Here is a 41448-nt window from a genome sequence, read left to right on the forward strand (position 1 = left end):
CCTGCCAGACATCAACGCCAAGAACCCGGCCCTGCGTAAAGGTGCCGAGCGCACGGCCATCAACGCGCCGATGCAGGGTACTGCGGCGGACATCATCAAGCGCGCCATGGTCAATGTGGATAACTGGCTGAGCGAGAGCGGGTTGGATGCCCGGGTGATCCTGCAGGTACACGACGAACTGGTGCTAGAGGTGCGTGAGGACCTGGTTCAGCAGGTGAAAGATGAAATTCGCCAGCACATGAGCCAGGCGGCGCAGCTGGACGTGCCGCTGCTGGTTGAGGCAGGAATTGGCGCAAATTGGGACGAAGCTCACTGATTGAGCCGGGAAAGCTGTGTAGGATCTGCGATGTAGGGACGCGGATCCTGGCACCGCTAGTGCCGTTGGTGCTGAGGTTTCATGAAACTATCGCAAATAGTTTTCAGGGCTCCGGAACTAAACCGGTGAAGCGGAACTCAGAGTAACTGAATGGCTGGTGAAGCCTTTCGATGCTCCTATGTTGTGTTAAGTGTTGGCAGATATCTGGACCCCGCCCTAGCGGTCCGGACTTGGACCCCGAACTTCCCCCTCCCCATACGAAGTCCGGGGTTTTTTTTGCCCGAAATTTGGTCAGACCGTGCTGACCTCATCGCCGACAGGCCAGCCCCCCGCCCGGGTATCACCGCCCTTGAGGCCTGTGCTGTACCTGGGGGAGCCGGCTGCCGGCGACAGGGTCCTCAAACAGCTGGCTTGTCTTCCAGCTCCATCCAGCCCGCCAGCACCCGGTAGGCTTCCTCAACGCCCAAACGCTTGGGCGCCGAGAACAGCTGGATGGTCACGCCATCGCCCCAGCCCTTTCTGATTTCCGACTGCACCTTCAGCAGGGTGTTCTTGCCCGCGCCGTGGGTCAGCTTGTCTGCCTTGGTCAGCAGGATGTGCATCGGCATGCCGCTGGCCTTGGCCCAGTCGAGCATCATCTTGTCGAAGTCGGTCATCGGATGGCGCACGTCCATCATCAGGATGATGCCGCGCAGGCATTCACGGCTGCCCAGGTAGGCTTCCAGGTGTTTCTGCCAGTGCTGCTTCAGTGGAATCGGTACTTTTGCATAACCGTAGCCGGGCAGGTCGACCAAACGCCGTTCATCGTCCAGACTGAAGAAATTCAACAGCTGGGTGCGCCCTGGGGTTTTCGAGGTTCGCGCCAGGCTGGCATGAGTCAGGGTGTTGAGGGCGCTGGATTTGCCGGCGTTAGAACGGCCGGCAAAAGCCACCTCGTAACCCTGGTCGTCCGGGCATTGTTCGACCTTGGCTGCGCTGAGGGCGAATTTGGCTTTCTGGCAGAGGCCGAGGATGGGGTTCTTGACTTGCATGGGATTTCCGATGTGGGTGTTGCCAAAGCCTAGGCCGGCAAGCGGTGTCGTTTCCGTTTGGCTGACAGAAGTATATAATGCCCCAGTTTTTGTGTGCCCATTCTCCCAGCGAAGGAGAGCGGGCATGGGGTGCCGAACTATAGCTTGCGCATCAGAACGCAGCGCGTCCCCCAACCCTGTCAGGTCGTTTCGCCTGGCGAAAAGGCTGCTAGCTGTCGGTATGTTCCTGCCGTATTTCAGCGCACAGGCTACACAGGATCCCGAGGTGTTGTACAACCGCACGTGTGCGGCCTGTCACACCGGGCAGTTGCCACAGGCACCCAGGCAGGGTGACCGGGCAGCTTGGGAGCCAAGGCTGGCGCAGGGCATGGATGTACTGGTGAAGCATGTAACCCAGGGTTTCAAGGCTATGCCGCCGCGTGGATTGTGCATGGACTGCAGTGCCGAGGACTACCGTTTGGTCATCCTTTGGATGAGCGGCAGTCCCGATACATAACATTTCACCCTTAGCCGTGTTGGATTAGCTGATGAACAAACTAGTCGTGAGTCTGCTGTTGACCCTGGGTGTCGCAGGTGCGGCCACTGCTGCGCAACCTGTCAAAGGCGATGCCGCCGCCGGTCAGGCCAAGACGGCCGTCTGTGGCGCCTGCCACAACCCCGACGGCAACAGCCTGGCACCGAACTTTCCGAAACTGGCCGGCCAGGGCCAGCGCTACCTGGAAAAACAACTGCACGACATCAAGTCGGGCAAACGTACCGTACTGGAGATGACCGGCATGCTGGCCGCCTTCAGCGACCAGGACCTGGCCGACATCGCGGCCTACTTCTCCAGCCAGAAAGGCAGCGTGGGCGCCGCCGATCCCAAACTGGTGGAGCGTGGCCGGGCGCTGTTCAACGGCGGCGACCTGGAGAAAGGCATGCCGGCCTGCACCGGCTGCCACTCCCCCAATGGCGCGGGTATCGCCTTGGCCGGCTTCCCGCACCTGGGCGGGCAACATTCGCAATATGTGACCAAGCAGCTGACCGACTTCCGCGAGGGCAACCGGACCAACGACGGCGACGCCATGACCATGCGCACCATCGCCGGCAAACTGAGCAACCACGACATCGAAGCGTTGGCCAGTTACATCCAGGGCCTACATTAACTTTCAGTTAATGTTGTAGGCCAATGATGAAAGGGCGGCCGGGCCGCTCTTTTTTCAGTCCGCAGCCGTTACACTACAGAACTCACGCCGTTGCCGGCCTGTCTCAATACGGGTCGCGTAGTGGCGACTTTCGACTGCTCAGGAGTAAAGCATGCGTAAACTGATTCTCAGCGCCGCGCTGGTCGCCGCCAGCGTGTTCGGTATGACTGCCGTGCAGGCCGCCGAGCCTGTTGCAGGCAAGGAATACATCGAGCTGAGCAACCCTGTTCCGGTTTCCGTGCCTGGCAAGATCGAAGTGGTCGAGCTGTTCTGGTACGGCTGCCCACATTGCTATCACTTTGAGCCGACCATCAACCCATGGGTTGATAAACTGCCCCAAGATGTCAACTTCAAGCGCGTACCGGCCATGTTTGGCGGCCCATGGGACGCCCACGGCCAGATGTTCCTGACCCTTGAAGCCATGGGCGTCGAGCACAAGGTGCACGCTGCGGTGTTCGATGCCATCCAGAACCAGCGCAAACGCCTGACCGATCCGCAGGACATGGCCGACTTCCTCGCTACCCAGGGTGTGGACAAGGACAAGTTCCTCGCCACCTTCAACTCGTTCGCCATCAAGGGCCAGGTCAACCAGGCCAAGGAACTGGCGAAGAAGTACGAAATTACCGGCGTACCGAGCATGGTGGTCAATGGCAAGTACCGCTTCGACCTGGGCACCGCTGGCGGGCCGGAAGGCGTGCTGAAGGTCGCCGACCAGCTGATCGACAAGGAGCGCGCCGCCAAGTAGGCGGCGTAACCCATGCCCCGCTTCAGAACCACGCGAGGCATTGGCCTGCACCAGCCGCAGGTCAACGAGCATCACCTGCAGGCCTCTGGCCTGCCCCAGGATGGTCGCCTGCGGCTGCTCAGCTTCAACATCCAGGTCGGCATCAGTACCGAGCGTTACCGGCACTACCTGACCCGCAGCTGGCAGCACTTGCTCCCGCACAATGGGCGTGCCAGCAACTTGCAGAAGATCGGTGATCTGCTCGCTGACTTCGACCTGGTGGCGCTACAGGAAGCCGATGGGGGCAGCCTGCGCTCCGGTTATGTCAACCAGGTCGAGCACCTGGCCCATCTGGGGGCCTTCCCCTACTGGTACCAGCAACTCAACCGCAATCTCGGGCGTTTTGCCCAGCACAGTAATGGCGTGCTCAGCCGCTTGAAGCCCCAGTTGCTCGAAGACCATCCGCTACCAGGGCCGGCGGGGCGCGGGGCGATATTGGTGCGTTTTGGCGAGGGCGAAGATGCACTGATCGTAGTGATGATGCATCTGGCACTCGGCGCCAAAACTCGCGCTTTGCAGCTGGGCTACATTCGCGAGCTGATTGGCGGTTATCGCCACCAGGTGCTGATGGGCGATATGAACACCCATGCAACAGACCTGCTGGAGCACTCGCCGCTGCGTGATCTGGGTCTGATCGCGCCGCAAGTCGAGGCCACCTTCCCCAGCTGGCGACCTCAGCGCTGCCTGGATCATATCCTGCTCAGCCCAAGCCTCACGCTGGAGCGTGTCGAGGTGTTGGCCCGACCAATATCCGACCACCTTCCCGTTGCTGTCGAGATTCGATTGCCTGATGCATTGACTGTGGATACGCTGCCGGTTTTGAGCTAATTGCCATCACCGTTTGCGGAACCGGGCATGACTGAAGACGCTGAGCGCTGGAAAGAAAAATACCTTAAGAGCATCGAGCAGCAGGAAAAGCTCGAACGGCGTTGGAATGCCCGCCTCGACCTGCTGCGGCGCGGCCTTGTGCGCAGCACACTGGCGGCCGAAGGCAGCGACAAGGTGGTGGATGAGTGCATGAAGGAGATGCGCGAGGTTATCCGCAGCGACAACATGGACGCTGGCCTTGCCGGGTTGATTCCACGTCTTGAAAAAGCGGTGCTGGACTCGGAACAGCGCCGGGAAACGCGCATGAACCAGGTTGGTGATGCGCTGACCGCGCTGGTTGGCCAGTTGCAGAGCCTACCGCTGCCCAACGATATCTCGCGGCCGTTGAAAAAACTGGCGAAGAAGCTCGACGGCGGCGTCGCCCAGTCCCGTGACCTGCCGCCATTACTGGGGGAGTTGAGCGGTTTGCAGGGCCGCGCGCTATCGGCCCTGGGTAAGCCGGGCGAAGAAATCCGTCCCGGCTTTCTGCAGCGTTTGTTCGGTAACCGTGAGGATGATGCCCAAGTTGAGCCAGAGCCAGCCCCTGTGTCAGTGCCTGCTGCCGAGACGCCGCCCCCGGCAGTATCGAGCCCTGCCGAGACCCTGCCGGCTGACGACGTCGATGCTCTGCAACCCCTACCAACTGCTACCCCTGCAGACGAGCTGGCCATGCGGCCCGGCCCGGAGCTGGAGGCAGCAGTCCCTTCACTGATCGAAACCATCGAGCCCCCGCTGGCGCTATCGGTACAGCCACAACCGGACGCAGAACCAGCAGCGCAGGCCGCCGCTGGCGACTCCTTGGCTGAGCAAGAGCTGGTTCAGACGCCGGAGGAACTCCTCGGCGAAGATGGCCCCTATGCCCTGCCCTACGCGGTAGAGCCCCCTTACAGTCAGGTGGCCGCCCACATCGAGCAGACGCTGATCGGCCTGCTCGACGACCTCAGCCTGCCGGAGCGACACAAGGCCCAGGCGTTGGAAATGCGCGAACGTGTTGCCCGCGGCTTGAACTGGTATGAGCTGATCCCGGTGCTGGATGACTTGGCGGTGCTGATGCTGGCGATCACCGACAGTGGCCAGCACGAATTCGAAGCTTACCTGCAGCAACTCAACGAACGCCTGGAAGGTTTCCAGAGCCACCTGCATGAGGCCAGCGTCGGCCACGCCGACAACAGCAGCGCTGCCCGCGAGCTGGATACCCAATTGCGCGAACACGTCGACGGGCTGCAAAGCAGTGTGCAAGGTGCCGCCGACGTGGACAGCCTCAAGCACATCCTGGAAAACCGTCTGGAAGGCCTGCTGGTGACCATGGACGAGCACAAGCACGAGCGCGACCGCCGCGAGCAGGACCTGGCAGGCCGCCTGCAAGGGCTCTCGGAGCGGGTGGCGAACATGGAACACGAGGCGCTTGGCTACCGCGAACACTTGGAGGAGCAGCGGCAGAAGGCCCTGCTCGATCCGCTCACTGGCCTGCCCAACCGAGCAGCCTGGAGCGAGCGGGTTGAACGTGAAATGGTTGAGTGGCAGGAGAATGGCGGTCACCTGGCGATGGCGATCCTCGACCTGGACCACTTCAAGCGTATCAACGACAGCTACGGGCATCTGGCTGGTGACAAAGTGTTGAAGATCGTCGCCGATCAGTTGCGCAAACGCTTGGGTGGTCGTGACTTCATCGCCCGATTTGGCGGTGAGGAATTCGTCCTGCTTTTGCCGCAGACACCACCCGCTGCAGCTGCCCAGATGGCGGAAGTGCTGCGGGCCACGGTGGAAGCCTGTCCGTTTCACTTCAAGGGTGAAAGGGTGGTGATCACCACTTCGATCGGGCTGGCTGCATTCCACACCGGGGAGCGTGCCGACCAAGTGCTCAAGCGTGCCGATACAGCGTTGTACCGGGCCAAGGACCAGGGCCGCAATCGCGTGCAACAGAACTAGCCGGCAAGCGCAGACCCACGGCAGGCGCTGCCGTGGCGAGCACGTTATACTGTAGCGCTCATACGCCGAGGCCACTGACGTGCTTTCCACGCTTAAAAAAACCCTGATTTATTCCTTGCTGTTGGCTATCGCCGGCTGCTCGACCGGCCTGCGCATCGACCGCAGTCACCCTTCGGCCAATCAGGACAACCGCATCCAGTTCGTTGTGCTGCATTACACCAATGCTTCGCTGGAGCGTTCACTGGCGCTGCTCACTCATGGCGAGGTCAGCAGTCATTACCTGATCGGCGATGGCCCGGCGACGGTGTACCAACTGGTGGACGAAAGCCGGCGCGCCTGGCATGCCGGTGATAGCCAATGGCAAGGGCGCACGTGGTTGAATTCCTCGTCCATCGGCATCGAAATCGTCAACCCGGGTTTCACCGACACCCCGAACGGTCGAGTTTGGCACCCTTACAGCGAGGCGCAGGTCCAGGCGTTGATCGCACTGCTCAAGGACATCGTCAAACGCAACAACATCGAGCCGCGTCATATTATCGGTCACAGCGACATTGCCCCGCTGCGCAAGCTTGACCCAGGCCCGTTGTTCCCATGGAAGCGCTTGGCCGATGCTGGCCTGGGGATCTGGCCGGATGCCAATGCCGTGGCCCGTCAACAGGCCTATTTCAGCGTCAACCCGCCAAGCATTGGCTGGTACCAGCAGGAGCTGGCACGCTTTGGCTACCAGATCGAGCAGACCGGCGTGCTGGATGTGGCCACCCGCCATGTGATCGCAGCGTTCCAGATGCGCTTCCGCCCGCAGCGCTTCGATGGCATGCCGGATGCGCAGACGGCGGCGATGCTGCAGGTGCTTAACCGCATGCGTTGATTCGCAGCGCAGGGCTGCTCACACCACAAACGAGCGAAGCGCCAAACGGTGAGGGTGATTATTGATTCAGTTGCTATACCTTAGTAATCAACTGGATGCCCTTGATGTCAGCACTCATCACCCTGCTGCGCCAAATTTTCTACCGTCCCTGGATGCTGGCCACTTTGGCGGCGCTGGCCAGCGCCGCGCTGTTGCTCTCCGCCAGCATCGGCATTGCCCTGCAACAGATGAAGCAAAGTGAGAGCGAGCAGATGAATGCCCAGGGCGAGCGGTTTCTTGATCGCCTTGAGCAGGTGTTCGGCCAGTTGCGCGAGGGTGTCGACCTGTTGCAGGCACAGCCGTTGCGCGGCTGTAGCCCGGCGATGCTGGCTGCCTTGCAACAGGTGGGCCTGAGTTCGCGGTTCATCTATGAAGCGGCTTATGTGGATGGTGACATCGCTTGTTCCAATCGCGGTGACGAGCGTGCATTCGTGCCACTGCGGCCGCCGGACATCCAAGGGCCGACCTACAGCTACTGGCTCAACACCACCACCGAGCCGAACGAGAACCTGGCTGCTTTGATGCTGGGCCGGGGCAAATTCCTGGTATCCACCTCGCGCGGGCACCTGACTGATGTTGTCGACTTGCCGCCGGGCGGCAGCCTGGTGGTAGTGCTGGATAACGGCGCCCGGGCCATCCCGGTGCTGGGGCCGCCCCAGGTATGGCCACCGCCGTCAGCCTGGTCAACCAGCCACAAGTCGCTGCTCGAACTCAGTGACCGGTTGATCTACCGTATGCCAACCAAGTCGCCGGATTATCAACTGGTGCTGATTGCCCCGCGGGCCAGCCTACCGCTGCGGATGAATGGCATGCTTTGGCTACTGTTCCCTGGTAGCGTGCTTGCGGCCTGCTGCATCGGGTGGCTGGTGTTGCAGTTGATCCTGCAGCGGCGGTCGATGAGCTCGGAACTGCAGCATGCCTTGCGCCGGGGCGAACTGCAGGTGCTTTATCAGCCAATCATCGAACTCGACAGCCGGCGCTGCGTGGGGGCCGAGGCCCTGGTGCGCTGGCGCCGCCCCGACGGCTCGCTGACCAGCCCCGACCTGTTCATTCCGCTGGCCGAGAACACCGGGCAGATTCGCCAGATCACCGACTTTGTCTTGCAACGCGTACTTGAACAACTGGGTCAGCTACTGCGCTCGCACCCCAAGCTGTACATATCGGTGAACCTGGCGGCCTGCGATGTGATGGTGCCGCGTATTGGCCGGGTAGCGGCGCGCCTGTTGGCCTTGCATCGGGTGGCGGCCAGCCAGATTGCCTTCGAAGTGACAGAGCGCGGCCTGATCGACGTGGTGGTGGCTCGTGACAACCTGCAAGCATTGCGTGCCGTGGGGCACCAGGTGCTGATCGATGATTTCGGAACCGGTTACTGCAGCCTGGCCTACCTGCAGACCTTACCGGTGGACTGCCTGAAGATCGACAAGGCGTTCATCGATGCCCTCGGCCATGATGCAGCCAGTAGCGGAGTTGCCCCGCATATCATCCGCATGGCCCATGACCTCCACCTGCGAGTGATTGCCGAAGGAATCGAGTGTGAGGACCAGGCGGTACTGCTGAACAGCGAAGGGGTCAATTACGGGCAGGGCTGGCTGTTTGCCCGGCCATTGAATGCCCGGCAGTTTGCCGAGCTTGTCAGCCGTGGTCATCTGCCGCGACGGGTAGAACACTGAGTGATCAGCTCCGACCCATCGCGGACTTGCCGGGGATGAAGCCGGCGCAGGCGATACTCATACCGGCAGGGCCATATAGAACTGGGTACCCTGCCCGGGCCGGGAAAACACGCCCATGCGCCCACCATGCAGTTGCACGATTTCCTTGCACAGCGCCAACCCCAGCCCCGCCCCACCTTTCTTGCGGCCTACCTGCACGAAGGGCTCGAAAATACGCCCTTGCTGACCGTAGGCAATACCCTCGCCATTATCCTCGACGCTGATGATTACCCGCTCCGCATGCCGCCGGGCATGCAGGCGGATGCGCCCGCCGCTGGCGGTGTGGCGGATGGCGTTGTGCAACAGGTTGTCCAGCACCCGGTCGAGCTGGGCCAGATCGGCCTGGATGCGCGGCAGCGGCGGTTCCAGTTCCTTGATCAATTCGATCTGCTTATGTGCGGCCTGCTCGGCGAAGCGCAGTTGCGCGCGGGCCATCAGTTCGTCGATGGCGCAGGGTGCCAGCTCGAGTTTTTGCAACCCGCTCTGGTAGCGCGAGAAGTTGAGCAGGTCGTTGATCAGCTGGGTCAGCCGCTGCATTTCCTCGCCGATGGTTTCCAGCAGGTCGTTCTCGCGCGCCTCGGGCGGGAACTTGATCCGCTCACGCAGCAGGCCGAAGGCCATGTGCATGCCGGTTACCGGTGTGCGCAATTCATGAGAGGCGCGCAGTACGAATTCGCTGCGAACGCGCTCGAAGGCACGCTGCTCCGTCACATCGTGCAGCACCATCACCGCCCCAAGGATCGGCCCCTGCGGGTGGCTAACCGGGGTCAGGCTGTAGGTGAGGAGGCGGTTTTCCTCATCCACCTCCATGTTCAGGTCGTCTGGCGGGCGGTCGAGGCTGCCGCCGCGCAGCACTTGGCGCAGTTGCTGTTCCAGCTCCGGTCGCTGCAAGGCTTCGGCCAGGCTGCTGCCTACGCGGCTGTCGTTCCAGCCCAGTTGGCGCTGGGCCACCGGGTTGAGGTGTTCCAGACGGCCTTGACGGTCGATGATCAGCAGGCCGTCGTCGATGCTGTCGAGCACCGCCTGCAAACGCTGCTGGCCGGCCAGCAGTTCGTCGATGTTGGTTGCCTGGTGCTTGCGCAAGGCGTCGGCCATTAGGCCGAAGCGGCGGGTCAGCAGGTTAAGCTCGGTGGCCTGGGTGACTGGCAGGGTAACGTCGAAATTGCCTTTGCCGAGTTGGTCGGCAGCCTTGGCCAAGGCCTCGATTGGCTGGCCGAAACGCCGGGCGATGTTGTGGGCGGTGACAAAGCCCAATACCAGCACCACCAGGCCCATCAGGCCAAGGACGCCGCTGACCAGCAGGGCCTGATCGCGGGAGCGTTCCTCACTACGGGTGATGAGCTCCAATGCCTGTTTATGGGAGTCGATCAGGTCAGTGCGCACCTGGTTGAACGCGGCCCCCAGCGGCTGGTCGACACCCATGCTGCGGGCCGGCGCGGGGCTGTCGCGGTAGGCCTGGAGGAACGTCTGGTAGTTGCTGCTGGCTTTGCTGAAACCGGTGCGTTCGCCGCCTTGCTCCAACCCTTGGTTGAGCAGGTTCTGGAAGTTGTCCTGCAGCAACCGCAGGCTTTCCGGTGCGGTGTCTTCATCGAGGATAAGGGTCAGCTGTTCGCCCAGGTTCTGTCGCAGCTTCAGCCCCACCTCCAGGGCATGGGTGGTGTCTTGCACCAGTCGCTGTTGCACGGTGGCCATCTGCAGCACGCTGACCAGGCCCAGCAGCAGCCCGAGCAACGCGACGGTGACCAGCGCCGAGATGCTGAGGAAAAGCCGCGTGCGCAGCTTCATGGGTGGCCACTTCACAGGTTGTACTGCTTGCGTTTGCGGTACAGGGTCGACGCGTCGATGCCCAAGGTCTTGGCCGCTTGGTCGAGCGTGTCGCTGGCGGCCAGTACGGCACCGATGTGGGCGCGCTCCAGTTCATCCAGGCTAAGCGCGGCACCCACGCGCGGGGCATTGCCAGTGGGTTGTTCGCCCATGCCCAGGTGGGTGATCTCCACCCTTTCCTGTGGGCAGATGATGCTTGCCCGTTCTATCACGTTGCGGAGCTCGCGAATGTTGCCGGGCCAGCGGTAATTGAGCAGGGCTGTGCGAGCCTCATCACTGAAGCCTCGGGCGGGACGGGAGTACTCCTTGACGAAGCGCGCAAGGAAGCGGTCGGCCAGGGTCAGGATATCTTCACTGCGCTCACGCAGCGGCGGCAGATGCAGGGTGATGACGTTCAGCCGATACAGCAGGTCTTCACGGAAGCGGCTTTCGCGCACCATTTCTTCAAGGTTCAGGTTGGTGGCAGCCAGGATTCGAACGTCGGCACGGCGGGTAACCGGGTCGCCGACGCGCTCGTATTCCTTGTCCTGGATGAATCGCAGCAGCTTGGGTTGCAAGGTCAGCGGGAAATCGCCGATCTCGTCGAGGAACAGTGTGCCCCCATCAGCCTGGCTGACCCGCCCCAGGGTGCTCTCGCTGGCACCGGTGAAGGCACCGCGGGTATGGCCGAACAGTTCGCTTTCCATCAGTTCGGCGTTCAGCGACGGGCAGTTGATGGTCACGCAGGCTTTGCGCGCACGCTTGCTCCAGCCGTGGATGGCGCGGGCCAACTCGCCTTTACCGGTGCCGGATTCGCCAAGAATCAGAATGTTGGCGTCCGTGGTGGCAACCTGGCGGGCGGTTTCCAGCACCGCCATCATCGCCGGGCTGTGCGAGTCGAGCCCATCCTTGGGTTTGCGCACTTCACCCTCCAGCGCCTCAAGGCGTGCAGAAAGCTGGCGCACTTCCAGTTGCTTGGCGGTGGCCAGGCGTAACTGGTCGGGGCTGCACGGCTTGACCAGGTAATCGGCGGCACCGGCCTGGATGGCGTCTACTGCGGTGTCGATCGCCGAGTGCGCGGTGACGATCACCACTCGCATCCACGGGGCCTGAATACGCATCTGCGCCAGTACATCCAGCCCGTTGTCTTCACCTAGGCGCAAATCGAGAAAGCACAGGTCGAATACCTGGCGCTGCAACAGGGTTTCGGCCTGAGCAGCGCTGTTGGCCGTGGCCACGCTGTAGCCCTCGTCCTCCAGGCAATAGCGGAAGGTGCGCAGGATCGCGGACTCGTCATCCACCAGCAGAATGCGGCCTTGGTTGTCCTGGGCTGATTCCATTTCCTGCGCTCCTTTGAGATAGATCTGTATTTAGTGTGGGAAAAATCGGGCAAGTTGCATGGTCAATTCTGAAGGATTCTGTCCTTTGCATGCTAGCCAATGGCCAAATGATGCCTGCAACCCGCATTTTTCCGATGATTTGCTTAGAGGTACGCGGTGGCACATTGGTTGCGAGGATTTTCACCTTTTGCCCAAAAGGAGGCACTGCCATGCCCTTTCCCCTGCCTAGAGCCGTGTTGGCAGCCACCCTGCTGACAGTATTTACCCCGGCAATCGCCGAGCCGGTGCAGGACGCCCGTCTGCAAGGCGCGCTACAAACTGCCTTGTCACTGAACCGCATGCTCAACCCGTTCCGCATCAAGGTCGAGGTGGATGGCAAGCAGGCGCGGCTTTCCGGTGAGGTAGAGAACAACGTCGAGCGGCAGTTGGCCGAGGATGTGGCGCGGGCTACCCACGGCATCGAACAGGTGGATAACCAACTGCAGGTCAATCCCGAGCTGGTGGAGCGCCCGCTGGAACTGCGTGCCTACGCTCAGCGGTTGGAGGACGCCACCTTGGCGGCGGTCATCCGGGCACGGCTGTTGTGGAGTCGCACCACCGAGAAGGCACCCATAGACGTGCAGAGCAGCCAAGGCGTGGTGACGCTGCGTGGCCGGGTCGACAGTGCTGAGGCCAAGGAGTTGGCGGGCGTGGTGGCGCGTACTACCGACGGTGTGTATCTGGTCAACAACCTGGTCAGTCTTGATACCGCCGCCATGGCCAAGGCTCGGCAATCCCCCGTCGGCGCACCCGACGGGCCGCAGCCAAGCGACAGCTGGATCATCGACAAGATCCAGAACAGCTACTGCTTCAGCCGCAACCTGGATGGCCTGAACCTGAAAGTGGCCAGCGTGGACGGCATGGTGCGGTTATCGGGAGAGGTAGTCAGCGCCGAGCAGAAAACCATCGCGGTAGATATCGCCCGCGAAATCATCGGCGTGCGTGGGGTGGATGCCGACCTGCTCAAGGTGGCGACCAAGGTCGAAGGCTGATCGTGCAATTCGCACGACCCTATGGGCGGCATCGTGCAGTATACGTCCTAGGCGGTTTTGGTAGGTGTAAGTAAGTCATTGTTTTTAAAGGATTTTATTTAATTTCAAAGACTGGCATGCAGGCTGCAATTACCTGTTCAGGTTTGAACAAAAATTACAGCAGGAGGAGCCGGCATGAACCGCCAATCCGTCAACCGCTCGCAGATCGCCGCACTGCCTCTTCGCCAGATGCTGTCACTCGGCATGGCGCTGCTGCTGACTTTGGCCGCTGGCCTGTTCTATTACAGCTGGCAGACCGCGCGCCTGGCCGAGCAAGTGGCAGCGCAGACTGCCTTGTTGACGCAGATTCAGGCAAGCCGTGCCAATACTCTGATCAAGGCTGCCGAGCCAGTCTCTGGCGGCCAGGCCTCTGCTTCGCCTGCCACCGTGGCAAATGTCGTACCCCAGGACCGTTGGGTGTTCTGACCCACTGACCGAACCGATTCCGCAAAAGAAAGGAGAATCACCATGCTGAGCTGGGCTATCACTTTCCTCATCATCGCCATTGTCGCCGCTGTACTGGGCTTTGGTGGTATCGCCGGCGCCGCGACGGGTATCGCGAAGATTCTGTTCATTGTCTTCCTGGTGCTGTTCGTAGCTTCTTTCTTCTTTGGACGTGGACGAGGTTGAAAATGAGCAGGAAGCTCCGTTCAGCCTTGGCTGCCGCCCTGTTACTGGGTAGCAGCGCGGCGGCGATGGCGGCCAATGACGGCCAGGTCCGGGTCGACCAATTGCTCGGCTCGGACCCCGAGTACCGGGAAACCTGGCAGGACACGATCAAGGGCGAGGAACGCCTGCCTGATTGGGTGGTCAATTTGACCGGCAGTGCCCAGCAGCAAATGTCCGCAGTTAGCGAAGAGGGTGACAAGTACTTGGTCGGCCCGTTGTGTGAGGCTGAGGACAAGTGCACCTTCAAACGCCTGATCGTGGCGTTCAGCTGGGGCAAGGATGACGCCTACGGGATGCTCGTAGAGGTACCTGAAGGCTTGCCGAAGGACAAGTCGCCTACCCGACATGCGCAATACCGTTGGATAGGCGAGCCCGACGATGGCATGAAGGCCATGCTGCAGGAGCAGCTCAAGCGTGATCCGAACTGGTACTGAGCGGTTAGTGCCGGTACCCAAGAAAGGTCACGCACTGTCACGTAATAGAAGCTGAACCTTTCTATAGTTCAGCCTTCTATGATGCGCCGCCTCGAGGAGGGGCAGCACATGACCATGGGGCCGGGCTGTTCTGATTGTTGCAGGATCGGAGTGGCCTAGGGGTACAGGGAGTGCCTCCAGCGATGGGCCGGGTCAGGAAAGGCGGAATCGGAAGCATCAGGTCGGCGGTGTCAAGGGACACCATGCCAGACCTGACTTCCGAGGAGCCATGTAGGGCATATCGCTTTGCTTGCGCGTTTTTTCCTTTGGGACACATTTTGTCTCGACCGTACATCAAATTTTTTTCTTACCCCGTACTGCTTGTTCAAGCGGTATTTCGGCCATTCGGATTGTCGAACAAGCCATCTTCAATGCCCTTTGTGTACCGCTGATTCTGCCGAAATATGGCGGTTTGGTCTTGTTCGGGATTCCGAACGTTATAAATCAAGGACTTGCGACACCCCTGAGGTGCCATAAAGCAGTATGCACAAACGGTATGGGGTATGCGTTTCCGGCATTAGATTTCCCACCTTGCCATCGCAATAGTTGCCGCCTTTTTCGCTGGCCAGAGCGCCCTGTCGCTCGCCTGCGGTGTCCTTACATGAAGTCGCCGGGTGAAACATTGCTGCCCGTGACCTGGCCACGGCTGTGTCACGCACGTTTCCGCCAAGCGCCATGACCACTAGAACAAAGGGTAAAGACATGAAGAAGGCAAAACTGAGCCTCGCTTGGCAGATCGTCATCGGTCTGGTCCTGGGCGTTGCAATCGGCGCGCTGCTTAACCACTTCAGCGCAGAAAAGGCCTGGTGGATCAGCAACGTCCTCCAGCCCGCCGGTGACATCTTCATTCGCCTGATCAAGATGATCGTCGTCCCGATCGTGATTTCGTCGCTGATCGTGGGTATCGCCGGGGTTGGCGATGCGAAGAAACTGGGCAGCATCGGCCTGAAGACCATCATCTACTTCGAAGTGGTGACCACCATCGCCATCGTCGTCGGCTTGGTTCTGGCCAACCTGTTCCACCCGGGCGCCGGCATCGACATGAGCACCCTGGGTACCGTGGATATCTCCAAGTACCAGGCAACTGCGGCCGAGGTACAGCATGAGCATGCGTTCATCGAAACCCTCCTCAACCTGATCCCGTCGAACATCTTCGCTGCGCTGATGCGTGGTGAAATGTTGCCGATCATCTTCTTCTCGGTGATGTTCGGCCTGGGCTTGTCGAGCCTGCAGGCAGAGTTGCGCGACCCGCTGGTGCGGACCTTCCAGGCCGTATCGGAAACCATGTTCAAGGTCACCCACATGATCATGAACTACGCCCCGATCGGCGTGTTCGCCCTGATCGCCGTGACTGTGGCCAACTTCGGCTTCAGCTCGCTGCTGCCGCTGGCCAAGCTGGTACTGCTGGTGTACTTCGCCATCGCCTTCTTCGCTTTCATGGTGTTGGGCCTGGTCGCTCGCCTGTTCGGCTTCTCGGTGATCAAGATCATGCGCATCATGAAAGATGAACTGATCCTCGCCTACTCCACCTCCAGCTCGGAAACCGTGCTGCCGCGGGTGATCGAGAAGATGGAAAAGTACGGTGCGCCGAAGTCGATCTGCTCGTTCGTGGTACCGACCGGCTACTCGTTCAACCTTGACGGTTCGACCCTGTACCAGAGCATCGCGGCCATCTTCATCGCCCAGCTGTACGGTATCGACCTGTCGTGGAGCCAGCAGCTGCTGCTGGTGCTGACCCTGATGGTCACCTCCAAGGGTATTGCCGGGGTCCCGGGTGTGTCCTTCGTGGTGCTGCTGGCCACCCTGGGCAGCGTGGGCATTCCGCTGGAAGGCCTGGCCTTCATCGCCGGTGTAGACCGCATCATGGACATGGCCCGTACTGCACTGAACGTGATCGGCAACGCCCTGGCGGCTTTGGTGATCTCCCGTTGGGAAGGTATGTACGATGCCGCCAAGGGTGAGAAGTACTACGCTTCGCTGATGACCGAGAAGCAGGAAGCCGCAGTGGTTGGCGAAGCTGCCAAGCGCTGAGCCTGATGGCTGCTTGACCAAGAGCCCCGACTTGTCGGGGCTTTTTGTTGTCTGCGAATTTTCCAGGCATTCGTGGTTCTCTGTAGGCGCGAGGTCGCCAGTCAGGAGCTGCGATACGCTATCATTCGGGCATTTTTCAGGGGGAACACTCGGATGCTCAACGGCCTTTGGCTCGGCTTTTTCCTGGTGGCGGCGGTGTCCGCCATGGCCCAATGGCTGGTAGGCGGCAACGCAGGCATCTTTGCAGCGATGGTCGAGAGCATCTTCGCCATGGCCAAGCTGTCGGTCGAGGTGATGGTCCTGCTGTTCGGTACGCTGACCCTGTGGCTGGGCTTTCTCAAAATCGCCGAAAAGGCCGGTATCGTCGAATGGCTGGCCAAGGTGCTGGGCCCACTGTTTGCCCGCCTGATGCCGGAAGTGCCTTCGGGCCACCCGGCCTTGGGCCTGATCACCATGAACTTCGCGGCCAATGGCCTGGGCCTGGACAACGCTGCCACGCCGATCGGCCTGAAGGCCATGCGCGCGCTGCAGGAGCTGAACCCCAGCAGCACCACGGCGAGCAATGCGCAGATCCTGTTCCTGGTGCTCAACGCCTCGTCGCTGACCCTGCTGCCGGTGACCATCTTCATGTACCGCGCCCAGCAAGGCGCGCCCGACCCAACCATGGTGTTTCTGCCAATCCTGCTGGCCACCAGTGTCTCGACGCTGGTTGGCTTGCTGTCGGTTGCGGTGATGCAGCGCCTGCGCCTGTGGGACCCGGTGGTGCTCGCCTACTTTATCCCTGGCGCCTTGCTGCTGGGTGGCTTCATGGCCTTCCTGGGCACGTTGTCGGCGGCGGCGTTGGCCAGCCTGTCATCAATCCTGGGTAACCTTACGTTGTTTGGCGTGATCATCCTGTTCCTGGTGATCGGTGCCTTGAGGCGGGTGAAGGTGTACGAAGCCTTTGTAGAAGGCGCCAAGGAAGGCTTTGACGTAGCCAAGAACCTGCTGCCCTACCTGGTGGCGATGCTGGTGGCTGTAGGTGTGCTGCGCGCATCAGGGGCGCTGGAGTTGGCGCTGGACGGCATTCGCCATGCGGTGAACTGGATGGGCCTGGATACGCGCTTCGTCGAAGGCTTGCCGACTGCGCTGGTCAAGCCGTTTTCCGGCAGTGCGGCGCGGGCAATGCTGATCGAGACCATGCAGACGCAGGGGGTGGACAGCTTCCCGGCGCTGGTGGCGGCGACCATCCAGGGCAGTACCGAAACTACCTTCTACGTGCTGGCGGTGTACTTTGGTGCGGTGGGGATCCAGCGCGTGCGGCATGCGGTGGGTTGTGCGCTGCTGGCCGAGTTCTCGGGAGTGGTCGCGGCGATCTTCATCTGCTACTGGTTCTTCGGCTAATCGCCATGATGTGACTGCACGGGTCTTGGGCCTGTGCAACCCGGTGGGAGGGGCAGCCCTCCCCGCTATCAGGAGCTTAGCCAGCGGGAACGCTGCTCGCCTGGGCGATGGTCCACCTCACCACCTGCCCGGTCAGCTGGTCACAGGCCTGGCCAAACCCGGCCACCACCGCTGATACCTGCTTGTCTGCCAGCGGCTGGCGGATCTCGAAGCGTTTGCTGGCAAGAATGCGCTGGGTCCGGCCCTGTACCAGCCGTGCGTCATAGCGGATCACCACCTCTACCGCCCCGCCTGTACGGTATTCCGTCTGGAAGGCCTGCAGTTCTCCCGCCAGTTCGTAATCAGCCTGCAGGTTGCTGTCATCGGCGCTCAGGCGCTGTACCTGGCCGTCACGCTGGAAGCCGTCGAGCAGGCGGTTGCGCAGCAGTATCGGTACCGCATCGCTCCAGCGCGCGCCTTTGTAGCTGCTGACCACATCGCCTTGGGGAATCACGGCTATCCGTGGCCCTGCCAGCACTTCGCTGGCCAAGGGCTTGTTCAGGCGCAGCGACCAGTCCAGCGGCGCTGCTGTACGGCTGGCCTGGTTGACTGGCAGGCGGTACAGGTCGACAGGTTCGCTCTTGGGCAGGATCGAACAGGCACTGGCAAGGCTCAGCGCGGCCGCGAGGGCCAGCAGGCGCAGCGACGGTTTCATGGCTGGAACTCCTTGTTGTTGTCGCGACCGAGCAGGTAGCCGCTGGGGTCGGCTTCCAGTTGCCGGGAGATACCTTTGAGGGCGTTGAGGGTTTCGCGCAGCTCGCGAATGGCCGGGGTCAGCTGGTTCAGGCCCTGGGCGCCGTCACCGATGGCGTCGCTGTTGTCTTTGAGCAGGCTATTGATGGTGGCGGTGCTTTCGGCCAGCGATTGCATGGCCTGCTCTGCGCTGCCGATGGCTTGTTTACCCTCGGTGCCCAACAGGCCGTTGGCATTGCGCATCAGTGTCTGGGTTTCGGCCAGGGTGGCACTGGCCTGCTTGCCTACCTGCACCAGTTGCTCGATGGCCGCGGCGATGCTGCCGTGCTCGCCGGCAAAGGCGCCGGTAGTCTTGTCGAGGTTGGCCAGGGTGTTGCTGAGGTGGCCGATGTTGTCCTCGGAGAACATCTGGTTGGCGTTGTGCAGCAGCAGGTTGATGTTGGTCACCAGGTCGCTGCTGTCGTTGAGCAGGCGCGAGATGGGCGATGGCGAGGCGATGATCAGTGGCAGCTTGCCATCCTTGCCTTTCAGCTCGGGGCTTTGCGGGGTACCCCCGCTGAGCTGGATGAACGAGTTACCGGTCACCCCGGCCAGGGTCAGCTTGGCCTGGGTGTCTTCCTTCACCGGGGTATCGCCGCTCAGGCGCACACGAGCCAGTACCCGGCGCGGGTCTTTCGGGTCCAGGCGCAGGGTGGAGACGTCGCCCACCTTGATGCCGTTGTACTGCACCGGGCTACCCCGGGACAGGCCGGATACCGCCTCGTTGAACACCACTTCGTAATCCTTGAAGGCGTCGTCGACGCTGGACTTGGTCAGCCATAGGCCGAACAGCATGGCGCCGGCCACCACCAGAACGGTGACCAGGCCGATGAGAACGTGATGGGCTCGGGTTTCCATTGTTCAGCGCTCCTGCCCGATGCGTGTGGCGGCCTGTTCGGCAGCGCGCCCGCGTGGGCCGTGAAAGTATTCTTGGATCCAGGCGTCGTTGGTCTGCTCGACCTCGGCCAGGGGGCCGGCCACCAGGACCTTTTTCTGCGACAGCACGGCGATGCGGTCGGTGATGGTGTACAAGGTGTCCAGGTCGTGGGTGATCAGGAACACCGACAGGCCCAGGGCGTCACGCAGGGTCAGGATCAGCTGGTCGAACGCGGCGGCACCGATCGGGTCCAGGCCTGCAGTCGGCTCGTCGAGGAACAGGATGTCCGGGTCCAGGGCGAGTGCGCGCGCCAGCGCGGCGCGCTTGATCATGCCTCCTGACAGCGAGGCCGGGTATTTGTCGGCGGCTGAGATCGGTAGCCCGGCGAGTGCCAGCTTTACCCCAGCCAGGTGTTCGGCGTCGGCACGGCACAAGCCGGCGTGCTCGATCAGCGGCAGGGCCACGTTTTCGGTGACGGTCAGGGAAGAGAACAGCGCGCCCTTCTGGAACAGTACGCCAAAGCGCCGCTCGACCAGCGAGCGCTGCTCTTCGCGCAGGCCGGCCAGGTCCTGGCCCAATACCGTGATTTGCCCTTCGTTGGGCCGGCGCAGGCCGATGATGCTGCGCAACAGCACCGACTTGCCGCTACCCGAGCCGCCCACCACAGCGAGAATCTCGCCGCGGTACAAGTCCAGGTCGAGGTTTTCATGCACCACCTGGCGGCCGAAGCGGTTGCAGATGCCGCGGGCTTCGATCACGCGTTCTTCACCACTCACCAGCCCATCTCCATGCAGAACAGGGCAGCCACCGCATCCAGCACGATGACCACGAATATCGACTGCACCACTGCCGAGGTGGTGTGCGCCCCCACCGATTCGGCACTGCCGCTGACCTTGAAGCCTTCAAGGCAGCCGATGGCGGCGATAAGGAAGGCAAAGAACGGTGCCTTGGCCAAGCCCACCAGGAAGTGCTGTACACCGATGTCGCTTTGCAGCAGCGACAGGAACATGGCCGGCGAGATATCCAGCGTCAGGGCGCACACCACCGCACCGCCAACGATGCCGCAGATCATTGCGACAAAGGTGAGCAACGGCAGCGAAATGAGCAGGGCCAGAACCCGGGGAACCACCAGCAGTTCCATGGGGTTGAGGCCCAGGGTGCGGATGGCGTCGATTTCTTCGTTGGCCTTCATCGAGCCGATCTGTGCGGTAAAGGCGCTGGCAGTGCGGCCGGCCATGAGAATGGCGGTCAGCAGCACGGCGAATTCGCGCAGGAACGAAAATGCCACCAGGTCGACGGTGAAAATGGTCGCGCCGAAGTCGGCCAGCACCGTAGCCCCCAGAAACGCCACCACTGCGCCCACCAGGAAGGTCAGCAAGGCGACGATAGGTGCCGCATCCAGGCCGGTCTGTTCGATGTGCGCCACTACTGGGGTGATGCGCCAACGATGGGGCTGGATGGCCCGGCGCAGCAAGGTTTCGAGGATTACACCGATGAAGCCGAGCAGTTGCATGCTGTCTTGCCACAGTGTGCCGACGGCGCAACCGATGCGCTCCAGCAGCAACAGCAGCACGTTGCGCTCGGGCTCCTTGACCGGAATGCAGTAGTCCTGGACCGAGCAGTAGACGTTCTTCAGCAGCGCGCGGCTGGCTTCGGGCAGTTCTTGGGTGCAGCGTGACAGGCGCTCGGAGCCGAGCAGTTCGGCCAGAAGCGAAGCGCCGGCGGTATCCAGGCGGCCCAGTTGGCTTAGGTCGGCGACGGTGTCGGCAGTGTACTGCGAACGTAGCTGCTCGCTCTCGCGCTTGAGGCTGGCGTAGTGCGCCAGGGTCCAGTCACCGGTGATGCGCAGGCAAGCCGGATGGCTGCTGGTGTCCAGGGTGGCGCTGGGGATGGTCACAGGCTCCATGCATTTGACTCGGCGCTAAGGCTTAGGGGCTGATCATAGCGCAGTGGGCATGGGCTGTTTGGTGATTATGTGCTGTGTCTAGGGGCTTCGGGGCGCAAAGCGCCCCTGTCAATTACTGCGCCGGGGCATCATCGACCACTTTGAAGCGCAGCACGCCAATCACCTGCCCATCCTCGGTCAGTACCCGCACCTGCCACTTGCCCACCGGGTTTGGCGGGAAGTTCTGCTTGTGGGTCCAGGCGCGGTAGCCCTCTTTGCGCCCACCGTGGATGTCCAGGGCAATGCGGTCGACCTCCTGGCCGTCCTTCTGCCAGACATGGTAGATCCGCTCGTTCAGGCCGCGTGGCGCGTTGATCGCGGTGTAGGCGTACAAGCCGCTGCTGCGGATGCGACTGGCAGCAATTTCGTCCAGCGAATCGCCCGGCTGGCGGTTAAGCACCTCGGTACTTACCGCCACCTCGGTCATCCACAGGGTTGCCGGCGGCACCCAGGAGCGCAGCAGCCAGCCACCGGCCCCGACCGACAGGGTAACCAGCACCAGCGCCACGCCCCGGCGCCAGGTATTGATCGGGAAGCTGCTGGCCAGGCTGGGGAACGACAGGGCCATGGCCGCGATCAGCGCCAGCTTGAAGCTTTGCGCGGTGGTCAGGTGGAGGATGATCGGCAGCGCGGTCAGCAGTGCTGCGAACAGGGTCAGGGTGTGCAGCGCCAGGAACAGCCAGCGCCGTGGTGCCAGCCATTTGTAGTAAAGCGGGTCGGTGATGGAAATCAGACCGGCGGCACCGAGCAGGCCGGTAAACACCAGCTGGCCGCTGTTCCAGGTGGTGGTGATGAAGAAGAACGGCAGCACGAAGAACAGCGTTTCCTGGTGGATCATCTGCGTTGCGTAGCGCAGCAGCGGTTGCGGGATTTCGCGGTTGAAGGTACGTGCGAAGAGGCCGGTGAGGGTGTTCTCCAACATCAGCCAGACCCAACTGACCAGCATCAGCACGGCTACCCAACTGGCCAGGCCGGCCTGGCGGTCGACCAGGATGAAGCTGCCGATACCGGAGAGGAAACCGCCGAGCGCGATGATGCCGGGGTAGCGTTTGAGCAGTTCGATGATGCGCTGGACGATATGGGGAATTTGGGGCATTGGGGGCTACAACAGAAAGGATGAGATGGCGGTGCTGGCCTCTACGCAGGCATGCCTTCTGCCACAGGGCTCAGCGATGATGCGGCCTTTATGGGCGTGGACGTGCCTGCGAAAAGGCCGGTACTGGCAAAAGGATACCGCCGATTCACCGCTGCCGTGTAGCACCACTCGGCCGCTGCGGGCCATGCCGCCGCCAACGCAGCATCCCCGCCGCCAGAATCAGCCCCGCCAGCAAGGCCACCAGCCCGTACAGTTCGTCATAGCCGAGCAATGGTTTCTCGATCCGTACATACCCCTCCTCCTTGAGCAGTTCCTTCAACGCCTGATTGGCCTGCTCCAGGCTGACCTGGCGCAGCTTGCGTACCGGGTTGGTAAAGCGCCCATCGGTGTAGTCGTTCAGCGCGCCCCAGTAGTAGTCGGCCAAGGCGCTATTGCCCTGGGTACTCCAGCTTTCCTTGGCAACGCTGGCATCCTTGATGCGAGCGAATGTATCCGGATCGAGGCCTTCCTTGCGCAGATGATCGAACAACGCCTGCATTGCCGAGACGGCCTTGTCTATGTCATCGCGCTCCAGGTCGGCATTGAGGCTGAGCAGGCCGGTATCGCCAAAGCTTTCACGTTGCACCGAGGGTCCGTAGGACAAGCCATTGCGCAGGCGCAGCTGGTCGTACAGTGCCCAGTCCAGGTAGCGTGACAGCAGGTCGAGGGTGGCTTGGTGGTCGTTGTCCAGCACCGGTTCGATGAACAGCCAGTGCAGTTTGACGCTGTCACCCAGCCAGCCGCGGGTCAGGTCACGGCGCTGCTCGGCCTGCTGCGTGATGCTCTCCAGGCTGCGTCGCTCTTCAGGTTCGGTGGCAGGCAGCTCACCAAAGGTGCGCTCCAGATAAGCCGGCAGCAGGCGGTCGAGACCACCGACCATGATCAGGGTCATGTTGTTGGCCGCATACCAGTGATCACGCAGTGTCTGCACTTGCTCCAGAGTCATGTCGTCGATGTTGGAGCGTTCCGGGCACTTAAGGCCCAGCTCGGTCGCCAGCTGGTCGCTGGCCGGGTGGCCGATGTCCTGGCGGTCCAGCCAGCGCTGCAGGTGGCCATAGTGGCCGCCATCTTCGCGTTCGATGATGCGCTTGGCGGTGGCCAGCGCCTTGGCGTCGATGCGGGTGTCACGGACAATCGCCAGCAAAAGGTCGAGCACTTTGCGCTGGTTGCGCGCCGGGGCCTCGATGACAAAGGTGGTGTCGGCGCTGCTGGTATAGGCGTTCCATTCGCCGCCAAGCGCTTGCAGGCGTTCTTCCAGGCCACCCTCGCCAGTTTCGTCGATGCCGCTGAACAGTAGGTGCTCGAGCAAATGTGGCAGCTCTTTCTGCTCGCAATCGAAGTCGTCCAGGCCGACCCCAACCACCAGGCGAATCGCCACATGGTCACGCTCATAGCCGTCTTTCAGGATCACCTGCAGCCCGTTGGGCAATAGGTAACCCTCAACCCGCGAGCGGTCGAGGGCCAATGAGGACAGGCTGCAGATCAGCAGGCAAACGAACATCAGGCAACGCATTGGCGAGCAAGGGTCCTTAGCTAGGCAAAATCACGGCTGGCGGGCTTCATCCGGCACGCTGTCGAGCATCAGCCCGCCGGTGTCCGAGCCGCCCAGTACCACATAGGCACTGCTACAGAACAAAGAGTTCAACCGTTTCATGTCGGCGATGAGCTCCAAGTGTAGCGAACTGGTTTCGATACTTTGCACTACCTTACGCTGCAGGCGGCTGACGTGGGCGTGCGCCAGGCGTCGTTCCTGGGCGCGAAAGCGGCGCTTTTCCCGCAGCAGCAGGCGGGCGCTTTCCGGGTCGGCGCTGAGGAATACCGACAGCCCCAGGCGCAGGTTGGCCAGCAATTGTTCCTGCAGGCCGGTCAGTTCTTCCAGGCCGACCTGGGAAAACTCCCTGCGCTGGCTGGTTTTCTGCTGCTGGACCTTGCGCAGCATGCGTTCGATCAGGTCGCAGGCCAGCTTGAGGTTGATTGCCAGCTCGATGATTTCGGCCCAGCGGCGGTTGTCCTGTTCACCGAGGTCCTCACGGGACATCTGCGCCAAGTAGAGTTTGATCGCGCTGTACAAGGCATCGGCGTCTTCGCCCAAGGCGCGAACCTGCTGTGGCAGGGCGGTCTGGGTACCCCGCAGGGCTCCGAGCATGGCTTCGAGCAGGCTGTCGACGATATCGCCCAGGCGCAGGGTTTCGCGGGCGGCATTGGCAAGGGCCAGGCTGGGGGTCTGCAGGGCCGAGGCATCGAGGTGGCGCGCCCGGACTTGGCCGTTGCCGGCTTCCCGCTCGGGCAGCAGGCTGTTGCACAGCCGTCCCATGGGTTTCACCGTGGGTAGCATCAGCAAGCAGCGCAGGGTGTTGTAGAGCAGGTGGAAGCCGATAACCAGCTCCTGCGGGCTGAAGCTCAGCGAGTCCATCCACTCCACCAGCGGGTGCAGTACCGGAATGATCAGCACCAGGCCGATCAACTTGTACAGCAGGCTGCCCAAGGCCACCCGGCGCCCGGCGGCGTTCTGCATGCTGGTGCTGATGAACGCAAGTAGGCCGCTGCCGATGTTGGCCCCGACCACCAGGCCGATCGCCACCGGCAGGCTGATCAGTTCGGCACCGGCCAGGGTTGCGGTAAGCAGCACGGCGGCCAGGCTGGAATAGGAAATCATGGCGAACATCGCCCCGACCAGTGCGTCGAGCATGATGTCGCCGGTCAGCGAGGCGAACAGCACTTTCACGCCCTGGGCGTGAGTGATCGGCGCAGCTGACTGCACGATCAGCTCCAGTGCCAGAATGATCAGCCCCAGTCCTATCCCTACCCGGCCCAGTTGGCCGGCCCTCGTCTGCTTGCGAGAGAGAAAGAAGATCACACCGAGGAAAATCAACAACGGCGACAGCCACGACAAGTCGAAGGTCAGTACCCTGGCCATGAGCGCTGTACCCACGTCGGCACCGAGCATGATTGCCAGCGCCGGGGTCATGGCCATCAGGCCCTGGCCAACGAATGACGTGACCAGCATGGCAGTAGCGTTGCTGCTCTGAACCATGGCGGTGACCAGAATACCGGCGATGAATGCCAGCGGGCGCTTGTTCATGTTCTGGCTGATGATGCGGCGCAGGTCGGAACCGAATACCCGAAGGATGCCGGTACGCACGATATGGGTGCCCCAGACCAGAAGCGTCACGGCCGAGAGCAGGTTGAGCAGGGTCAGCATGGCGAAGGCCCCCTGTTGTACAGGCCCAGCGGGCCAAGGGAAGAAGCGTGAGCGTTTGAATAATTTTCAGTGCTCACTCAAAGCTTTAGTTGTTTTGCGCAGCTGTCGCCAGCTTCGCATGGCGGTCATTTATTTGAAACACATGGGAGATGAATGTTGCCTGTGCGTGCCACGTCGCGGGCAAGTCCGCTCCCTACCGCGGCCGAGCACTGACATGGAGGCATGAAAAAGGGCCCCGAAGGGCCCTTTCCTGTCCTGCACTTCCTGATCTTATTGACCCGGAATGTCCTTGCGCAGTTTCACGGGCTCATGCTCTTTGCCTTCCTTGCGGGCAAGGGCGGTACGCATGCGGATGTTGATAGCTTCTACCGCCAGCGAGAAAGCCATGGCGAAATACACGTAGCCCTTCGGCACATGCACCTCGAACGCTTCGGCGATCAGCACGGTACCGACCACGATCAGGAACGACAGTGCAAGCATCTTCAGCGACGGGTGCTTGTCGATGAAGTTACTGATGGCGCCCGCGCACAGCATCATCACCAGCACGGCAACGACGATGGCGGCGATCATCACCGGCACGTGGGAAACCATGCCTACCGCAGTGATCACCGAGTCCAGCGAGAACACGATATCGATGATCGCGATCTGGATGATGGTGTAAAAGAACTTGCCACCTGCGCCTTTCGGCTCGTCGGAGCTCTCGTCTTCGCCTTCCAGGCCGTGGTAGATCTCCTGCGAGCTTTTCCACAGCAAGAACAGGCCACCGAAGAACAGGATCAGGTCCCGCCCAGAGATCCCCTGGCCGAATACCACGAACAGGTCAGCAGTAAGGCGCATGACCCAGGTGATCGAAAGCAGCAGCATGATGCGGGTGACCATCGCCAGGGCCAGGCCGAAGATCCGGGTGCGCGGCTGCATGTGCTTGGGCATGCGGCTGACCAGGATCGAGATCATGATGATGTTGTCGATCCCAAGGACGATCTCAAGCGCGGTAAGGGTAAAAAAGGCAACCCAGATTTCCGGGCTGGTCAGCCATTCCATGTTTTTTCCTTTGAACGGTAAAGGCGACGGGCCCAAACCAAGGGCGCGTCGCGGTAGGGTAATTCGTACTTATTAAAGACTACTGAACAACGGGAAAATGCCCATCAGCAGCGCGGCGAACATTATGCACAGGCAGACCAGCACTGCCCACTTCAGGGTGAAGCGTTGATGATCGCCGAATTCGATACCGGCCAGGGCCACCAGCAGGTAAGTGGAAGGCACCAGCGGGCTCAGCAGGTGTACCGGCTGGCCGACGATCGATGCTCGGGCCATTTCGACCGGGCTGATACCGTAGTGGCTGGCGGCTTCGGCGAGCACCGGCAGCACGCCATAGTAGAACGCGTCGTTGGACATGAAGAATGTGAACGGCATGCTCACGATCGCGGTGATGACTGCCAGGTACGGGCCCAGGGCCTCGGGGATTACCGCCAGCAGGCTCTTGGACATGGCATCGACCATGCCGGTACCCGACAGGATGCCGGTGAAGATGCCGGCGGCAAAGATCAGCCCGGTCACGGCCAGCACGCTGCCGGCGTGGGCGGCGATGCGGTCCTTCTGTTGCTGCAGGCACGGATAGTTGACGATCATGGCGATGCTGAAGGCGATCATGAACAACACCGGCAGCGGCAATACGCCGGCGATGAGGGCGACCATCAGGGCGGCGGTGAGCGCGCCGTTGAAGTACAGCAGCTTGGGCCGGCGCGCTTCCGGGTACTGCGACACGCTGACTTCGCTATGGTCGATGTCGTCGGTAGGCAGGTGCAGCTCGCCAAGGCGGACACGCTCGCGCTTGCCGTACATATAGGCAATGGCCAGGATCGCCAGCACGCCGAACAGCATGGCCGGGATCATCGGCACGAAGATGTCCGACGGGTCGACATGCAAGGCGCTGGCGGCACGGGCGGTCGGGCCACCCCACGGGGTCATGTTCATCACGCCACCGGCGAGGATGATCAGGCCGGCCATGATCCGCGGGCTCATGCCCAGGCGGCTGTACATCGGCAGCATGGCGGCGCAGCAGATCATGTAGGTGGTGGCGCCGTCACCGTCGAGCGAGACCACCAAGGCCAGCACGGCGGTACCGACCGACACTTTGAGCGGGTCACCCTTGACCAGCTTGAGGATCTTGCGCACGGCCGGGTCGAACAGGCCGGAGTCGATCATCAGGGCAAAGTACAGGATGGCGAACATCAGCATCACGCCGGTTGGCGCAAGCTTGCTGATGCCCTCGAGCATCATCGGGCCGATCTTGGCGGAAAAACCACCGAACAGGGCGAACAGGATCGGTACCAGGATCAACGCGATCAAGGCCGACAGGCGCTTGGTCATGATCAGGTACATGAAGGTGATGACCATGGCAAAGCCGAGGAAGGTCAGCATGGCAATACTCCAGGCGTGGCGCTACGAAAGGAACGTCGATTCGGGCGGATCAGCGCGTATGGCGCTGCGCGGGGAGCATGCGGAGGGGAACTGCAGGAAGGCGGGCACAGGAATACATCAGAATCACCATTGTTGTTGTTGATTGGGCCGGGCGCGGTTTTTACCGGGTGCCCTGGCTGACCGGTCTGGTGCCGGTGGTGGGCCTATCCTATGAGGGCAAGCTTTCAGCCAGCTTTCGCCAATGCAAAGGCGACGAGAGGTAGGTGATGCGGGATGTAACCGAAGGCGGCTGCCATTGTGGCGCCTTGCGTTATCGGCTGGAGGGTGACCTGACGGACATCGCCCACTGCCATTGCTCGATTTGCCGGCGGGTTAGCGGCGGGCTGGTGGTGACATGGCTCACCCTGCCCCGCTCTGGCTTCCAGTGGCTGGCGGGTGAGCCCAGCTGCTATCTGGCGCCGGCCAGTTGCAGCCGCTTCTTCTGTGGGCGGTGTGGGGCGCATGTGGCGCTGGTGACCACCCACAGCCCCGAGACGATCGATGTAACGGTGGCCACGCTTGACCACCCGGAGCGGGTGCGGGCCAACCGGCATATCTGGGTGGCTAGCCGGTTGCCTTGGTTGCAACTGGACGAGGGCTTGCCTTCGGACGCTGGAGAGGCGTCATAGGAGCGGCCTTGCGGCGCGACAGGTTCGATGCCCCAGTCATCATAATTGCAGGCCGCCCGCGGCCTTGTGCAGCGCTCGCAGATGCTCGCCGATCTGCTTCACGTTAGCCTCGACCGCAGCAATTGCTTTGGCCCGCGAAGGCTCCAGCAGCGCCCTTACCTCTTTGTCCAGGCTGGTACTCAAGCGCAACAGCTGTGCCTGCCGCTCGGTGCTCTCCTGCTCCAGGTGCTTGCGCTCCTCCAACTGTGGCAGGCCGTAGCCCTTGGCATCCAGCAACTCTGCCGGCCGGCTGAGAAAACCGCTGTTGGCGAGCATCTGCTTGAGCGTCGAATCGGCCTTGTTGATACTGCCGTCCTTCAGCGCGGCGGCGTTCAGGTAGCGTTGCTTGACCTCGTCCTGGGCCAGCAGCAGTTGCCGTCGCAAGCTGGCCTGTTCGAGCAGCAACAAGGCAGCGCTGGTGCGCAGGTCGGCCTTGGCGAACCATGGCCGGCGTTGTTCGGCATCCAGGGCCAGCCAGTCCTCCACTTGTGCCTGTTCGATCGGCAATTGCTTGCGCAGCACCTCGAACATGGCCTGGTAGCGCTCGCGGTAGGAGTCAAAACGGTAACCCAGGCGCAGCGCCTCGCGCGGGTTGTCGAGCACGCTGGTATCGGCCAGCCCCCTGCCCTTGAGCACGGCCAGCAAGCCGTTCGGCATGATGCTGTCGAGGTCGTTCAGCTGTGGGTTGGCGGTGCCGCTGCGCAGCAGCTTCAGCGATTCCACCGCACAGTTGTTGGACAGGAACCAGTAGTTACCGTCATAGCTCCAGTGCATCTCCGCAGCCTGGCGCACCAGGTTCTCGATTTCTTCGCGGTTGAGCTTCAATGGGACCGACGCCAGGCTGCGCAGTTCGGTCTTGGTGTATTCGTCGATCACCTGACCCAGCGGCAGTACGAACAACCGCGATGGGTAAACGCCGACCAGGCCATCCCAGCTGGACAGTTGCACGTCGTTGACGAAGGCGCGGTACGACAGCACCAGGCTCTGGTCGAGGTCCAGGCGGCAATCCGGCCCGCGAGGGCGGCCCGGCTTGCAGATGACCAGGCGGAGCATGCTGTGGCCCCAGCGGCTGACCAGGTTCTGGTTGGCCTCGGCCAGCAGGTAATCCACTTCATAGACCCGTTCGGGGTCGATCTCGCCCAGCGGTTGGCGGGCAAAGTCGCTGCCGGCGTTGATGAACGGCAGGCCCTTGGCACAGGTGTCCTGTTGCGGTACCCAGCCGAAGTGTTCGCGCAGGTACTGGTTCAGTGCCGGGCGGCGGCAGCCATAGCTCGGGTCGAGGAGGAAATACTCCATATTGACCGCGATGTATTCCTTGGGGCTGCTCAACTCGTAGCTGTCGGGGCTGCGCACGAACTGGCCGTTGTGCTGCTCACGCTCGCCGCGCCGGCCGACGTACTGCTGCCAGCCTGCCAGGTCGAGCAGGCGTGGGTCGTCGCTGAGGGTGAAGCGGCGCTCTGCCTGGCCACGGCATTCCTCTGGCAGACCGACCTTGCCCAGCGTGCCTTGCTGGCGTTTGCAGCGGGCGATCAGCGACTTTTCGGCGCTTGGCCACAGGCGGGCACGGTCATAGATATGGGTGAGCTCGTGCAACACGGTGGCCAGCAACTCCTCGCGCACTGTGCCATGCGGGCGGCTGGTGCGCTCACGGGCGGCGCTGCCGTCGGTGAGGCTGGGGAGCAGGCGGCGGTTAAGCTCAAGGGTGGACACTAGCGAGGCCTGGCCATAGGCGTCGGCCGGCATGTTGTCACTCCAGCTGACCCGCACGCGGCGGTCCAGCTGTTGTTTGAAGCGTGGGGGCAGCTTGCCCATGGCCTCGTCGAGCAAGGCCTGGGTAGCTTGGGTTTGTTGCGGGTCGAGGCCGGACGCCTGCAGCTCAAGCTGCAGGTCGGCCAAGGCGGGCGTGCCGAGCAACGTCAAGGCGCAGCCGAGCAGCCAGGCGCGTATGCGCTTCACAGTGCGAGGATGGCTTCGGCCAGTACCTGGTCGCTGGCGCCGCGCGCTTGCGGTACGCGCTCGCGTAGAGTGTTGAAAGCGGCCTCGAGTTGCGCGCCGCGGATATCCCCGTCGCTGGCGACGAAACTGGCGGCGTCGTCATGGGCCTCACGTACCACTTTGGAGTCGCGGATCGAAGTAGTGGTGTCCGAGGTGAAGTCGATCGAGCGGCCAAAGGCACGCACGATGATGTTGCTGGTGGCCACCAGAGTCTGTGCCTGGGCCAGGTCAGCCAGCAGCAGCATGCCGAGGGTAGCGGCAATCAGCGGTTTACGCATGGAGCATCTCCGAAAAATACAGGGAGTCAGGGGTAGTTATTGGACGAGAATTGCCTGTGCCAGTTCCAGGTCGCCGACGGCATGCCGTGTGCAATTGTGGCGTAATGATTCCAGAGCGGCTTCAAGGCGCGCTCCACGAATCAGGCCCTCGCTGGCAACGAACGCCGCAGCATCGTCACGTGCCTGGCGGACCAGCTTGCGGTCGAACGGGGCGGAGGTGACCTGGCTGGTAACGTAGCCGGTAATCACCAGACCTTGCGTGCTGGTGTCCATGGCATGGGCGCTAGCCACGCAGGCGAGGGAAAGCAGCAGAGACAACAGATAACGCATGGGCTCTATAGACGGCTGGAGACAGTAGCGGCAGTGCCGGGTACGGCTGTGCTGGTGGTGACCAGCACAGCTGCTTTATTCAGACCGGGTCAGAGTGCCAGGATGGCCTGGGCCAGTTGTGCGTCGCTGGCCTGCAGGGCTGGCATCTGCGAGCGGATGTGCAGGAATGCGCTTTCCAGCTTGGCGCCGCGGATGTCGCCCTGGCTGCCAACGAAGCTGGCGGCGTCGTCACGGGCAGCCTGGACGATCTTGTCGTCACGGAAGGAGGAGGAAACATCGGAAGTGGCATCGGTGGACGCAGCTACTGCGCCTACGACAGCGTCAGTGGTGACAACGAAGCTGGTGGCGCTTGCGGTGCCGGCCAGGCTCAGCATCAGGGCGGCGCCAATCAGGTATTTACGGGACATGATGGTGGACTCCTGGACTATGGGCGGGTGGTTCTGTCTATCGGACGCTTGCACAGCGCATCGCGGTACTTTTGACAGTGGTTTAAACCAAGCTGTTAAGCCAAGCGTATCACGCGCCAGTGTTTGCGGTAGTTAATGAACAGCGCACCAACAAACTGTACCGCTATGTTTTGGTTTTCCCAAAACTGTGCATGTTGCTGGCCCAGAAGCTCTGGCATGCGGCCTGGAAACAAAAAACCCGTTGCAGTGTCCTGCAACGGGTTTTAGGAATTCGCGGTGCCGGCCGCAGCCGGCAAGCCGGTGCTTAGCGCCAGAAAGGCTTGCTCAGCTCTTCGTAACGCTGCGACTCGCTGATACCGGCGTCGGCCAGCAGGCGGGCGTCCAGGCGAGCCAGTTGACGGCGGCTGGCCATACGGCGCTGCCACAGCAGCAGGGTCGACAGAGCGCGCAGCGGCAGCGAGGCGTTGGATTGCTGGGCGTTGCTTTCAAAAACCAGACCGGAACTGAGGGTACGTTCCATGATGCTTCATCCTTCCGCTTATGGCGGGATTAGGTAGTGATTTAACTGATGCCAATGATCCTCCCCTCTTGTCCATAACAGTAGATACAGTTCTGTTGAAAGACGATGGCTCAGTTAACTGTGTAATCCTACTGTTGCACTCGAAATAGGCGTAACTGTACTGGTCGGCACTCTTTTGGTGCATTGCTGTTCAGCAAACGAAATTTTTAGGGGGTGTGAGGAGGATTAACCGGTACAGTAGAACAGATTATTCAGGTTTTTGTTCGCAACGTGTGTTTATAGAAAGAGTGGCTGCTGGTGCCCATTCGTGAATAGGCCCGCGAAGAGGCCGGAACGCCGGGAGCAGGGCCGGCGTTCCGCACTACAACTGTATCAGCTCGCCAGCATGCGCCCGGTTTCTTCCAGGTTTTCGTGCCAGCTCAAGGCTTCGCGCAGAATGTGTGGGGTATGCCCGCCACGCTGGCAGGCGCGATCGAAGTAATCGTTCAGCGCAGCGCGATAGTCTGGGTGCACACAATTGTCGATGATTGCCCGTGCGCGCTCGCGAGGCGCCAGGCCACGCAGGTCAGCCAGGCCTTGCTCGGTGACCAGGATGTCCACGTCGTGCTCGGTGTGGTCGACATGGCTGACCATTGGCACCACGCTGGAAATCGCACCGCCCTTGGCAATCGATTTGGTGACGAACACCGCCAAGTGGGCATTGCGGGCGAAGTCACCCGAACCACCGATGCCGTTCATCATTCGGGTGCCGCACACGTGGGTGGAGTTGACGTTGCCGTAGATATCGAACTCCAGCGCGGTGTTGATACCGATGATGCCTAAGCGGCGCACGACTTCCGGGTGATTGGAAATTTCCTGCGGGCGCAATACCAGCTTGTCCTTGTAACGCTCCAGGTTGCCGAAGACATCGGCGTTGCGGCGTGTCGACAGGGTGATCGAGCTGCCCGATGCGAAGCTCAGCTTGCCGGCGTCGATCAGGTCGAAGGTGGAGTCCTGCAGTACCTCGGAGTACATGGTCAGGTCTTCGAAGGGGGACTCGATCAAGCCGCACATTACTGCGTTGGCGATGCTGCCGATACCGGCCTGCAGCGGGCCGAGCTTGTTGGTCATGCGGCCGGCGGCCACTTCTTTCTTGAGGAAGTTGATCAGGTGGTCGGCGATGCCCTGGGTTTCGTCATCCGGCGGCAGTACGGTGGACGGTGAGTCCGGCTGGTCGCTGATGACGATACCGACGATCTTGGCCGGGTCGATCGGGATGGCGGTGCTGCCGATGCGGTCGTCGACCTTGACCAGCGGGATAGGCGTGCGGGTCGGGCGGTAGGTCGGGATATAGATGTCGTGCAGCCCCTCGAGGTTGGTATTGTGCGAGAGGTTGATCTCGACAATTACTTGCTTGGCGAAGATCGCGAAGCTGGCCGAGTTGCCCACCGAAGTGGTTGGCACGATGTGGCCCTGCTCGGTGATGGCCACCGCTTCGATGACCGCGATGTCAGGCAGCTTCAGCTGCTGGTTGCGCAGCTGCTCGACGGTTTCCGACAGGTGCTGGTCGATGAACATCACTTGGCCGTCGTTGATGGCCTTGCGCAGGGTGCTGTCGACCTGGAACGGCATGCGGCGGGCCAATACACCGGCCTCGGTCAGCTGCTTGTCGAGGTCGTTACCCAGGCTGGCGCCGGTCATCAGGCTGATTTTCAGTGGCGACTGCTTGGCACGTTCGGCCAGTGCATGCGGTACGGCCTTGGCTTCGCCGGCGCGAGTGAAACCGCTCATGCCGACGGTCATGCCGTCCTCGATCAGACCAGCGGCATCAGCCGCACTCATTACCTTGCTGTGCAGGGAGGACAAGCGGATACGATCACGGTACATGGATTGTTATCTCGGGCTACTGAAACTACTGCCGCGCAGTCTAGAGATTTCGCCCATTGCCGTCCCGCGACCATGGTCGTATGAGAAGCCACGAAATAGAGCCGTTGATCCGGATCAATAAAAGAAAAGCCCCGGCAGATTCTGACCGGGGCTTCCTTTATATCAGCTGGTTTGCAGAGAGGTTTTACTCCACTGCCTTGACCATGTCCTCAATGACCTTCTTGGCGTCACCGAACACCATCATGGTCTTGTCCAGGTAGAACAACTCGTTGTCCAGGCCTGCATAGCCGCTGGCCATCGAGCGTTTGTTGACGATGATGGTCTTGGCCTTGAACGCTTCGAGGATTGGCATGCCGGCGATCGGCGACTTTGGATCGTTCTTCGCCGCCGGGTTTACCACGTCGTTGGCGCCCAACACCAATACCACGTCAGCCTGGCCGAACTCGGCGTTGATGTCTTCCATCTCGAACACCTGGTCATACGGCACCTCGGCTTCGGCCAGCAGTACGTTCATGTGCCCGGGCATACGCCCCGCCACCGGGTGGATCGCGTATTTAACGGTCACACCGTTGTGGGTCAGCTTCTCGGTAAGCTCCTTCAGAGCGTGCTGGGCGCGAGCGACCGCCAGGCCGTAGCCAGGGACGATGATCACGCTGTCGGCGTTGCTCAGCAGGAAGGTGGCGTCGTCGGCCGACCCGGACTTCACCGGGCGCTGCTCTTGTGAACCTTGCGCCGCGCCGGCGTCGGTATCGCCGCCAAAGCCGCCGAGGATGACGTTGAAGAACGACCGGTTCATCGCCTTGCACATGATGTACGAGAGGATGGCACCGGACGAACCTACCAGGGAACCCGCAATGATCAGCATCGAGTTGTTCAGCGAGAAACCGATACCGGCCGCTGCCCAGCCCGAGTAGCTGTTGAGCATCGATACCACCACCGGCATGTCGGCGCCGCCGATCGGGATAATGATCAGCACGCCCATGATGAAGGCCAGGACCAGCATCAGGGTGAAGGCACTGTAGTGACCCGTGAAGGTGAACAGCAGGCCCAGGGCGATGGTGGTCAGGCCCAGGATCAGGTTCAACTTGTGCTGGCCAGCGAACTGTACCGGTGCACCCTGGAACAGGCGGAACTTGTACTTGCCCGACAGCTTGCCAAAGGCGATCACCGAACCCGAGAAGGTAATGGCACCAATGGCTGCGCCGAGGAACAGCTCCAGGCGGTTACCGGTGGGGATCGGGTCACTGATGGAAGCGACGATGCCCATCGACTGCGGCTCGAGCACGGCTGCAATGGCGATGAATACCGCGGCCAGGCCGATCATGCTGTGCATGAAGGCGACCAGCTCGGGCATCTTGGTCATCTCGACGCGCTTGGCCATGATAGAACCGGCGGTGCCGCCGACCAGCAGGCCGACGATGACGTAGCCGATGCCGGCGGTGGCAAGCTCAGCCCCCAGCTTATAGATGAGGCCCACCGTGGTGAGGATGGCCAGGCCCATGCCGATCATGCCGAACAGGTTACCGCGCCGCGAGGTGGTCGGGTGCGACAGGCCCTTGAGCGCCTGGATGAAGCATACCGAGGCGACGAGGTAGAGGAGCGTTACCAGATTCATGCTCATGCTTACTTCTGCGCCTCGTTCTTGGTTTTCTTCTTGAACATTTCAAGCATCCGGCGTGTGACCAGGAAGCCACCAAACACGTTGACCGCCGCCAGTGCCACCGCCAGGGTGCCCATCAGCTTGCCGGCCGGGGTCACGGTCAGGGCCGCAGCGAGCATGGCGCCGACGATGACGATGGCCGAGATGGCGTTGGTGACTGCCATCAGCGGTGTGTGCAGCGCCGGGGTCACGTTCCACACCACGTGGTAGCCCACATAGATGGCCAGCACGAAGATGATCAGGTTGTAGATGCCATGGGAAATCAGCATGTCTTCCATTGTCGTGCTCCTTAGCCGTTCTTGCGGACGACCTGCCCATCGCGGCACATCAGGCAGGCCGCGACGATGTCGTCTTCGAGGTTGATGACCAGTGCGCCGTCCTTGTCGAACAGCAGCTTCATGAAGTCCAGTAGGTTGCGTGCATACAAGGCCGAGGCATCGGCGCCTACCTGGGCTGGCAAATTGGTCGGCCCAACGATGGTCACGCCATTTGCCTGCACCACTTGGTCCGCGACGGTCAGCGGGCAGTTGCCGCCTTGGGCTGCAGCCAGGTCGATGACCACCGAGCCCGGCTTCATCTGCGCCACGGTATCGGCGCTAAGCAGGGTCGGCGCTTTGCGCCCGGGGATCAGCGCGGTGGTGATGACGATATCGGCCTGCTTGGCGCGCTCGTGGACGGCCTGGGCCTGGCGTTGCATCCAGCTGGCTGGCATGGGGCGGGCGTAGCCGCCGACGCCCTCGGCGCATTCGCGCTCCTCGTCGGTTTCGTAGGGCACGTCGATGAACTTGGCGCCCAGCGACTCGATCTGCTCCTTCACTGCCGGACGTACGTCGGACGCTTCTATCACCGCACCCAGGCGCTTGGCCGTAGCGATGGCCTGCAGGCCGGCAACGCCTGCGCCCAGGATCAGCACGCGCGCAGCCTTAACGGTGCCGGCGGCGGTCATCAGCATGGGCATGAAGCGTGGGTAGTGATGCGCAGCCAGCAAGACCGCCTTGTAACCCGCGATGTTTGCCTGCGAAGACAGCACGTCCAGGCTCTGTGCCCGGGAGGTACGCGGCGCCGCTTCAAGCGCGAAGGCGGTAATACCGCGTTCGGCCATCTTGCCGATCAGTTCGTTGTTGAACGGGTTGAGCATGCCCACCAGAAGGCTGCCGCTGTTGATCAGCGCCAGTTCCTGGTCGTTGGGAGCGACCACCTTGATGACCAATTGGGCGCCGTAGGCATCGGCTGCGCTCCCCAGGGAAGCACCCACGGCCTCATAGGCACTGTCCGGAATGGCGGCGTTGAGACCTGCCCCACGTTGGACGGTGACCTGATGGCCTTGGCCAATCAGTTTCTTGATGGTTTCGGGGGTCGCAGCGACCCTTGTCTCACCGGTCTGCGTCTCGAGAGGAACACCAATGTGCACGACTATTTCTCCTGCGGTGACCTTTTGTCTTTGTAAAAGCCAGCGCACTGCGGATGGTGTGCTGGGGCGGCAGTGGAGCGCCATCCCGCCGGATCCCGGGCGGGCGAAGCATTTTGCAGACGAAGCCAGGGGCCTTCAACCGGTTCTGGAGCGAAACGAAGTCAAAACTACAAGTCACCCTGTGACCGCGTGTCGCAGCTACATGGCTGCAGCCCGTCAATCATGGGCTATTGGCAGATTAGGAGAAAAAATCAAAAAATTTCGGTCAATTCGCTTTCGACTTGCTGAATGTCGCTAAATAACCCGCAAAGCCGCGCAGTCATGAGGGTTAAAGGGTATTTTTGGTCTTACGTAACAGTTTACGTATATGCGACAGATACATATATCTGTAGGTGTTTAAAATTATTGACTACGGAGTCAGGTTATCGATCTTGATCACGCTTGGGCGCTGTACGCCTGGGCTTGGCTTACCAGCCAGTCGCGGAAAGCGCGCAACGAGGCAGATTCCACCTTGCGCTCTGGGATCATCAGATAGTAGGCCTTGTCGCTAGTCAGGGCGTATCTGTTAGCGACCACCAACCTACCCTCCTGCAACTCGCGCTGGATCAGGAACGGCGGTATCAGGGCTATGCCCATCTCGTGCATGGCTGCTTGGGCGAGCATCGAGAATAGTTCATAGCGGGGGCCTGTCATGTCGCACTCCACATTTATGCCTGTGCTGGCGAACCATTGTCGCCAGGCGTAGGGGCGCGTGCTTTGCTGCAGCAGGGGTAGCTGGGCGATGCGCTCTGCCTCGAGGGTGCTCTGCCCGGCTAGCAGCGCTGGGCTGCAGACGGGGACTGGGTTTTCCCCCATCAGACGGTGCGACTGGGTGCCGGACCAGTCAGCGTCGCCAAAATAGATGGCGGCATCGAAGGTGGTGTCGGCAAACAGGAATGGCCGAGTGCGGTTGGTGAGGTTGACCGTGACATCGGGGTGCCGCTGCTGGAAGTCCTTGAGCCGAGGAAGCAGCCATTGGGTACCGAATGTGGGCACCACTGCCAGTTCGATCACGTTGGCGCCCTGCTGGCGCATCACGGATAGCGTATCGCGCTCCACGGCGTCCAGTTGGGCGGCGACCTGGCGGCTGTAAGAGAGGCCGGCTTCGGTCAGCTTTACGCCGCGGCGCGAGCGACGGAACAGTTCCACATTGAGGAAGGCTTCCAGGCCACCGATCTGCCGACAAACGGCGCCCTGGGTCAGCGCAAGCTCCTGAGCAGCCTTCGTGAAGCTCTCGTGGCGCGCTGCCGCTTCGAAGCAAATCAGGGCAGTTGTACTGGGGATCTTGCGGCGCATGTACATCTACCTCACTTGTAAGGCTTTCAGTATGGCGGTTTTGCGATCTACGAAGTGAGGAATTATCACTGGTTGGTGCGCAATACTCGTTTGTCCCGGCGGCCGATCAGGCCTAGGCTCAAAGGCACGAGAAACTGCACCCTATTTCGAGGATTTCGCTCATGGCCGCTAAAGCAAGCTTCAACTGGATCGACCCGCTGCTGCTGGATCAGCAGCTCACTGAAGAAGAGCGCATGGTGCGTGACAGCGCTTATCAGTTTGCCCAGGACAAGCTGGCCCCGCGCGTGCTCGAAGCGTTCCGTCACGAGCAGACCGACCCGGCGATCTTCCGCGAGATGGGTGACGTCGGCCTGCTGGGGGCTACCATTCCCGAGCAGTACGGCGGCAGTGGCCTGAACTATGTGTGCTATGGCCTTATTGCCCGTGAAGTGGAACGCATCGACTCGGGCTATCGATCGATGATGAGCGTGCAGTCGTCGCTGGTAATGGTGCCGATCAATGAATTTGGCACAGAGGCACAAAAGCAGAAGTACCTCCCCAAGCTGGCGAGTGGCGAGTGGATCGGTTGCTTCGGCCTGACCGAGCCCAACCATGGCTCCGACCCGGGTTCGATGATTACCCGTGCCAGGAAAGTCGACGGTGGCTATCGCTTGACCGGCAGCAAGATGTGGATCACCAATAGCCCGATCGCCGATGTCTTCGTTGTCTGGGCCAAGGATGATGCGGGTGACATTCGCGGCTTCGTCCTGGAGAAGGGCTGGCAAGGTCTGAGTGCCCCGGCGATTCACGGCAAGGTCGGCCTACGCGCTTCTATCACCGGCGAAATCGTCATGGACAACGTATTCGTGCCGGAAGAGAACATATTCCCGGATGTGCGTGGTCTGAAAGGCCCATTCACCTGCCTGAACTCGGCTCGTTACGGTATTTCCTGGGGGGCGCTAGGTGCCGCTGAAGCTTGCTGGCACACCGCCCGCCAGTACACCCTGGACCGTCAGCAGTTCGGCCGCCCGCTGGCCGCCAACCAGCTGATCCAGAAGAAGCTTGCCGACATGCAGACCGAAATCACCCTGGCGCTGCAGGGCTGCCTGCGCCTGGGGCGTATGAAGGACGAAGGTACGGCTGCGGTGGAGATCACTTCGATCATGAAACGCAACTCCTGCGGCAAGGCGCTGGATATCGCCCGCATGGCGCGTGACATGCTGGGCGGCAACGGTATCTCCGACGAATTTGGCGTGGCCCGTCACTTGGTGAACCTGGAGGTGGTCAACACCTATGAGGGTACCCATGACGTACATGCGCTAATCCTGGGGCGTGCACAGACCGGTATCCAGGCCTTCTATTGATAAGGAGCCAGCCCATGGGCGCGCTTTCACATCTGCGGGTGCTGGACCTTTCGCGCGTGTTGGCCGGCCCGTGGTCTGGCCAGATTCTCGCTGACCTCGGTGCTGACGTGATCAAGGTCGAGCGCCCGGGCAGCGGCGACGACACGCGTTCATGGGGGCCGCCCTTCCTCAAGGATGCCGAGGGTGAGAATACAAGTGAGGCCGCCTATTACCTGTCGGCCAACCGCAACAAGCGCTCGGTGACCATCGATTTCACCCAGCCCGAGGGGCAGCGCCTGGTGCGCGAGCTGGCGGCAAAGTGCGATATCGTCATCGAGAACTTCAAGGTGGGGGGGCTGGCAGCGTATGGACTGGACTACCCAAGCCTGAAAGCGGTCAATCCACGGCTTATCTATTGCTCCATCACTGGCTTTGGTCAGACCGGCCCCTATGCCAGGCGTGCTGGCTATGACTTCATGATTCAGGGGTTGGGTGGGCTGATGAGCCTGACCGGCCGCCCGGAGGGTGAAGATGGTGCTGGGCCGGTGAAAGTGGGGGTGGCGCTTACTGACATTCTCACCGGGCTCTATTCGACGGTCGCCATGCTCGCCGCCCTTGCGCACCGGGATCAGACTGGCGTCGGCCAGCATGTCGACATGGCGTTGCTGGATGTGCAAGTGGCTTGCCTGGCGAACCAGGCAATGAACTATCTGACCACGGGGACTGCGCCACGGCGACTGGGCAATGCGCACCCTAATATCGTGCCCTACCAGGATTTCCCGACGGCGGATGGTGACTTCATTCTTACCGTGGGCAACGACAGCCAGTTCCGCAAGTTCGCCGAGGTGGCTGGGCAACCCCAATGGGCGGACGACCCGCGCTTTGCCACTAATAAGTTGCGCGTGGCCAATCGGGTCGAGTTGATTCCTTTGATTCGTCAGGCCACGGTGTTCAAGACCACGGCGGAGTGGGTGAGCCAGCTGGAGGCGGCCGGGGTGCCGTGCGGGCCTATCAATGACCTGGCGCAGATGTTCCAGGACCCTCAGGTGGTGGCGCGTGGTTTGGCGGTAATGATGCCGCATCCGTTGGCGGGTAGCGTCCCACAGGTGGCCAGCCCGATACGCTTGTCGGAGACGCCGGTGGAGTATCGTCGTGCGCCGCCGCTGCTGGGCGAACATACCGAGCTCGTGCTGGAGGAAGTGCTGGGGTTGGATGCGAGCCAGGTGCAGCGCTTGCGCGATGCTGGTGTGCTGTAGAGGCTTCAGCGTCTATTGAAAGCGGGGAGGCCGTCAGGCCTCCCCGCTTTGCTTTTTCAGGGATCTGAAGGTTTGTTGAAATTAAAGGTTGACGGCCTTTCGAATCCCCTTATAATGCGCCCCACTTCCAGCGACAACGGAACGACAAACTCCTTGAAATTCAATGAGTTAGAAGATTCGGAAAGCGCTGTAAGGGCTACGATCGAATGATCGCCAGCGGTTGAGATGATGGTTGACAGCGCTTTTAAGTGCTGTATGATTCGCCTCCCGCTACGAGAGATCGAAGCGAGTCAAGTGTTTGAAGCTAAACGAGTTTCTCGCAAAAAACTTCAAAATAAACGCTTGACAGCAAATGAGGAAAGCGTAGAATGCGCGCCTCGGTTGAGGCGAAAAGCTCTTAACCAAACGCTCTTTAACAAATCGAATCAAGCAATTCGTGTGGGTGCTTGTGAGTACGGACTGATAGTCAAAAAGATTATCAGCATCACAAGTGGCCATGCGAGAAATCACATAG

40 protein-coding genes (1 of these 40 only partly in view) are annotated in these 41448 nt (G+C 61.4%); 18 read left to right on the plus strand and 22 right to left on the minus strand.

Features of this window, described 5'->3' with window-relative positions; genetic code table 11:
- Positions 1–316, plus strand: partial view of a DNA polymerase I gene (polA, locus tag DMX11_RS05470; protein ID WP_110743559.1) — the 3' portion only. Its footprint begins 2432 nt before the window's first position; 316 of the gene's 2748 nt are visible here — the last part of the coding sequence; its start codon lies beyond the left edge, outside the window; the stop codon is at positions 314–316.
- Positions 317–714: 398 nt separating this feature from the next.
- Here the strand turns inward: polA and yihA are convergent, their stop codons facing one another.
- Positions 715–1347 (minus strand): ribosome biogenesis GTP-binding protein YihA/YsxC, encoded by a 633-nt coding sequence (gene yihA / locus DMX11_RS05475; RefSeq protein WP_110743560.1) that lies wholly within the window; start codon positions 1345–1347, stop codon positions 715–717.
- A gap of 193 nt (positions 1348–1540) precedes the next feature.
- On the opposite strand from yihA, the gene DMX11_RS05480 reads away from it, so the two are divergent.
- The 7 genes from DMX11_RS05480 to DMX11_RS05510 all read left to right on the plus strand — a co-directional run bounded on the left by DMX11_RS05480 (position 1541) and on the right by DMX11_RS05510 (position 8688).
- A complete protein-coding gene (locus tag DMX11_RS05480; protein ID WP_110743610.1) occupies positions 1541–1843 on the plus strand; it encodes a cytochrome c5 family protein in 303 nt (100 codons plus the stop codon).
- A gap of 31 nt (positions 1844–1874) precedes the next feature.
- Positions 1875–2492 (plus strand): cytochrome c, encoded by a 618-nt coding sequence (locus tag DMX11_RS05485; RefSeq protein ID WP_110743561.1) that lies wholly within the window; start codon positions 1875–1877, stop codon positions 2490–2492.
- Positions 2493–2643: 151 nt separating this feature from the next.
- Complete coding sequence (dsbA, locus tag DMX11_RS05490; RefSeq protein WP_110743562.1) at positions 2644–3276, plus strand: thiol:disulfide interchange protein DsbA; 633 nt, start codon at positions 2644–2646, stop codon at positions 3274–3276.
- Between the two features lie 12 nt (positions 3277–3288).
- Positions 3289–4143: an endonuclease/exonuclease/phosphatase family protein gene (locus DMX11_RS05495; RefSeq protein WP_110743563.1), complete on the plus strand. Its 855-nt coding sequence runs from the start codon at positions 3289–3291 to the stop codon at positions 4141–4143.
- 27 nt (positions 4144–4170) lie between these two features.
- Positions 4171–6111 carry a GGDEF domain-containing protein gene (locus DMX11_RS05500; protein ID WP_110743564.1) on the plus strand — a complete coding sequence of 647 codons (1941 nt, stop codon included), beginning with the start codon at positions 4171–4173 and terminating at the stop codon, positions 6109–6111.
- Positions 6112–6190: 79 nt separating this feature from the next.
- Positions 6191–6979, plus strand: a complete 789-nt coding sequence (locus tag DMX11_RS05505) for an N-acetylmuramoyl-L-alanine amidase (protein ID WP_110743565.1) — start codon at positions 6191–6193, stop codon at positions 6977–6979.
- A 104-nt stretch (positions 6980–7083) separates the two neighbouring features.
- Positions 7084–8688, plus strand: coding sequence for an EAL domain-containing protein (locus DMX11_RS05510; RefSeq protein ID WP_110743566.1), 1605 nt, complete (start codon positions 7084–7086; stop codon positions 8686–8688).
- 57 nt (positions 8689–8745) lie between these two features.
- On the opposite strand, the gene DMX11_RS05515 is transcribed toward DMX11_RS05510, so the two are convergent.
- Complete coding sequence (locus DMX11_RS05515; RefSeq protein WP_110743567.1) at positions 8746–10512, minus strand: KinB sensor domain-containing domain; 1767 nt, start codon at positions 10510–10512, stop codon at positions 8746–8748.
- 11 nt (positions 10513–10523) lie between these two features.
- Positions 10524–11870: a sigma-54-dependent response regulator transcription factor AlgB gene (algB, locus tag DMX11_RS05520; protein ID WP_110743568.1), complete on the minus strand. Its 1347-nt coding sequence runs from the start codon at positions 11868–11870 to the stop codon at positions 10524–10526.
- A 209-nt stretch (positions 11871–12079) separates the two neighbouring features.
- On the opposite strand from algB, the gene DMX11_RS05525 reads away from it, so the two are divergent.
- From DMX11_RS05525 to DMX11_RS05550, 6 genes are all read left to right on the plus strand, one after another.
- Positions 12080–12901, plus strand: a complete 822-nt coding sequence (locus DMX11_RS05525) for a BON domain-containing protein (protein WP_110743569.1) — start codon at positions 12080–12082, stop codon at positions 12899–12901.
- Between the two features lie 174 nt (positions 12902–13075).
- Entirely contained in the window at positions 13076–13366 is a 291-nt protein-coding gene (locus DMX11_RS05530) for a hypothetical protein (protein WP_110743570.1), read from the plus strand.
- Between the two features lie 42 nt (positions 13367–13408).
- Positions 13409–13570, plus strand: a complete 162-nt coding sequence (locus DMX11_RS05535; protein ID WP_003252966.1) for a DUF1328 domain-containing protein — start codon at positions 13409–13411, stop codon at positions 13568–13570.
- Positions 13571–13572: 2 nt separating this feature from the next.
- The gene (locus DMX11_RS05540) at positions 13573–14043 is read left to right on the plus strand and encodes an inhibitor of vertebrate lysozyme family protein (RefSeq protein ID WP_110743571.1); all 471 of its coding nucleotides are present in this window, start codon (positions 13573–13575) and stop codon (positions 14041–14043) included.
- A 741-nt stretch (positions 14044–14784) separates the two neighbouring features.
- Positions 14785–16113 carry a glutamate/aspartate:proton symporter GltP gene (gltP, locus tag DMX11_RS05545; RefSeq protein ID WP_110743572.1) on the plus strand — a complete coding sequence of 443 codons (1329 nt, stop codon included), beginning with the start codon at positions 14785–14787 and terminating at the stop codon, positions 16111–16113.
- Positions 16114–16266: 153 nt separating this feature from the next.
- Positions 16267–17496: a nucleoside recognition domain-containing protein gene (locus DMX11_RS05550; RefSeq protein ID WP_110743573.1), complete on the plus strand. Its 1230-nt coding sequence runs from the start codon at positions 16267–16269 to the stop codon at positions 17494–17496.
- A gap of 76 nt (positions 17497–17572) precedes the next feature.
- On the opposite strand, the gene DMX11_RS05555 is transcribed toward DMX11_RS05550, so the two are convergent.
- From DMX11_RS05555 to DMX11_RS05595, 9 genes are all read right to left on the minus strand, one after another.
- A complete protein-coding gene (locus DMX11_RS05555) occupies positions 17573–18190 on the minus strand; it encodes an ABC-type transport auxiliary lipoprotein family protein (RefSeq protein WP_110743574.1) in 618 nt (205 codons plus the stop codon).
- The gene (locus tag DMX11_RS05560) at positions 18187–19125 is read right to left on the minus strand and encodes an MlaD family protein (RefSeq protein ID WP_110743575.1); all 939 of its coding nucleotides are present in this window, start codon (positions 19123–19125) and stop codon (positions 18187–18189) included. The genes DMX11_RS05555 and DMX11_RS05560 overlap by 4 nt, the downstream gene beginning before the upstream one ends.
- Positions 19126–19128: 3 nt before the next feature.
- Positions 19129–19920: an ABC transporter ATP-binding protein gene (locus DMX11_RS05565; protein ID WP_110743576.1), complete on the minus strand. Its 792-nt coding sequence runs from the start codon at positions 19918–19920 to the stop codon at positions 19129–19131.
- A complete protein-coding gene (locus DMX11_RS05570; protein WP_110743577.1) occupies positions 19917–21050 on the minus strand; it encodes an ABC transporter permease in 1134 nt (377 codons plus the stop codon). Before DMX11_RS05570 ends, DMX11_RS05565 begins: the two co-directional genes overlap by 4 nt.
- A 112-nt stretch (positions 21051–21162) precedes the next feature.
- Positions 21163–22185, minus strand: a complete 1023-nt coding sequence (locus DMX11_RS05575; RefSeq protein WP_110743578.1) for a DUF5924 family protein — start codon at positions 22183–22185, stop codon at positions 21163–21165.
- A gap of 145 nt (positions 22186–22330) precedes the next feature.
- The gene (locus DMX11_RS05580; RefSeq protein WP_110743579.1) at positions 22331–23737 is read right to left on the minus strand and encodes a pitrilysin family protein; all 1407 of its coding nucleotides are present in this window, start codon (positions 23735–23737) and stop codon (positions 22331–22333) included.
- A gap of 30 nt (positions 23738–23767) precedes the next feature.
- Entirely contained in the window at positions 23768–25426 is a 1659-nt protein-coding gene (locus DMX11_RS05585) for a Na/Pi cotransporter family protein (protein WP_110743580.1), read from the minus strand.
- A gap of 270 nt (positions 25427–25696) precedes the next feature.
- Positions 25697–26467, minus strand: a complete 771-nt coding sequence (locus tag DMX11_RS05590) for a TerC family protein (protein ID WP_110743581.1) — start codon at positions 26465–26467, stop codon at positions 25697–25699.
- A gap of 72 nt (positions 26468–26539) precedes the next feature.
- On the minus strand, positions 26540–27847 hold the full coding sequence (locus tag DMX11_RS05595) for a CitMHS family transporter (protein ID WP_110743582.1): 1308 nt from the start codon (positions 27845–27847) through the stop codon (positions 26540–26542).
- A gap of 266 nt (positions 27848–28113) precedes the next feature.
- Between DMX11_RS05595 and DMX11_RS05600 the strand changes: the two genes are divergently transcribed.
- The gene (locus DMX11_RS05600) at positions 28114–28515 is read left to right on the plus strand and encodes a GFA family protein (RefSeq protein WP_110743583.1); all 402 of its coding nucleotides are present in this window, start codon (positions 28114–28116) and stop codon (positions 28513–28515) included.
- Between the two features lie 39 nt (positions 28516–28554).
- Here the strand turns inward: DMX11_RS05600 and DMX11_RS05605 are convergent, their stop codons facing one another.
- The 10 genes from DMX11_RS05605 to DMX11_RS05650 form a co-directional block, all read right to left on the minus strand.
- Positions 28555–30510: a DUF4105 domain-containing protein gene (locus DMX11_RS05605; protein ID WP_110743584.1), complete on the minus strand. Its 1956-nt coding sequence runs from the start codon at positions 30508–30510 to the stop codon at positions 28555–28557.
- Positions 30507–30827, minus strand: coding sequence for a DUF2388 domain-containing protein (locus tag DMX11_RS05610; RefSeq protein WP_110743585.1), 321 nt, complete (start codon positions 30825–30827; stop codon positions 30507–30509). Before DMX11_RS05610 ends, DMX11_RS05605 begins: the two co-directional genes overlap by 4 nt.
- 36 nt (positions 30828–30863) lie before the next feature.
- Positions 30864–31157, minus strand: coding sequence for a DUF2388 domain-containing protein (locus tag DMX11_RS05615; RefSeq protein WP_110743586.1), 294 nt, complete (start codon positions 31155–31157; stop codon positions 30864–30866).
- Between the two features lie 89 nt (positions 31158–31246).
- Positions 31247–31564: a DUF2388 domain-containing protein gene (locus DMX11_RS05620; RefSeq protein WP_110743587.1), complete on the minus strand. Its 318-nt coding sequence runs from the start codon at positions 31562–31564 to the stop codon at positions 31247–31249.
- Positions 31565–31868: 304 nt separating this feature from the next.
- A complete protein-coding gene (locus DMX11_RS05625) occupies positions 31869–32084 on the minus strand; it encodes a DUF1127 domain-containing protein (RefSeq protein WP_003256968.1) in 216 nt (71 codons plus the stop codon).
- 372 nt (positions 32085–32456) lie between these two features.
- Positions 32457–33950, minus strand: coding sequence for an acetyl-CoA hydrolase/transferase family protein (locus tag DMX11_RS05630; RefSeq protein ID WP_110743588.1), 1494 nt, complete (start codon positions 33948–33950; stop codon positions 32457–32459).
- A 184-nt stretch (positions 33951–34134) separates the two neighbouring features.
- A complete protein-coding gene (locus DMX11_RS05635) occupies positions 34135–35571 on the minus strand; it encodes an NAD(P)(+) transhydrogenase (Re/Si-specific) subunit beta (protein WP_110743589.1) in 1437 nt (478 codons plus the stop codon).
- 2 nt (positions 35572–35573) lie between these two features.
- Positions 35574–35888 (minus strand): NAD(P) transhydrogenase subunit alpha, encoded by a 315-nt coding sequence (locus tag DMX11_RS05640; RefSeq protein ID WP_003256966.1) that lies wholly within the window; start codon positions 35886–35888, stop codon positions 35574–35576.
- Positions 35889–35899: 11 nt separating this feature from the next.
- Positions 35900–37021, minus strand: a complete 1122-nt coding sequence (locus tag DMX11_RS05645; protein WP_110743590.1) for a Re/Si-specific NAD(P)(+) transhydrogenase subunit alpha — start codon at positions 37019–37021, stop codon at positions 35900–35902.
- Positions 37022–37456: 435 nt separating this feature from the next.
- Complete coding sequence (locus DMX11_RS05650; protein ID WP_110743611.1) at positions 37457–38356, minus strand: LysR family transcriptional regulator; 900 nt, start codon at positions 38354–38356, stop codon at positions 37457–37459.
- A gap of 161 nt (positions 38357–38517) precedes the next feature.
- Here DMX11_RS05650 and DMX11_RS05655 point away from each other — a divergent pair, with 161 nt between their 5' ends.
- From DMX11_RS05655 to DMX11_RS26105, 3 genes are all read left to right on the plus strand, one after another.
- On the plus strand, positions 38518–39699 hold the full coding sequence (locus tag DMX11_RS05655) for an acyl-CoA dehydrogenase (RefSeq protein WP_110743591.1): 1182 nt from the start codon (positions 38518–38520) through the stop codon (positions 39697–39699).
- A 14-nt stretch (positions 39700–39713) separates the two neighbouring features.
- Entirely contained in the window at positions 39714–40934 is a 1221-nt protein-coding gene (locus DMX11_RS05660; RefSeq protein ID WP_110743592.1) for a CaiB/BaiF CoA-transferase family protein, read from the plus strand.
- Between the two features lie 294 nt (positions 40935–41228).
- The coding region (locus DMX11_RS26105) for a hypothetical protein (protein WP_218278942.1) at positions 41229–41448 on the plus strand (220 nt) is incomplete at its 3' end.

Source organism: Pseudomonas sp. LB-090624 (genome assembly GCF_003205205.1).
Classification (GTDB): domain Bacteria; phylum Pseudomonadota; class Gammaproteobacteria; order Pseudomonadales; family Pseudomonadaceae; genus Aquipseudomonas.

Coding starts and splice junctions, on each gene's coding strand:
- DMX11_RS05485 (WP_110743561.1), top strand. CDS start 1,875: ATGAACAAACTAGTCGTGAGTCTGCTGTTGACCCTGGGTGTCGCAGGT.
- DMX11_RS05540 (WP_110743571.1), top strand. CDS start 13,573: ATGAGCAGGAAGCTCCGTTCAGCCTTGGCTGCCGCCCTGTTACTGGGT.
- DMX11_RS05525 (WP_110743569.1), top strand. CDS start 12,080: ATGCCCTTTCCCCTGCCTAGAGCCGTGTTGGCAGCCACCCTGCTGACA.
- DMX11_RS05590 (WP_110743581.1), bottom strand. CDS start 26,467: ATGGAATGGCTGACCAGCCCGGAAATCTGGGTTGCCTTTTTTACCCTT.
- DMX11_RS05585 (WP_110743580.1), bottom strand. CDS start 25,426: ATGCTGACCCTGCTCAACCTGCTCTCGGCCGTGACGCTTCTGGTCTGG.
- DMX11_RS05650 (WP_110743611.1), bottom strand. CDS start 38,356: ATGCGCCGCAAGATCCCCAGTACAACTGCCCTGATTTGCTTCGAAGCG.
- DMX11_RS05620 (WP_110743587.1), bottom strand. CDS start 31,564: ATGTCCCGTAAATACCTGATTGGCGCCGCCCTGATGCTGAGCCTGGCC.
- DMX11_RS05610 (WP_110743585.1), bottom strand. CDS start 30,827: ATGCGTAAACCGCTGATTGCCGCTACCCTCGGCATGCTGCTGCTGGCT.
- DMX11_RS05555 (WP_110743574.1), bottom strand. CDS start 18,190: ATGAAACCGTCGCTGCGCCTGCTGGCCCTCGCGGCCGCGCTGAGCCTT.
- DMX11_RS05600 (WP_110743583.1), top strand. CDS start 28,114: ATGCGGGATGTAACCGAAGGCGGCTGCCATTGTGGCGCCTTGCGTTAT.
- DMX11_RS05500 (WP_110743564.1), top strand. CDS start 4,171: ATGACTGAAGACGCTGAGCGCTGGAAAGAAAAATACCTTAAGAGCATC.
- DMX11_RS05535 (WP_003252966.1), top strand. CDS start 13,409: ATGCTGAGCTGGGCTATCACTTTCCTCATCATCGCCATTGTCGCCGCT.
- DMX11_RS05640 (WP_003256966.1), bottom strand. CDS start 35,888: ATGGAAGACATGCTGATTTCCCATGGCATCTACAACCTGATCATCTTC.
- DMX11_RS05630 (WP_110743588.1), bottom strand. CDS start 33,950: ATGTACCGTGATCGTATCCGCTTGTCCTCCCTGCACAGCAAGGTAATG.
- DMX11_RS05560 (WP_110743575.1), bottom strand. CDS start 19,125: ATGGAAACCCGAGCCCATCACGTTCTCATCGGCCTGGTCACCGTTCTG.
- DMX11_RS05655 (WP_110743591.1), top strand. CDS start 38,518: ATGGCCGCTAAAGCAAGCTTCAACTGGATCGACCCGCTGCTGCTGGAT.
- DMX11_RS05550 (WP_110743573.1), top strand. CDS start 16,267: ATGCTCAACGGCCTTTGGCTCGGCTTTTTCCTGGTGGCGGCGGTGTCC.
- DMX11_RS05615 (WP_110743586.1), bottom strand. CDS start 31,157: ATGCGTTATCTGTTGTCTCTGCTGCTTTCCCTCGCCTGCGTGGCTAGC.
- DMX11_RS05595 (WP_110743582.1), bottom strand. CDS start 27,847: ATGCTGACCTTCCTCGGCTTTGCCATGGTCATCACCTTCATGTACCTG.
- DMX11_RS05660 (WP_110743592.1), top strand. CDS start 39,714: ATGGGCGCGCTTTCACATCTGCGGGTGCTGGACCTTTCGCGCGTGTTG.
- algB (WP_110743568.1), bottom strand. CDS start 11,870: ATGGAATCAGCCCAGGACAACCAAGGCCGCATTCTGCTGGTGGATGAC.
- DMX11_RS05495 (WP_110743563.1), top strand. CDS start 3,289: ATGCCCCGCTTCAGAACCACGCGAGGCATTGGCCTGCACCAGCCGCAG.
- DMX11_RS05515 (WP_110743567.1), bottom strand. CDS start 10,512: ATGAAGCTGCGCACGCGGCTTTTCCTCAGCATCTCGGCGCTGGTCACC.
- DMX11_RS05580 (WP_110743579.1), bottom strand. CDS start 23,737: ATGCGTTGCCTGATGTTCGTTTGCCTGCTGATCTGCAGCCTGTCCTCA.
- DMX11_RS05625 (WP_003256968.1), bottom strand. CDS start 32,084: ATGGAACGTACCCTCAGTTCCGGTCTGGTTTTTGAAAGCAACGCCCAG.
- DMX11_RS05570 (WP_110743577.1), bottom strand. CDS start 21,050: ATGGAGCCTGTGACCATCCCCAGCGCCACCCTGGACACCAGCAGCCAT.
- gltP (WP_110743572.1), top strand. CDS start 14,785: ATGAAGAAGGCAAAACTGAGCCTCGCTTGGCAGATCGTCATCGGTCTG.
- DMX11_RS05575 (WP_110743578.1), bottom strand. CDS start 22,185: ATGCCCCAAATTCCCCATATCGTCCAGCGCATCATCGAACTGCTCAAA.
- dsbA (WP_110743562.1), top strand. CDS start 2,644: ATGCGTAAACTGATTCTCAGCGCCGCGCTGGTCGCCGCCAGCGTGTTC.
- yihA (WP_110743560.1), bottom strand. CDS start 1,347: ATGCAAGTCAAGAACCCCATCCTCGGCCTCTGCCAGAAAGCCAAATTC.
- DMX11_RS05635 (WP_110743589.1), bottom strand. CDS start 35,571: ATGAGCATGAATCTGGTAACGCTCCTCTACCTCGTCGCCTCGGTATGC.
- DMX11_RS05530 (WP_110743570.1), top strand. CDS start 13,076: ATGAACCGCCAATCCGTCAACCGCTCGCAGATCGCCGCACTGCCTCTT.
- DMX11_RS05510 (WP_110743566.1), top strand. CDS start 7,084: ATGTCAGCACTCATCACCCTGCTGCGCCAAATTTTCTACCGTCCCTGG.